Here is a 57,401-nt window from a genome sequence, read left to right as displayed (position 1 = left end):
AACGGGGTGACCCGCAACCGCGCCGCCGCGATCAGCACGGTCGACGGCACGCTGCAGCCGTGGGATCCGAACGCGGATGCCGACGTGTACGCGATCGACGCGGCCGACGACAACTCCAAGGTCTACCTCGGCGGCACCTTCACCACGGTCGGCACCACCAGCCATTGGGCGGTGGCCAGCGTGAACAGCACCACCGGTGCGATCCTGCCGTTCACTGCCGCCTCCGCCGTACCGGCCCCGACCACGAAGTGCAAGAGCCGGGTCAAGGACATCGAGACGGTCGGCACCAAGGTGTACTTCGCCAATGCCGGTGACGGCGGCGGCTGCTTCGACGGCACCTGGGCCGCTGATGTCGCTACCGGCAACCTGGTGTGGAAGAACACCTGCCTGGGCGCGACCGAGGCGATCACGATGGTGCAGGGCTGGCTGTTCAAGGGCTCGCACGCCCATGACTGCGGTGCTGCCACGTCGGGCTCCGCGTTCCCCGACGGCTACGGCAACCACTACCTGCTGCTGCAGAACCCGGCCGACGGCAAGATCGGTCCCTGGTTCCCGAACACCAACGCCGCGGCACCGACCCAGGTCGGTCCGCTCGTCTCCGCCACCGGCGGGGCCGACCTGTGGGTCGGCGGTGACTTCACCACGGTGAACGGCGCCGGTCAGCAGGGCCTGGCTCGCTTCACCGGGCTCGGGAACGGCGCTGTGCCGCTCGGCCCGGCGTTGCCGACGCTGTCCAACGCCGTCACCAAGCAGGTGAAGGCGACCGTCCAGACGTCGCTCGACAACGACGACGTCACGCTCACCTACCGCCTGCTGCGCGGGTCGGCGAACACGGTCGTGGCCACCACGACCGCGAACTCGACCTTCTGGAGCCGGCTGAGCATCTCGCTGACCGACACCAACGCACCAGTCGGTTCGCAGACGTATCGCATCGAGGTGACGGACGGGAAGAACACCGTCCGCGGTGGCTTCAGCACCATCACCGTCAAGTAACCAGCTGTGGTTGAGCCCCCGGTCCCTCTGGGCCGGGGGCTCAGTCATGAGACGCGGCGGCGTCATACCAGAGGCGTACGTCCGGACCGCCAAGATGAGCCTGCTGGCCGATGCCCGGTGGCCTGTCTGCCGGGGATGCTGTTCTCATGACAAGGACCCTGCGACTGGTTGGTGCAGTCCTGGCCGGTGCCGCACTCGCGACCGCACTGATGATCGGCTGCCATCGGCCCGGGACCCGCATGTGGACGACCGCGGCCTCCCTGACGATCACCATCGCCGACCAGATCCGCGGCGGCGCCGACACCATCAACCCGTCGACGTTCACCAGGCTGCTGGGCAACAGGTAGTTCAGCTGTTGGCGCGGCGGTGCGCAGCGATCGCGCGGTGCGCCTGGTGCATCCACAGCAGCAGGGTGCAGAACGACGCCCCGGCCAGACCCCAGGCCGCGCCCTTGGCGCCCTCCAGAAGTGCCCCTCCGACGCCGCAGACGACCAGTACGACGGATGAGACCAGCCGGACGCCCAATCCACGGTTCGCGGCCGCCAGAGCCCGCAGAATCGCGAAGGCACCCGCATTCGAGGCCCCGAACGCCTGCAACAGGATCACCGGGATCAGTACGGCGTGTGCCTGCGCCCAGACACCTGGTCCCAGCAGCTCGCGCCCCACGACCGGTGGCAGCAGCAGGAAGACCGCTCCCCAGGCCAGCGCCCCCGCACCGACCCCGAACGAGATGGCCAGTCCGACCAGCCACAGCCGTCGGTAGGAGTGCCGCAGCGCACGGCCTGCCTCGGGCACGGAGATCATCCGGATGCCCTGGTTGAGCACGTTCACCGGGCCCAGCAGCACCTGAGCGCCACGGATACCCGCAGTGGCAGCCAAACCAGCGGCAGCGGTGATGCCGAGCATGTAGACCTGGATGGTGCCCGAGATCGCCAGCATCTCCCCGACATACTTCGGGGTCAGGTCCCAGTTCCGGCGCACCCACTCCCTGATCAGCTGCCGTCGTGGCGCCACCCCGGACTGGAAACGACCAGCGATTGCGGCGATCACCGCACCGAGGCCCCAGGCGAAGGTGATCGTGGCTGCGGAGTCGGTGTCGGTCAGGTACAGCCCGCCGAAGATCGCGAGCATGCTCAGCAGCCAGATCAGGTCGTTCAGGAAGGCCTTATAGCCCTCCCCCACGACGAAGAACGCCCAGCGCCACGCGTCCTGCAGCAGTAGACCGGGCATCGTGACGGCGAAGGCGATCAGTACGCCCTTGGACGGCACCCCTGGGAACAGGGCGATCGCCAGCGCGACCAGTAGCGCGAGAGACCCGACGAGCAGCGCAGTCGCCGTACTGGCTCGGACTGCTCGCTCCCAGGCCGGACTGCGGCCTTCAGCGGAGTGCCGGACGGCCAGTGGCTCGGTGGCGATCGCACGGGAGACGTTGAGCGCGATCGTGTAGCCGCCGAAGGCCAGTGCGTACACACCGAAGTCGGCGACCGAGCTCGACCGCGCCACGACCACACCGACAGCCAGATTGCTCAGGCTGGACAGAGCCTGGTCGCCCAAACCCCAGCCCGCGCGACCGGCCGGTCCGGCCAGTCGACGTAACTTCGGCCGCCGGAACCTCACCCCGGCACGTTACACAGCACGCGGTGGGCGGCGCAGGATGCCGAAGGCGAAACGCGGGATGCCGATCAGATAGCGCTTCCAGAGCCGCCGCGGCTCCTTGTACAGCCGGTAGCTCCACTCCAGCCCGGCGCGCTGCATCCACAGCGGCGCACGGTCGAGCCGGCCGGTGTGGAAGTCGAACGCCGCGCCGACGCCGATCAGGATCGATGCGTTCAGACGCTCGCGGTGCTCGGCCATCCAGCGCTCCTGCTTCGGCGCACCGAGGCCGATCCAGATGATGTCCGGCCGCGCCGCGTTCAGCCGGTCGACCGTCTCGGCGTCCTCGGCCTCGGTCAGCGCCCGGTACGGCGGGCACTCGACCCCGACCACCTTCAGCGCCGGGTGCTTGTCCTGGAACGTCATCCGCAGCTCGTCGGCAACGCCCTCGGCACCGCCGTAGAAGTACTGCGTCCAGCCGCGCTCGGCTGCCTCGGCCATCACGCGCTCGAGCAGGTCCGGCCCGGCCACACGGTCCATCTGCTCGAAGCCGGCCTTCTTGCCGGCCCAGACCAGCGGCATCCCGTCCGGCACGACGAGGCCGGCCGTGTTGTAGACGTGCGCCAGCCGCTCGTCCGCCTTCGCGTGCAGCAACGCGTTCATGTCGGTGACGCACACCAGCTGACGCTCACCGTTGTCGATCCAGCGCTCGAAGGTCGCGACCGTGGCATCGAGATTGGTCACGCTGACCTGGATGCCGAGTACGTCGACGCGGTCCGCTGCCGTCGCAGGGGCCTCAAGGTCGGTCATCGGTCGTCCTCCGGGTTCAGCAGGGCCAGATCCGCGTCGACCATGATGCGGACCAGTTCAGGCACGTGGGTCTGGGCCTTCCAGCCCAGCTCGGTGTTCGCCTTCGACGCATCACCGATCAACGAATCAACCTCTGTCGGACGCTCGTACCGGGAGTCGTGGTCGACGAACTCCTCCCAGTCCAGCCCGACATGCTCGAACGCCAACGACACGAAATCACGCACCGAGTACGACGTACCGGTCGCGATCACGTAGTCCGCCGGGACGTCGTGCTGCAGCATCCGCCACATGCCCTCGACATACTCGGGCGCATAGCCCCAGTCACGGCAGGCATCCAGATTCCCCAGATACAACCGCTCCTGCCGGCCGAGCTTGATCGCCGCCACCGCACGAGTGATCTTCCGGGTCACGAAGGTCTCACCACGCCGCGGCGACTCGTGGTTGAACAGGATCCCGTTCACCGCGAACATGTCGTACGCCTCGCGATAATTCCGCGTCATCCAGTACCCGTACAGCTTCGCCGCCCCGTACGGCGACCGTGGGTAGAACGGGGTCAACTCGTTCTGCGGGGGCGGCGTCGCACCGAACATCTCCGACGACGACGCCTGATAGAACCGGCAATCCAACCCGATCATCCGGATCGCCTCGAGCAACCGCGTCGTCCCCATGCCCGTCGTGTCACCGGTGTACTCGGGCTCATCGAACGACACCCGTACATGCGACTGCGCGGCCAAGTGATACACCTCAGCCGGCTGGATCGACGCCAGCAACGTCACCAGCCGCGACCCGTCGGTCAGATCCCCGTAGTGCAGGAACAGCCGCTTCCCGGTCTGATGCGGATCCTCGTACAGGTGGTCGATCCGCTTCGTGTTGAACGTCGAAGCCCGCCGGATCAACCCGTGCACCTCGTAGCCCTTGGCAAGCAAGAGCTCAGCCAAGTACGACCCGTCCTGCCCGGTGATACCAGTGATGAAGGCTTTTTTCATGCAGAGTGCTCCAAGTACCAGGCGTAGGTGGCGGCCACTCCGTCAGAGAGGTCGATGGTCGGCTTCCACCCCAACGCCCGCAGCCGGCTCACATCGAGCAGCTTGCGCGGCGTCCCGTCCGGCTTGGACAGATCGTTGCTAATGGCCCCTTCGAACCCGACGACGCGGGCCACGAGCTCAGCCAGCTCCTGGATCGTTACATCGTCACCGACCCCGACATTGATCGGCTCCGGCTCGTCGTACACGTCCAGCAGATGCAGGCACGCATCGGCCAGGTCATCCACGTGCAGGAACTCGCGGCGCGGCGTACCGGTCCCCCACAGCACCACCTCGGGCGCACCCGCGACCTTGGCGTCGTGGAAACGCCGGATCAGCGCCGGCAACACGTGCGACGACGTCAGGTCGAAGTTGTCGTTCGGTCCGTACAGATTGGTCGGCATCGCCGAGATCCAGCGCAGCCCGTACTGCCGGCGGACCGCCTGCACCTGCATGATGCCGGCGATCTTCGCGATCGCGTACGCGTCGTTGGTCGGCTCGAGCTCGCCGGTCAGCAGACTCGACTCGCGGATCGGCTGCTCGGCGTACTTCGGGTAGATGCACGACGATCCGAGGAACAACAACCGCGGCGTCCGTACGTCGAGCGCCGCGTCCATCAGGTTCACCTGGATGCGCAGGTTGTCGCTGAGGAACTCGGTCGGGTGATCCCGGTTGGCCAGAATGCCGCCGACCCGGGCCGCGGCATCGATCACCACGTCCGGCTTGTGCTCGGCGAAGAAGGCGAAGGTCGCATCGCGGTCCCGCAGGTCCAGCGAGGACGACGTGGCACCGATCAGCCGGGTGTGTCCGGCCGCCTCCAGCCGCCGCCAGATGGCGGAGCCGACGAGGCCACGGTGGCCCGCCACATAAACGGTCGCGTCTTGGTCCATTTCAGTACGCTCCCGCGCCGTAGATCACCGCACGCACGGTCTTCCAGAGAATCAGCAGATCAAGGGTCATCGACCAGTTGTCGACGTACCGCAGGTCGAGCCGGACCGACTCGTCCCAGGACAGGTCGCTGCGGCCGCTGACCTGCCACAGGCCGGTGATGCCGGGCTTGACCAGCATCCGGCGGGAGTCGTCGGCGGCGTACAGCGCGACCTCCTCGGACAGCGGCGGGCGCGGCCCGACCATCGACATGTCACCGCGGAGCACGTTGAACAGCTGCGGCAGCTCGTCGAGCGAGAAGCGCCGGATCCAGCGGCCCAGCGGTGTCATCCGCGGGTCGTCGCGCATCTTGAAGATCACGCCGTTGCCGTCGCTCAAGGCGTAGAGATCGCCGAGCCGCTGCTCGGCATCGGAGTACATGCTGCGGAACTTGAGCATGGTGAACTCGGTGCCCGCGCGGCCGACCCGCTGCTGCCGGAACAGCACCGGCCCCGGGCTCGACAGCCGGACCGCGAGCGCCAGGCCGATCAGGAGCGGCGAGAGCAGGACGATCATGCCGAGCGCGAGGGCGCGGTCGAAGGCGGCCTTGATCAGATGCGGACCGCCGCTGACCGACGGGCGCTCCAGGTGCAGCAACGACAAGCCGGCGACCGGCCGGACCGAGATCCGCGGTCCGGCGACCTCGATGATGCCGGGCGAGACGATCAGCTCGATGCCGCGCTGCTCGAGCGCCCAGGACAGCCGGCGCAGTGAGTGGCCGACCAGCTCCGGGTCGGTGGCGATGGCAACGACCTCGACCGCGTGCCGGTCGGCGGTCGCCAGGATGTCCGCCGCGTCCAGCTCATCGACGTGCAGCGGACCGTCGGTCACCTCTTCGGCGCGCGGCCGGCAGGTGGCGACCACCCGGAACCCGTCGGTCGGCCGGCTCTCGAGGTGCTCACACAAGGTTGCGGCCGGGACGCTGTGCCCGACCACGAGAACCCGATGCATACAACGGCCTCGAACCCGGTGCCGATGCAGGTCTTTGCGCAGTGCGTAGCGCAGGAAGAGCGCGGCCGCGCACATCACCGGGATCGCCAGCACGACGAAGCCGCGGGCGATCTCGGTCTTCGTCACGTACGACGCCATCGCCACGGCCGCGGTCAGGCCGACCCCGGACCGCAGCAGCGAACGGAACTCGTCCGGCCCGGTGCCGAAGTACCGGGGGTCGTAGCCCTTGGACAGCGCGACCGCGGCCACCCAGGCCAGCGGCAGCAGGCTGCTCACGATCAGATAGCCACTGCCGACACCGGAACCGAAGCGGGTCAGCAACGCGACGAAGACGCCGAGCATCGCGGCCAGCAGGTCACCGCCGACAGCGGCCCAGCGATACACCCCGACCCAGCGGGGCTCGGTCGAACGCGACGACCGCGGAACGATAGCGGGAACTTCGTGCGGAACCACCCAGAACGGACGACGGCCATCGACCGCGTCCGGCGCCTCAGCTCCGCTCACTCCGCTTCCTCGTGTCTGCGCGTCATACCTGTCAAACGGGGATCACCGCACTAAGTGACGGTGAAATCCGGGTTTCCTCATTCCAAATTCCACTCGCTCATTGACAGCGAGTCACGGCAGGTTACTACGCGCCGCCAGGTACGGCGACCTCCGAAGCGGAACCGTTGCAGAGAACTTGCACAGCCCGATCGGGCACCAGCCTGGGCAACCTTCGCATACCGGAAAGGACGTGAGGCAGCCAACACTCGATGGACGCCGAACTTAGGTGACCCTAACCTGGTGGTCATCACCCCCCGTAGCGAAGGAGCGGAATGACCACGATCGACGACCTGATCGGTTTCGGGGCCGATGCGTGCCACGGCTACGCGCCGGAACCGAACGCGGCGGTGTGGCTGGCCGCACGCCGCGATCGGGACGCCGTCCCCAGCGGCGCCGGTCTGGGCGGTGACACCGTTCCGGCCGCGGAGCTGGGCCCGGAGACCCGCGCCGAGTTCGCGGCCACCCTGGCCGAGCGCGGCCTGGACCTCGCCGACTTCCAGCTGATCGCCCTGCCTCCCCGGCACTGGACAGACCGGATCGCGGTAACCCTGGCCGGCGAACTCGCCCGCCGCAACCTCGTACTCCTCGGCGAAAACTCCTACGCCTCAGCCCGAGCCGTCTGAACAGCGGCCCGGGCGAGGGATTCAGACGGTGGCGGGCTTGGGGGTGTCGAAGGATTCGATGATGTCGGACGGGATGTGCTCGAGGTCGCTGACCCGGAGGTAGTCGCCCATCGTGGTGCCGGTGCACTCGGAGTCGATGTTGGGCGCTCCGCGGCCACTGGTCGCGTCGTCGAGGTGGACGGTCCGCAGGTCGATGCTGAACCGGGTCCGTCCCGACGTGTTCGGCACGCTGGAGTGCAGTTGGGCCCCGGAGAACAGGATCAGGCCGCCCGGCTTGACGATCGGGCGCAGTTGCGGGACCAGCTCGACCTCTTGTTCGGGCTTCGGCTGGATCCGGGTGTCGACGCCGATCTGGGTCGCCGCGATCTTCCGGCTGGTGGCGTTCCAGTCCGCGTAGTTGTAGACCCGCGAGCTGTTCCGCACCGGGGTCTCCCAGTACTTGGGGTGGAAGGCCAGCCCGTTGGTCTCGCCGATCGCGAAGATCGGCAGCCACCAGTTGAGCTGGACCGAGGGCGCGGAGTACCAGGTGTCGCGGTGCGGATGGAACGCGAACGCGATCCCGGTGGTCAGGTAGTCGTCCGACGTCGAGCTGCGCATCCGCGGCACGTCGAGATAGACCTGCTTGGGGTCGCAGCCGAAGTCGGTCAGCATCTCCTGGATCAGCCGCTTGGACTCCGGGTGGTGGATGAAGCGCGGCTTGAGTTCGGCCAGCAGGGCGGCGTAGTCCTCCACCGCCATGTCGTACTGCGCGGTCTCCGGGTCCATCGGCGCGAACGCCTCCTTGGCCAGCTCGGCCGCGAACTCGGTCAGCGCCAGCGTCGACGGACGCGGCGAGTAGACGAACAGGTCGCCCTCGTACAGCTTCTCGCGGCGCTCGTCGTCAGTGAGCTCCGCGTCGACGTAGATGGAATGCATGGTGTCCCCCTTCAGACAACCGGCTGCGCGGGGCGAATCCCCGTGTTTTCGAGAAAGGCCAGCGCCCGCTGCCCGGCGACGTCGGCGGTGAACTCCACCTCGGCCCGGGCCCGCGCGGCGGCGGCCAGATCGGACTGCTCGGCCGGACTCCCCATCAGGCCGATCAGTACGTCAGCGGCCGCGACGGAGTCGTCGAGCGGCCAGAACAATCCGTCCGTTCCGGGACGCACCACTTCGGGTACGCCGCCAACCGGAGCAGCGATCACCGGGAGGCCTTCGGCCATCGCCTCGGCGAGCACGATGCCGAAGCTCTCGGTGGTCGAGGTGTGGCAGTAGATCCGGTGTTCACGCATCAAGGCCCGGGCATCGGCCTGGTAGCCGAGGAAGGTCACCTGGTCCGCCAGCCCGAGCTCGGTGGCCCGCGCCTCGAGGGCGGACCGCTCGACGCCGTCGCCGACCACCGAGAGCGTGTAGCGATGACCGCGCTCCGCGGCGGCCGCGAGGATCTCCAGCAGGTAGCGGTGGTTCTTCCGTGAGTCCAGCCTGCCGACGGTGATCAGGTCGGCGCGCGGCTCGGCGCGGCCGTGCGTCGCCGGCCTGCTCGCGACGGCGTTCGGAATCACCGCGCCCGGTACGTCGCGCAACGCCGGAAGCCGTGCTTCCAGGCCGGCCCGGGTGAACTCGGAGACGTACACGATGCCGTCAAGTCCGCCGAGTACACGCTCTTCGGACGATCGGATGGATCGGAACAGCCGGCCGTCACGGGGCAGCTCGCCCTCGTCGGCCCACTCGTCGGCCTGGGAGGTGTTGAAGTGCGTCACCATCACCACCGGCTGGGTGGTCCGCACCTGCAGCGCGACCCCCGCGGAGATCGGGCACTGCGCGTAGATCACCGCGTCCGGCCGGTCGGCGAGCCACTTGGCCAGCGCCACCTTCAAGTACCGGGCGTGCCAGTGCTCGTGCCACCACACAGCCGCGGCCCGGCTGATCGGCCGGATGCCGAGCCGGGCGGCGAAGAGCGGCAGCACGAACGGTGACCGTGCCTGGAACGGCGTCACGACCTGCACCGGCTCCGACCGGCCGCGCAGATAGGCGTCGAAGGTCCGCACGTGACTTTGCAGGCCCGATCCCCCGTCGTACCGCATCAGGCTGGCGATCACGATCTCTGTCATACCGCGGCGCTCTCCACTGCGGCCGCGGCGACGTGTTGCCGCCGGGCCTTGGCCAGCCGCTGCCACCAGAGAGCCGCACCAGCGACAGAGGCGCAGGCACTCCCCCAGACAACACCCTCGGCGTGCCAGAACACACCACCGAGCGCAGCCAGACCGACAAACAGACTGGTGACGATGACCTGGACCTGCATGGTCTGGTCGGCTCGACCCAACGCCCGCAGCCCGGCCGACGGACCAACCTGCATGCAGCCGGCAGTAGCGCTGACGATCACGCCGAGCACCAGCGCCTCCGCACCCGGCCAGACGGAGCCGAGCACCAGCTCACCAACGCCGAGCGGGAAGATGACGAGGATCACCACACCCCACGCGAGCGCCATACTGGCAAGGCCGCCGCTCAGTGCGGCACACAGCTTCCACAGCGCCCGGTCACTCCGCCCAAGCGCCCTGGCAGCCTCCGGTACGGCGACCTGTCCGACACCCATGAGCAGCGCGGCCACCGGACCGATGAGCATCTCCGCTCCTCGGATCGAACCGGCCGCGGCCAATCCACCGGTCGCGGCAACGATCAGTGGCCGGATCTGGCCGCCGGCACCGAGGACGACGTTCTCGATCAGGAACCGCCCTCCGAGGTCGCCGTGCCGACGCATCCACTCGGCCGCGGCCGCGGGTCTCGGTACGACACCGCCCTGCCAGATCCCGAACAGCCCAGCCACTGCCGCCGTACCGCCGAAGGTGAGCAGTGCGGCGGTGAGTCCGAAGCCCAGGTACTGACCGGCGAACAGACCGCCGATCATCAGCACGGTCCAGACGGTGTCGTTGAGGAAAGTCTTCTTGCCGTCACCGGCGGCGAAGAAGGCCGACCGCCAGCTGTCCTGCAGCATCAGCCCCGGCATCACGATGCCGAGGGCAACAAACGCCGTACCGACCTCGGAGCCGGGGTGTGCCATCTTGAGGCCCAGACCGATCAACACACAGACCACACCGGTGACGACACCGACCAGCAGGGCGACACCGCCCGCGGCGGCCACGGCCTTCCGTCGGCTGTCCGCACCAGCGACGCTGTAGCGGACCATCAGCGCATCGGTCGACAGCGCCCGGGAGCAGTTCAGGGCGATCGAGTAGGCGAGGAAAGCCAGGCCGAGCGCACCCAGACCGGTTGCCCCGAGCAACCTCGCGACGAAGACCCCGAGCAGGAAGTTCCCCAGGCTGGAGACCGCCTGGTCGGCGATGCCCCACCCGAGCCGGCCGGCGACCTGCTTGCGGAGGTCGCTCATCGAACGGCCACCGGCTGGGTGGCGAACAACGCGGAGTCCAGATCGCGGAAGCCTTCGACGAGCCGCTCGCGGCACTCGGCCGAACTCTCGGCCAGCGTGCGGGCGATCTCCGGCGCGCCTGCCTCCAGCTCACCGACCTGCTCGACCAATAGGTCGATGTCGAGCGAGCGAACATCCTGGACGTACTCGGCCTGCCCCATCCCAGCCATCAGCGCATCGTGTTTGCGGCCGTAGGCGATGGCCAGCGTCGGCCGGCCCATCTTCAGGCCGGCCACGACGCAGTGGTAGCGCATCGCCACGACAGTCTGCACGGACGCGATCTGGTCCATCAGTCCGTCGAACGACGAGAACGGCTCGTAGCTGACCGGGAGCGGGCCGCTGCCCTGCCACCAGGTCCGCGCATGCGCGAGCACGGCGTCGGAGACCTCTTCGTCGAGGGCATCGCCGATCAGCAGACGGACGGTGCGGCCCGACTCGACCAGCTTCTGCACCAGCTCCTGCATCTGCGCCACGTACTTCGTGTGCACCTCGTCCGCGCGCGGACGGTCGGTCGGGGAGCCGTAGTAGGCCATGACCCCGACTCCGACCGACTTCGGCTCCGGGTCCTTCGTCACCTCGACCGGCAGCGCGAACGCGAGGTCGGCGTACGCCCGGTCCTGTGGCTTGGCGACTCCGGTCTCCCGGCCGACTTCCAGTGAGTACTCGTCGCGGAAGGAGCGGTAGTTGACCAGCCGTGCCGCGCTCTTCAGCAGGAAGCGGATCACCGGCTCCTCGACCCGAGAGCCACCAACGCAGACCAGTGCGGTCTTCACACCGAACAGGCGACCGGTCGCAGCCATCGCCAGCATGCTGAAGGGCAGCTCCCACGGTCGCTCCGGCAGCGTTCCCTCCAGTACGCCGGCACCCGGGATGATCACGACGTCGTGGCGGCGGACCCACCGCGCCGTACGCCAGGTGTCGATGATCGCCGCCGGACCGATCCGCAGCAGCGTGAGCAGCTTCTGTGCGATCGGGGAGCTCGCCTGCTTCCGGGACTGCAGCCAGTGCAGCTCGATGGCCGGAACACCGAATCGGCGGGTGATCGCCTCGGGGCCTTCGCACATGAAGTCGAGCACTGCGCCCGGCTGCTCGGTGTGCAGGTGGTCGAGGACCGCGTCCAGCATCGCGTCGTTGCCGATGTTGCCGCCGCCGAGACGTCCGTAGAGTCCGATCTTCATGTCAGTGTCCTTCCTGACCGGCAACGAGAGTCCGGATGGACAGGGCGTCGATCGCACCGAAGCTGGTGATCGGCGCCGGTCGCTCCGCACCCGGAAGTCGACGGGTGACGCGGCTGGTCAGCCACTCCCGGATGTGCCGGTTGCACGCACGCTTGTCGGCCGCGCTCAGCGGCGCGCGCCGGACGGCCGCGTAGTACCCTCCGATGTACTCGGCGACGAGCCGGGCCGGCGGGTGCACGAGCTTGTTCGAACGCTTCGGGTCGAGGTTGCGCGACCAGCTGCTGATCGTCGGGTTCGCCTGCAGGGCACGGCCGTCGTGGTGGCGGCGGAAGTACAGCCACTCCGGCACCTGGAGGAAGCGGCCGTGCAGTGCGACCTCGGCCATGAACACCTGGTCCGCGTGGTAGAAGCTGCCGTGCGGCTTCACCTTGCGCAGTACGTCGGCACGCAGGACGCCGTAGAAGTCGTCAGCCTGGATTGCCCCGGGCAGGTCACCGTCGCGCAGCATGCTCCGCAAGCGCTCGGGCGCCTCGGGCGAATCGGTGTGCAGCGGGTACTCGAGCGCCTGGATGACGTTGTCCTCGCCGTCGATCGCCGCGGTGTAGGAGTGCGTCAGTACGGCATCCGGGTGCTCGTCCAGCAGGTCGACGCACCGGGCAACCAGGTCGCGGCCCCAGAGATCGTCACCGGACGCCCACTTGAACAGCTCGCCGTGGCTCTTCCGGAAGACGAAGTCGTGGTGCGGTGCGGCACCGACGTTGTGGTCCTGGCGGTAGAACGTGATCCGCTCGTCGCGAGCGGCGTACTCGCGGCAGATGTCGTCCGTACTGTCGGTGGACGCGTTGCTGGACAGGATCAGCTCGTAGTCGGTGTACGTCTGGCCGAGCACCGCGTCCAAGGACTGGACCAGGTACTCCTCGCCGTTGTAGACCGGTAGGCCGATGCTGAGTCTGGGGTGGGTCATGTCGGGCTCCCAACTGAGTCGACGGCCGCAGGGCGGTTGATCCGATGGACCGGATCGAGGAAGCGTCGCGAAGAGGCGAGCGCGAGGACAGGTACTGCCAGTAGGAAGCCGCCGACGACGTCAGTGAGCCAATGCATCGACAGCAACAGGAGTGCGAAGCCCATGGTCAGTTCGGCCACGAGCACGAGCCACCAGGCCCACAGCGGTGGATGGCGGCGCCAGACAAACAAGATCCCGCCCAGGCAGCACAACAGGACCGTTGTGTGCCCGGACGGGTACGAGCCGCTGAAGAAGCCGACATCCTGGTGCGGATCGGGTCGCTGCAGGACAGCCTTGGTCACCTGGGTGACGAAGACGGTCACGGCAGCGAGGCCGGTCACGTAGAAGAGCGGAGCGAACAAGCGGCGTTGTACGGCGGCGATCAGCCCGGCGACGGCGAGCAGGGTGAAGGCGATCGGCGGACCGGCACCGTCGACGACCCAGCCGAAGGTCAGTTGCCATTCGCCCCAGACGTCGTCGGGCCGGAACACCTCGCGCGCCATGACGTCGAAGCTGTCGACCGGGTCGACGGTGACGAAGACCGCCAACGCCAGGAACACCACCAGGCTGATCACAGCCCAGCGGTGTGCCACCGACAACCTGGAGATCACGGGTCCCCTCTCAAGCGAACTTACGGAAGACGGGCTGGACCGGACGGCCGGGCAGGAACGCCGAGACGTCCTGCGCGTCGAGCGCCTTGTGGTAGACGGTGCAGGCCTGCGCGACCACCTCGAGGGTCCGCTCGATGTCGGCGTCGGTGAGCGCGCTGCTCACCACGAACGACGGACCGATCACGCCACCGAGGATCAGCTCGCGCAGGAACAGCGTCCGGTAGAGCTGCGACGGCAGGAAGTTCTCGTCGAGGGTCGCGAAGACCAGGTTGCTGGCCCGGCCGCGCACGATGACGTGCTCGCCGACACCGGCCGCCGCGGTGATCTCGCGGACGCCGGCCGCGAGCTTGTCACCGAGCTCGTGCAGCCGCGCCGAGATTCCTTCGGCCGCATAGACGTCGAGTACGGCGATCGCCGCGGCGAGCGAGTGGGTCTCGGCGCCGTGCGTGGTCGAGAGCAGGAACACGCGCTCGTTGCTGTCCCGCAGTCCGCCGCGTTCCATGTACTCGCGTCTGCCCGCGAGCGCCGACACCGCGAACCCGTTGGCGAGCGCCTTGCCGAACGTCGAGAGGTCCGGCGTCACGCCGTACAGGCCCTGGGCGCCGCCGTCGGCGAACCGGAACCCGGTGATCATCTCGTCGAAGATCAGCAGTGCGCCGAACCGGTGTGCCAGGTCCCGCAGTCCTTCGAGGTATCCGGGCGGCGGATCCTGCTGGGTCGCCGGCTCCAGAACCAGACACGCGATCTCGCCGGGGTACCGGACGAACATCTCCTCGGTCGCGGCCAGGTCGCCGTACGGGAAGCCCACCGTCAGATCGCCGATCGCGTCCGGGATTCCGGCCGCCATCGGGGTCCGGGTGATGAACCAGTCGTCGGTGGAGAAGAACGCGTGGTCCGCACAGATCGCGACCCGCGCGCGGCCGGTGATCGCGCGCGACAGCTTGATCGCGGCCGTGGTCGCGTCGGAGCCGTTCTTGGTGAACTTCACCATGTCCGCGGTCGGCACCGCGGTCAGGAAGCGTTCGGCCGCCTCGAGCTCGACGATGCTCGGGCGGACGAAGTTGCTGCCCCGGTCCAGCTCACGCTTGACCGCCTCGACGACCTTCGGGTGCTGGTGGCCGAGGCTGACGGCGCGCAGGCCGGAGCCGTACTCGATGTATTCGTTGCCGTCGACATCCCACACGTGGGCGCCGAGGCCGCGCTCGATCACCGGCGCCATGTTCTCGGGGTACTGGTCCTCGCCCTTGGCGTAGGTATGCGCGCCACCGGGGATCAGTTCGTGCAGGCGCGCGTTGGCGGCGATCGACTGATCGAACAACTTGGTCACATCAACCTCGCAAGGGCCTCGGTCAGGGACGGTGCGGCCAGGTCGCGCTCGGACATGAGCGTGACCGGCAGCGGCCAAGGGATGTCGAGTGCCGGGTCGTCCCAACGGATCGAGACGTCCTCGGACGGGTCGTGCGCCCGGTCGATCCGGTACGACACATCGGCCGGCTCGGTGAGCGCCTGGAACCCGTGCGCGCACCCGGCCGGCACGTAGACGGTCACCTGGTTCTCGCCGGTCAGGTCGAACGTCTCACGCTGCCGATACGTCGGTGAGTCGGGGCGCAGGTCCACGACCACGTCCAGCACCGCTCCGTACGAGCACCTGACGAGCTTGGCCTCACCAGCGCCCGCACGGATGTGCATGCCCCGTACGACGCCGCGGCGCGACCGGGAAATGCTGTCCTGGACGAACGCGTCAGGGTCAAGGCCGGCCTGCTTCACCACGTCGCGGTCGAACGTGCGCGAGAAGAACCCACGCTCGTCGACATGCGGCGTCGGCCGGAAGATCAACGCACCGGCGATGCCGGCGACTTGTTCTACCTGCATGCTCATCGCCTCAGCTCGTGGGGCTCGGGAAGCGGGACCAGGTACGTCGCACCCCAGCCGCCGTCGGCCTCGAGCTGCGCGATCACCTCTTCGGCGATGTCCCAGGTCAGCACCAGTACGACGTCCGGCCGGGCAGCCTTCAGCTCTTCGACCGGCCGGATCGGGACCATGCAGCCACCGGGGATCCGGCGGCCGTGCTTGCCCGGGGCCTTGTCGACGGTGAACTCGAGCAGGTCGGTGCCGACCTTGCTCAGGTCGAGCAAGACCGGTGCCTTCGACGGAGCGCCGTACCCGAGGACCTTGCGGCCGGCGGCCTTGTGCCGGGTCAGCTCCGCGTGCAGTGCGCCGGCCGCGTGCGACGCGGCCTCCTGCAGGCTGGCCAGCTGGATCTCGTCCGCGATTCCGGCGGCCTCTTCGTCGGCCAGGACCACGTCGACGGAGGCATCCGGCTTGGCGTCGGCGGTGTGCCGCAGCATCACCATCAGGCTGCCGCCGTACATGTCCACCTGCTTGACCGATTCGATCGTCAGACCGTTCAGCTTGGCGATGTTTCCGACCGCACGCAGCGACTGGTACGACCAGTGGCCGTGCCGGATCGTGTCGAACTGGTTCCCGACGAACAGCGGCAGCAGGTGGTGGAACTCCATGACCAGCAGGCCACCGGGCGCGAGCCGCTCGGCCCGCAGCTCGAACGATTCGCCGAACTGCTCCGAGTGCACGATGCCGTGTACGTCGACCACGAGATCGGCCTTCTCACCGTCACCGGCCAGGCGCGAGCCGGCGGCGTACAGGTGGTCCAGCCAGGAGCCGCCGTGCGGGCTGCCGAACTCGAACACCACAGCACCGGCAAGCTGCGGGTAGTCGCGCAGGATCTCCTTCACCGACGACTCGGCGTGCGCGAGGCTCGTCGCCGACTCGACCGCCAGCGGCTCCTCGGCGATCTGCGCGTCGACCGGGCCGAGCTGGACCAGCGTGCAGTCGCGACACAGCCACAACGACAACGGCCAGCGCGGGTCGGGTCCGGGGGTGTCGGCCGTCGGGAAGTAGTCGGCCGTCGGCTGGTCACCGACATCGACCACCAGTACGACGTCCTCGCCCGCACAACCGCGGCACGTGAAGCTCACTGCATCTCCCCCAGTCACCATGTCAGCATCGCCTTGCCGGTCGTGAAGGCCTCGGCGTACCGGGCCCGGCACTCCATCCCGCGGAGCCGGGCGAGTCCGGTGAACGTCTCTTCGTCGAACCAGTCGTGCGGGACCTGGGACGGGTACGCCTTGTGCAGCAACGCGACCTTCTCGCGCATCTGCTCCTCGGTCAGGTCGACGTACAGCCAAGGGCGGCCGAGGTCGCCGTCCCACTTCGGGATCTCGTAGTGCAGGACCAGGTGGTCGCGCCAGACCGTCGGCGCGAGCTCGGCGATCAGCCGGTGGTCCTGGTGCGCGTCGTGCTTGCTCGGCGCCAGCACGAGGTCCGGCCGGCGATCGCCGCGAGCCGTTGCCTCGAGCAACTCCTTGGTCTCGTTCCAGTGCGCGGGCAGCCGGCCGTCCGGCAGCTCGGCCGACGTGACGGTCACCTCGCACTCGGGCAGGAACAGCTCCGCACCCCGGCGGGCCTCCTCGAGCCGCAACGGCGTACCGGTCGCGATCACGAACTCGGCCGTCAGCTCCGGCACGGACTCGGCCAGCTTCAGCAGCGTGCCGCCGCAGCCGATCTCGATGTCGTCCGGATGCGCGCCGAGGGCAACGATGTGGACCGGCCCGTCGATCAGGCCGAGCTGGAACGGAAGCATCAGAGCGCCACCACGACCGGGTCGTGACCGTTGAAGACGCGGTGCTGCTGCTCACGGTTCTCGTGCGACCACAGCGCCCATGGCTTCTTGCCCGAGCGGTAGAGGTCCTCGAGCTGGCTGCGCTCCTTGAGGGTGTCCATCGGCGCCCAGAACCCGTGGTGCGGGATCGCCTCGAGCTTGCCGACCGCGGACAGCCGCGGGAACGCGTCGCCGACCAGATCCTCGCCCTCGTTCAGGACGTCGAAGATCTCCTTCTTGATCACGAAGTAGCCGCCGTTGATCCAGACGTTCAGATCGGCCGCCGACCGCAGCCCGGTGACGCGCGAGTCGGTGCCGAACTCGACCACGTGGAAGGACGCCTGCGGCGGCACCGCGAGCAGGCTCGCCGTCACGTCGCTCGCGATCACGTGGTCGACGATCTTGTCCATCGGCGCGTCGGTCAGCACGTCGCCGTAGTTGGCCAGGAAGACGTCGTCGTCCTCCAGGTACGGCCGGACCCGGCGCAGCCGCTCACCGATGCTGGTGTCGATCCCGGTGTCGACGAAGGTGATCTTCCATTCGCTGATGTCGGAGTCGAGCAGCTCGATCCGCTGCCCGCCCTTCGTCATCACGAAGTCGTTGGAGACCGTCTCCTCGTAGCGCAGGAAGTACTCCTTGACCGCCGAGCCGCCGAAGCCCAGGCAGAGGATGAACTCGGTGTGGCCGAAGTGCGCGTAGTACCGCATCACGTGCCACAGGACCGGCCGGTCGCCGATCGTCATCATCGGTTTCGGTGCGGAATCCACGCCGCTGCGCATCCGCAGCCCGAAGCCCCCGCAGAAGATCACGACCTTCATCTGTGTTCCCTTCCCCCACTACTTTTCTTAGATCACTTCGAGGCGCGGGATGGGTACGACGAACTTCGCGCCCCACTCCCGTGCATAGCCGAGCTGGTGGACGATCTCGTCGCGCAGATTCCACGGCAGGATCAGGATGTAGTCGGGCCGCGTCTCGGCCAGGTGCTCCGGCGCGAAGATCGGGATGTGCGTGCCCGGCAGGAACAGTCCGTGCTTGTGCGGGCTGCGATCCACCGTGTACGGCAGCAGGTCCTCCCGGATACCGCAGTGGTTGAGCAGCGTGTTGCCCTTGCCGGGCGCGCCGTACCCGGCGACGGTCTTGCCGTCGCGCTGCGCCTGGATCAGGAACTCGACCAGCTCGGCCTTGATCGTGAAGACCTCGTTCGCGAAGCCGGCGTGGCCCTCGACCGTGTGCAGACCGGCGTCGGCCTCGTCCTGCAGGACCTTGCCGACGAGCTCGGTCGGCTCACCTGGCCCGTCCTTTGGCGCACCGTCGATCGGCGTGCTGAAGACGCGGATCGAGCCACCGTGGCTGGCCAGCTCCTGGACGTCGACGACCTTCAGGCCGGCCTTCTCCAGCGCGAGCGAGGCGGTCTTGAGCGAGAGGTAGGAGTAGTGCTCGTGGTAGATCGTGTCGTACTGGCGACGCTCGATCAGGCGGAGCAGGTGCGGGAACTCCAGCGACACCAGGCCGTCGTCCTTCACCAGCGCGCGCAGGCCCTTGGCGAAGTCGATGATGTCCGGGACGTGCGCGAACACGTTGTTCCCGGCGACCAGGTCGGCCTTGCCGTGCCGGGCGGCCGCGTCGGTGCCGGTCGCCTCGCCGAGGAAGTAGCTCTCGGTCCGGATGCCCTTCTCGTTCGCGATCTCGGCGATGTTGCCGGCCGGCTCGATGCCGAGCACCGGGATGCCGAGGGCAACGGCATGCTGCAGCAGGTAGCCGTCGTTGCTGGCGGCCTCCACGATCAGGCTCTCCGCGCCGAGGTCGAGCCGCTCCTGCATGTCGACGACGAACCGGCGGGCGTGCTCCACCCAGCTGGTCGAGTACGACGAGAAGTACAGGTAGTCGGAGAAGACGTCGTCAGCCGCCACGTACGCCGGAAGCTGGACGAGCAGGCAGTTGTCGCAGATCCGCACGTTCAGCGGGTAGAAGGTCTCCCCGGCGTCGATCTGGTCGGCGCTCAGGAAGCTCTCGCACGGCGGCGACATGCCGAGGTCGACGAACGTGCGGTTCAGGTCCTCGCCGCACAGGCGGCACGAAACAGTGGCAGCCATATCAGTTGGCCTCCTTGAAGAAGAGGTCGGCCTTCGGGCCAGGGAACTGCTCGCCGGTCCGGCGCACCAGCTGGCTGTCGACCAGGCCGGCGCCGAGCAGCTGCTCGATCCGGCGCAGGCGGACGAACTGGGCCGACGTGAAGTCGTCGTACGTCAGGCCGTGCTGCTGGTAGGCGGCGTACATCTCCTCGACGCCCTTGCGCACCGTCCACTCGAGCTTCAGGCCCGGGAAGGTGTCGTTCAGCTTGCTGAAGTCGACCTTGTAGTTGCGCAGGTCCGGTCCGGCGCCGTCGGCGATCGACAGGGTCGAGCCCGGCACGACCTCACGCACCATCTCGGCGATGTCGCGGACCTGGACGACGTCCTCGGACCGGCCGACGTTGAACGCCTCGTCGTGGATCAGGTCCCGCGGCGACTCGAGCACCTCGCCGAACGCGCGGCTGATGTCCTCGATGTGGACGAGCGGCCGCCACGGGGTGCCGTCGCTCTCCAATCGGACCTGGCCGGTGGTCAAGGCGATCGCGGTCAGGTTGTTCACCACGATGTCCAGCCGCAGGCGCGTCGAGGCGCCGTACGCGGTGGCGTTGCGCAGGTACGTCGGGCTGAAGTTGTCGTCGGCCAGCTTCGACAGCTCCTGCTCGGCCAGCGCCTTGGTCTCGCCGTACGCCGTCACCGGGAACATCTCGGCGTCCTCGCCGACCGCCTCGGACCCGGCCGCGCCGTACAGGCTGCAGGACGAGGCGAACAGGAACCGCCCGACCCCCGCGTCCTTGGCGGCCTGGGCGACGTTCAGCGTGCCGCGCAGGTTGACCGAGTAGGTCGCCTCCTTGTCGAGGTTGCCCAGCGGGTCGTTCGACAGTGCGGCCAGACAGACCACCGCGTCGTACCCCTCGAGCTCCTTCGCGGTGACGTCCCGCATGTCCCGCGGCTTGCGATCGCCGATCGGCTCCGGGCCGCCCAGCAGGTCACAGCCTTCGTACAGCCCGGTGTCCAGACCGTCCACCACATGTCCCGCAGCCCGGAGGAACGGCACCATGACGGCCCCGATATAACCCCGATCGCCGGTGACCAGCACTCTCATCCGTACGCTCCCTCACCCCGACACTCCCCTGTCGCCTCTACAGATCAGCGTCGGGCCGTCCTGATACATCCAATGACGATGTACGTATCAACACGCTTGTGACGCAGCTCTCTTCGGTGTCGTCGGCCCGGGCGGGGCCGGCGCACCTAGGAGGCACCATGAGCGTCATCGGATCAGCCAGAGGCCTGCTTCGCGAGGCCGTCGACCGGGCCACTGTCCAGCTGGGACTCGGCCACTCGGAGGAACGGCTCGCACACGATGCGCGCACCTTCTGGAACCAGACCGGCGAGCACGGCTGGCGCGCCCATTCACACTTCCGCGACGCGGACGTCTTCGAAGAAGTCGACTGGGCCGGTGTCGGCACCGACCACTGGGCCCTGTTCTCCCGGCTCGCCCGGGTCGCCGCCCCGGAGCTGAGCCTCGACCGGGTCGTCGAATGGGGCTGCGGCGGCGGCGCCAACGCGGTCGCCTTCGCACCGCACTGCCGAGAGTTCATCGGCGTCGATGTGAACAAGGAAGCCCTGATCGAATGCCGCCGCCAGGTCGACGCCGTCGGCGCGGCTGCCTTCTCCGGCGTCGAGATCGACCTCACCACCCCCGAGAGCGCAGTCAGCCAGATCGGCGAAGTCGATCTCTTCCTCTGCGTCTACGTCCTCGAACTGGTCCCCAGCCCCGAGTACGCCCGGCGCCTGATGCGGATCGCCCACCAGGTCCTCAGCACCGGTGGCCTGGCCTTCGTCCAGGTCAAGTACCAAACCACCGACTGGCGCACCGCCCCCCGCCACCACCGCTACCGCAGCGCCACCCTGGCCAGCATGACCACGTTCCCCATCGACGAGTTCTGGACCCAGATGACCGCCTTGGGCCTGACCCCCGAAGCCGTCCACCTGGTCCCCCAGAACAACCTCGACCACCGCTACGCCTACTACCTCCTCCGCAAGTCCTGAAATTTTCGCTCCGGATGTATCAGGGGTGGGGGGTGGGTGCTCTTTTGGGCGCTGCCGTGTTCTGAGCCTGTGGGGGGCGTTATGAAGGTTGCCGTATTCGGTCTTGGGTATGTGGGGTCGGTGACTGCGGCTTGTCTGGCCGCGGCCGGGCATGATGTTTGGGGTGTCGATGTCGACACCGCGAAGGTCGGTCCGATCACTGAGGGCCACAGTCCGGTGGTCGAGCCCGGCTTGGACGAGCTGGTCGCGGACGGGGTGACCGGGGGGCGGCTGCATGCCACCACCGATCCCCGGCTCGCGCTGGATCGGGCTGACGTCTCGCTGATCTGTGTGGGAACGCCGTCGACACCTGCTGGTAGTACGGATCTCACGTACATCAAGCGGGCGGTTCGTGACATCGCGGAGGCCGCGCATGTCGTCGTACCGCCGGAGTCCGGGTTCCACAGCATCGTGATCCGGTCGACCGTGCCGCCGGGGACTGTGGACGAGGTGGTCGCGCAGGTGCTGGCCGATGTGCCGCCGCCGGCCGGGCTGACTTTCGGTACGGCGATGTGCCCGGAGTTCCTGCGGGAAGGGTCCGGGCTGGCCGACTTCTACGAACCGCCCTTCGTGGTGGTCGGCACCGAGTTCCCGAAGGTCGGCGGTCAGCTGACCGAGCTCTTCGGGTTCCTCGGACAGGACGTCCAGGTGGTCGACGTACGGACCGCGGAGGCGCTCAAGTACGCCTGCAACGCGTTCCACGCGACCAAGGTCTCGTTCGCGAACGAGATGGGCCGGATCTTCCGCAACTATCGCGTCGACACCCGTGAGGTGATGCGGTTGTTCGTCCAGGACACCAGCCTGAACATCTCGCCGTACTACCTGAAGCCCGGGTTCGCGTTCGGCGGCTCGTGCCTGCCGAAGGACCTGCGGTCGGTGCTGCACCTGGCCCGGATGAACGACACCGAGCTGCCGCTGCTGGCCGGCACGCTGGCCACCAACGAGCGCTCGGTCAGCGACGTGGTCGACCGGGTCATCGCCGGTCCCGGCCGCGAGGTCGCGCTGCTCGGTCTGAGCTTCAAGGTCTCCACCGACGACCTGCGCGAGAGCCCGAACGTCGAGCTCGCCGAGCGGCTGATCGGCAAGGGCTACAACCTGCGCATCTACGACGCGATCGTGAACCCGAGCCGCCTGGTCGGCGCGAACCTGCGGCACGTCGAGTCCAAGCTGCCGCACCTGCAGCGGGTGCTCACCGACGACCCGGCCCAGGCACTGAAGGGCGCCGACGTCGCGCTGGTCAGCGCCACGGACACCGCCGCGATCGAGGCCCTGCTGGCGGCCCCGCCGGCCAGAACCATCGACCTCAGCGGCCGCCTCGGCGACGCCGTCGAGGCGTTGCCCGGATACGAAGGAGTCGGCTGGTGAGCGCTACCCGCGTTCTGATCATCATCCAGAACCTGTGGGTCCCGTTCGACCGCCGGGTCTGGGAGGAGTGCAAGGCGCTCAAGGGCGCCGGGTACGACGTGACCGTGGTCTGCCCGAAGGGTCCGGGTGACCCGGCGTACCAGGTGATCGACGGTGTGGCCGTGCACCAGTACAAGGCCTACGCGCCCGGTGGCAGCAAGGCCGGCTTCATCCTCGAGTACGCGTACTCGTTCCTGATGACGCTGATGCTGGTGCTGCGCGCCCGCAAGGCCGGCCGCTTCCAGGTCATGCAGGCCTGCAACCCGCCGGACATCTTCTGGCCGATCGCGATCCTGCTGCGCAAGCTGGACCGGACGAAGTTCGTCTTCGACCACCACGACCTGTGCCCCGAGCTGTTCCAGTCCCGCTTCGGCGGTACGACGTCGCTGCCGTACAAGGGTCTGCGGTTCCTCGAGCGGATGACGCACCGGACCGCCGACCACGTGACCTCGACCAACGACTCGTACCGGCGGATCGCGATCACCCGCAGCGGCAAGGCGAACCACGACGTCACGGTCGTCCGCACCGGGCCCGACCCGGAGAAGCTGCAGCGCGTCCAGGCCGACGACTCGCTCCGCGACGGTCACCGCTACCTGGTCACCTACATCGGCGTGATGGGCCCGCAGGACGGCGTCGACATCGTCGTCCGCGCGGCCGACCACATCGTCAACCAGCTCGGCCGCACCGACATCAAGTTCACGCTGATGGGCGGCGGCGACTCGTACGACGAGGTGGTCGCGCTGCGCGACGAGCTCGGGCTGCAGAAGCACATCGAGTTCACCGGCCGGGTGCCGGACGAGACCGTCCGCGCGGTCATGTCGACCGCCGACCTCGGCCTCTCCCCCGACCCGAAGAACCCGCTGAACGACGTCTCCACGATGAACAAGACGATGGAGTACATGGCGTTCGAGCTGCCGGTCGTCGCCTTCGACCTGATCGAGACCAGGGTGTCGGCCGCCGAGGCCGCCGTCTACGTCGAGCCGAACGACGTCGCGAAGTACGGGCAGGCGATCGTGGACCTGCTCGACGACGAGGTCGCCCGGCGCCGGATGGGCCGGTTCGGTCGCGAGCGGGTCGAGCAGGTGCTCGCCTGGAAGCACCAGCAGAAGGCGTACCTCGGAGTGTTCGGGCAGCTGACCGGTCACGTGACGCCGATCAGCGTCGTCCGGGCCACGGGGTCCTGACGTGTGCGGGATCGCCGGCTGCTACCAGCAGCGCGACGGACTGGCGCTGACCGAGGCCATGAGCGACCGGATCGCCCACCGCGGTCCGGACGCCGCCGCGGTGTACCGGTTCCAGGAGGACGACGTCTCCGCCGTACTGGCGCATCGACGGCTCTCCATCATCGACCTGTCGTCGAGCGCGGATCAGCCGTTCAGCAAGCGCGGACTGACGCTCTGCTACAACGGTGAGCTCTACAACTACAAGGAACTTCGATCCGAGCTGGCCAAGTCCGGCGTCTCGTTCCGGACCAACTCGGACACCGAGGTGGTGCTGGAGGCGTGGCGTCGCTGGGGCCCGGACGCGCTCACCCGTTTCCGGGGCATGTTCGCGTTCGCGATGCTCGACGAGGAGAGCGGCAGCCTGTTCCTGGCCCGCGACCCGCTCGGCATCAAGCCGCTGTTCTTCCTGCGCCGCGAAGGCGGTGTGGTCTTCGCATCCGAGCTGAAGGCTCTGGTCACAGCCTTTGGACCGGAGCTGCGGACCGAGCCCGGTGCGCTGATCTCCTCGATGCTCTACTACTGGCTGCCGGAGCAGCGTTGCTCGATCGACGGGGTCGAGAAGCTCCCCGCGGGGTCGTGGGCCGAGTTCCGTCCGGATGGCAGCAGCCGGCATGACACGTACTGGCGGGTGACCGACGTCGCGACCGAGGCCGCGGCCGGCCCGCCGGCCGACCTGCGTCAGGTGATCGAGGAGTCGGTGGCCGCGCACATGGTCGCCGACGTACCGGTGTCGACGTTCCTCAGTGGCGGGCTGGACTCCAGCCTGGTGACGGTGCTCGCGAAGCAGATGGATTCGTCCGTCGACTCGTACACGATCACCTTCCGGACCGAGGACCAGAAGCTCGAAGCGATGCCCGACGACGCGATCTACGCACGCAAGGTGGCGAAGCAGTTCGGGATCGACCTGCACGAGATCGAGATCGCGCCGGACGTGGTCGACCTGCTGCCGCGGATCGTCGACATCCTCGACGAGCCGATCGGCGACCCGGCCGCGATCAACACGCTGCTGATGTGTGACACGGCCCGCGACGCCGGGGTCAAGGTGTTGCTGTCCGGCATGGGCGCCGACGAGCTGTTCGGCGGCTATCGCAAGCACCTCGCCTGTGTGATGGGAGCGCAGTACCAGTCGCTTCCCGGCGTACTGCGGAACGGCCTGATCGGCCCGACGGTACGGCGGCTGCCGGTCACCGTGCGCGGCCGCGGACTGCGGTACGCGCGGTGGGCCAAGCGGTTCGAGACGTTCGCGAATCTGCCCGAGGAAGAGGCGTTCCGGCGCAGCTACACCATGTACGACGGGGACCAGCTGACCGGACTGTTGAGCCCGGACCTGGAGCCGTACGTCGGCAAGCTGCTCGGCGAGCACAGCGACATCTACCACGACACCACGCTCGACGACCACGTGAACCGGATGTGCCTGGCCGACTCGCGGATGTTCCTGCCGGGTCTGAACCTCACCTACACGGACCGCGCGAGTATGGCGGCCTCGACCGAGGTGCGGACGCCGTTCGTGGATCCGATCGTCGCGCGGGCCGCGTTCTCGATCCCCGGCAGCCAGAAGATTCACCGCCGGGTCAGCAAGCTGGCGCTGAAGAAGGCGGCCGAGGCCTGGTTGCCCAAGGAGATCATCTACCGCCCGAAGGCGTCGTTCAGCGCTCCGCTGCGGGCCTGGATCCGGAACGACCTGCGCGAGCTGGTCGACGACACGCTGATCCGGGGCGAGCTCGTCGGGAGCGGCTTCCTGCAGCAGGCCGCCGTACAGCGTCTGGTCGACGACGAGCGGGCCGGGCGCGAGGACTATTCGAAGCAGATCTGGCAGTTGCTGACGCTGGAGACCTGGACGCGCAACATGCGTTCGCTCGGCGTGACCATCACCTCTTAAAGGACGCAAAGCATATGAAGCAGGTCGCCCAGAACTACAAGTCCGGTGAGCTGGCGGTGCTCGACGTGCCGCCGCCCGGCTGCCAGCCCGGTGGGGTGCTGGTGCGGTCGCTGTATTCGCTGATCTCGACCGGGACCGAGCTGATGAAGGTCGGCGAGGCGAAGCTCTCCCTCGTCGGCAAGGCGAAGGCGCGGCCGGACCAGGTGAAGAAGGTGCTCGATACCGTGGCCCAGCAGGGTTTGCGGAGCACCTACCAGAAGGTCATGAACAAGCTCGACTCCTACACGCCGCTGGGCTACTCGCTGTGCGGTGTGGTGGTCGAGGTCGGTGCGGGTGCTGAGGAGTTCAGTGTCGGGCAGCTGGTCGCTGCCGCGGGCAACGAGTTCGCTCTGCACGCGGAGTACAACTGGGTGCCGGTGAATCTGTGCGTACCGGTGCCGGACGGCGTACCCGCTGAGCAGGCGGCGTTCTCCACGGTTGGCGCGATCGCCATGCAAGGTGTGCGGCAGGCAGAGGTCCAGCTCGGGGAGACCGCGGTCGTGATCGGGCTCGGCCTGGTCGGTCAGCTCTGCGTGCGGCTGCTGGTCGCCGCCGGTGTCCGCGTCTTCGGCATCGACACCGTCGAGGACCGCTGCCGGATGGCCGAGAAGGCGGGCGCCCTCGCGTGCTCCTCCCCCGACGAGGCCGGCGTCGCTTCGCTCGAGCGTTCGTTGCTAGAGGCATCCAATGGTCTCGGCGCCGACCACATCCTGCTCGCCGCGGGCGGCAGCTCCAACGGTCCTGTCGAAACCGCGGCCCGCCTGGCCCGCGACCGTGCCCGCGTCGTGGACATCGGCAAAACCAGGCTCGACCTGCCCTGGAACGCCTACTACGACAAAGAGCTGGACGTCCGCTTCTCCCGCTCCTACGGCCCCGGCCGCTACGACGACCGCTACGAGCTCCAGGGCATCGACTACCCCGCCGGCTACGTCCGCTGGACCGAACGCCGCAACCTCGAGTGCTTCGTCGACCTGATCGCCCGCGAACAGATCGACATCCAGTCCCTGATCGCCGGTACCTTCCCCATCGCCGAAGCCACCGACGCCTACGCCAAACTCAGCAGCGGCTCCCTCCCCGGCGTCGGCTTCCTCTTCGAATACCCCGACGTACCCACCGAAGAGTTGAAGCAGGTCGCGCCGCACGTACCGAGCCAGTCCGCCGCTACGCCAGGTGCCGCTCGGCTCGGGTTCATCGGTGCTGGTAACTACGCCTCGAGCATGCTGCTGCCGCACCTGCAGAACAACGGCGACGCAACCCTCGCCAGGGTGGCGACCAACAAGTCGCTCTCCGCGGCGAACGCGCAGAAGAAGTTCGGCTTCGAGCAGATCTCGACCGACGCCGACGAAGTACTGCACGACGACAGCCTCGACGCGATCTTCGTGGTGACCCGGCACAGCAGCCACGCCGACCTCACCTGCAAGGCGCTCGAGACCGGCAAGGCTGTCTTCGTCGAGAAGCCGCTGGCGCTCACCAACGAAGAGGTCGACCGGATCGTCGCCACCGTGGAGGCCACCGGCAACGATCGGCTGATGGTCGGGTTCAACCGCCGGTTCGCGCCGCTCCTGACCGACCTCAGAACGAGGTTCGGGCAGCAGGGAGCACAGTCGCTGCGGTACCTGGTGAACGCCGGCAAGCTGGATCCGTCCAGCTGGTACCTGGACCAAGGCAAGGAAGGCAGCCGGTTCGCTGGTGAGGGCGGGCACTTCATCGACACCCTGAGCTGGTGGCTCGACAGCCTTCCGACGGATGTGTACGCCGTACCAGGTCCGGACGCGGGCGATGTGATCGTCACGATCAAGTTCGCCAACGGCTCGGTCGGCAGCATCAACTACGTTGCCGGCGGCAACGCGCGGTTCCCGAAGGAGACGATCGACATCACCGGCGGCGGCCGCAACGGGCGCCTCGACAACTTCGCCAGCGCCTCGGTCTGGACCGGCCGCAAGCCGGCCACGAAGAAGGCCCGCGGCACCGACAAGGGTCAGCGCGCCGAGCTCGAAGCCTTCGTGCAAGCCGTCAAGAACGGCACCAAGATGCCGATCAGCTTCGACTCGATCATCGCCACAACCCGCGCCACCATCGCCGTAGACCGCAGCCTGGCATCAGGCTCCGCGGAAAAGGTATGAGCCGTCAGCCCCTTGGGTGGTACGTCCGGCGGCTCCGCCGGATGTCCCCCACCGAACTGATCTGGCGCAGCACCGACCACGCACGACGTACTGCCTGGGCGTATCAGCAGATCAAGCCCGGGCAGGACCTCGCCGCGCCCCAGAGCCTGCGCAAGGACCTGACCTTCGGTACGACGCTCCCGCCGCACGCGGTCCGCGCCGTACCGGAGGATGCGCGCAAGGCGGTCATCGAGACCGCCGACGCGATCATGGCCGGCAACCTCGAGGTGCTCGGCACCGACCGCACCGACCTCGTCACCCCGGACTGGTTCCGCGACCCGATCACCGGCCGCCGCTCCGACCCGGCGCAGTACACGTTCAAGCTGAACCACCGCAACGAGGACCTGGTCGGCAACATCAAGCAGGTCTGGGAGCTGTCGCGGCATCACCACCTGACCCAGCTGGCCGCCGCCTGGTACCTGACCCACGACGACCGGTACGCCGACCGCATCGCGGAGCAGCTCAACGACTGGTGGCGGACGAACCCGTTCCTGTCCGGCGTGCACTGGGCCAGCGGGATCGAGATCGGCATCCGGCTGATCAGCTGGACCTGGATCCGCCGGCTGCTCAACGACTGGCCGGACATCACCGACCTGTTCGAGCACAACGAACTCGCGCTGAACCAGCTCTACTGGCATCAGCGCTACCTGGCCGCCTTCCAGAGCCGCGGCTCCTCAGCGAACAACCACGTGATCGCGGAAGCAGCCGGCCAGCTCGTCGGCGCCAGCGCGTTCCCCTGGTTCCGCGAGAGCGCGAAATGGCGCACCGACGCGGCCGCTCTGCTGGAGCGCGAGCTCGACGCGAACACCTTCCCCTCCGGCGTCAACCGCGAGCTCGCCACCGACTACCACCGCTTCGTCTCCGAGCTCGGCCTGTACGCCGCTCTGGAGGCAGACCTGGCCGGACATCCGTTGAGCCCGTCGACGTGGGCCCTGCTGACCCGGACCGCCGATGTGTCCGCGGCGATCGTGGACAGCACGCTGCGTCCACCCCGGCAGGGCGATGACGACGAGGGCATGGTCCTCGTGCTCGACCAGCCCGACATCCACAGCTGGTCCGCCTATGTTGCCCTCGCCGCAGCCGCGGTCGGCCCGGCGGACTGGTGGCCGGCGGTCCCCGCGACCACGACGTCCACACTGGTCGGCGCGCTGGTGCGGGGCGTTCAGGGCGACCGCCCAGCCGAACGCCCCGGCCACTTCAACGACGCCGGTCTGACGATCCTCCGCAGCCATGATGATGGTCCGGAGATCTGGGCCCGTGGCGACGCCGGTCCGCACGGCTTCCTCTCGATCGCCGCACACGCACACTGCGACGCGCTCTCCCTCGAGGTCCGCGTCGGTGGCGTCGACGTCCTCGCCGACCCGGGCACGTATTGCTACCACGGCGAAGAGGAGTGGCGGAACTACTTCCGCTCCACGATCGGCCACAACACGGTCGAGGTGAACGGAGCCGAGCAGTCCATCTGGGGCGGTGCGTTCCTCTGGCTGCGTGGCGCGATCGGACAGGTCCGCCAGTACGACGCTTCCACGGCCACCTGGGATGCCGAGCACGACGGCTACCGAGTCGGCGACACCCCGGTCACGCACCGGCGCAACGCCGTACTGGATGACGGCACGCTGCGCGTCGAGGACCACCTCGACACGGCGGCCGACGTACGGATCGCGTGGCATCTCGGCCCGGACATGGCGGCTGAGCTGAACGGCGCGACCGCTCACCTGACCTGGTCCGACGGTACGGCGGTCGCTGAGCTTCCGGTGGGGTTGACGTGGACGGCGCACCGGGGAAGTGACGATCCGCTACTGGGTTGGTACTCACCGCGATTCGGCCGTAAGGTCCCGATCACCACACTGATCGGCGCTGGGCGGATCGGCCCGGACACGCCGGCGGTCAGCACCTTCCGTTTCCGCTGACGGTGTATCAGGTCACGCCCTAGCGCCTCTATTACTGCGAACCACAGTAAGACGTTCGCTTGGAGGGGGCCCGTGAGCGCACAGCAGCTTGACGTCAAGAAGTCCTGGCAGGCCATTCGACGCCAGCGTGTGCTGGTCATCGTTGTGGCCGCGGTCGGGCTTCTGCTTGGCGTGGCCTACTCGTTCGTTCGACCGCCGATGTACACGGCGGCCGCGCTGGTCGTGCTGCCGCCGCCTCCGGCGGTCTCGGGCTCGACGGTCGGCACGCAGAGCATCGACACCCAGGTCTACATCGCCGGTAGCGGACCTGTCCTGCACAGCGCCGGCCAGAACCTGCAGCCCGCGCTGTCCACGGAGGTTGTGCGGGCCCGGGTGAAGGCGGCGGCGGTCACCGAGGACGTGATCCGGATCGAGGCCAAGGGCACGTCGGCCAAGCAGGCCGTCAAGCTCGCCAACTCGGTCGCGCAGGTCTACCTCGTCTTCGTCACCACCGACAAGCAGCTCCCGGGAGACCTCGGCAAGCGCACCGGCGCCCGGCTGCTCGAAGGCGCGGCCGAGGCGCACGGCGGCAACAAGGTCATCCACGCCGGCATCTACGGCGGTCTGGGCGCGCTGCTCGGCGCCATCGCCGGCGCGATCATCGTGCTGGCCAGGGCCCGTGGCGACCGCCGGCTGCGGATGCGCGACGAGATCGCCGACGCGGTGGCGCTCCCCGTGCTGGCCTCGGTCTCGTCGTACCCGGCGCAGGATCCGTCCGACTGGGCGGAGCTGCTGCAGAACTACCACCCGACCGCGGTCGACGCGTGGAGTCTGCGCAAGACGCTGCACCACCTCGAGCTGGACGCGAAGGGCGGTCCGCCGGTCTCGCTGACCGTGATCACCTTCGCCGACGACGACAAGGCCCGGTCGCTGGGTCCGCAGCTGGCGGCGTTCGCCTCGACGTTCGGCATCTCCAGCACGCTGGTCATCGACCAGCGGCACGAGGAGCCGCGCGGGTCGTTCGCGCTGGACATCTATCTGAGCCTGGTCGACCGCGAAGACCCGCAACTGGACGGCGCCGAGCGGACCACCCGCACGATCATCGCGCTGTCCGCGGGCACCGTGACGGCCGAAGAGCTGGCCCGGCTGGCCGTCGCGACCACCGCGGACGACCGCACCATCGACGGCATCGTGGTCACCGATCCCGATCCGTTCGACCGGACCATCGGACGGGTCTCGCAGTCGCAGCGACGCTCCGGTTCCAGGCTCCCGACGCTTCTCACCGGCACGGCAAGGCGGACGCGATGACAAACCAGCAGTTCTCCGAGCCGACCGGCTCCACCAGCGGCAGCACCTGGGACGACCAGGACGGTCTGTTCGACAACGAGCGGACCACCGGCTACCCGCCGGACAGCCTGGTCACCTTCCGCTTCCTGCGCGACGCGATCGTGCGGCACCTGCGGCTGTGGCTGATCCTCGCCCTGGTCGGCTTCTCGGTCGGGCTGACGACGTACTTCGTGCTGCCGACGCCGCACGCGGCGGCCGCACGACTGCTGATCACCACCCGCGAAGGCGACGATCCGTCGAAGGCGATGGCGACCGAGGTCAGCCTGGCCACCACGCGCACCGTGGCGAACCGGGTGATCACCGCGCTGAAGCTGCCCGACGCGCCGGACGATCTGATCGCCCGCTACACCGCGACGCCGATCACCAGCCGGGTGCTGGAGATCCAGGCCACCGCGAAGACCGACGCCGACGCGACCATGCTCGCTACGACGATCGCGCAGACCTACCTGAAGTTCCGCCGCGAGCAGATCGCGCTGCAGGACGTGCCGCTGAAGCGCGACCTGACCACCGCCCAGGCCGAGGTGACACTGGCCGAGCAGGCCGTGGTCGCGGCCGGCGACGACCCGGCCGAGCCGAAGACCCCGGACAGCCCGCAGGTGACCCGGCTCAACGCCGCGCAGGACAAGGTCAAGTTCGTCCAGCAGCAACTGCTCGACTCGTCGACGTCCGCCTCCAAGATGAACAGCAGCCGGCTGCTCGACGCACCGGCCCCGGTGCCGAGCTCCGACAAGCGCATGCTCGCGCTCAAGGCCGGTACGGGACTGTTCGCCGGACTGTTCATCGGGCTCGGATTCGTGATCGTCCGCGCGCTGATCTCGGACCGGCTGTGGAAGCGGCAGGACATCGCCAACGCCCTCGGCTCCCGGGTCCGGCTCAGCACCGGCCGTCCGCCGCGGCGCTGGCTGCCGTTCTCGCGGTTGCTGCGCAGCGGCCAGTCGAAGAACCCGAAGGTCCGGTTGCTGGCACAGCATCTCGGCAAGCGGATCCTGTGGACCAAGAGCCCGACTCCGGCACTCGTCGTGGTCAGCGTCGACGACGTACCGGCATGCTCGCTGGCCGTCGCGTCGCTGGCGGTCGCCCTGGCCGAGGAAGGCAAGACCGTCCTGGTCGCCGACCTGACCGGCAAGCGCACGCTGGCGGCGAAGCTCGGCGTCACCGACTTCGGCACGCACGAGTCGACGTTCACCCGGATCTCCGTGCACGTGCCGGGCAAGGACTCGCTGCCGCCGGAGGGTTGCTACCTCCGCGTCGGCGACAACAACCGGCCGGCTGGTTCCGGTGATGTCCAGCTCGACGCTGCCTGGGAGGCCGCCGATCTGGTCCTCAGCCTAACCACGCTCTCGCCTGCGCTCGGAGCCGATCACCTGGGCAGCTGGTCCGCCCGGGCCGCCGTCGTGGTGACCTCGGGCCGCTCGAGCTCGACCAAGATCCGCGCCACCGGCGACATGCTGCGGCTGGCCGGTCTCGAGATCGACTCGGCGATCGTGCTGCACGCGGACAAGACCGACGAAGGCATCGGCGTCGCCGAGGCGGAGGCTGCGCCGACGGCTGTCGACCTGGAGATGTTCTCACGATGACTGCCTTGGCCGCGTTGGGGTCGCGGCTGCCGAGGCCGGGGTTTCGCCCGGTACCGCCGGAGAAGCGGCGGCGGCGCCGAGTGCAGCTCGTCTGGGCCCTCCTGGTGCTCAACGTGCTCACGTTCTTCCCGGACTCACGACTGCTGCTTCCGATCCCGGGAGCCCTCGGCAAGCTGATCGCGCAGGGTTCGCTGCTGGTCGCGGCGATGCTGGTGCTGACGGTGAACCGGCCGATCCGGGTCCGGCCGAGCGTCTACATCTTCCTGGCGTCGTTGCTGGTGACCGAGGCGATCGTCTCCAGCATGCGCGCGGAGTTCCTGCTCGGTGCTTTGTACCGCTCGGGCCGGTTGTCCCTGTTCGTGCTGGTGCTCTGGCTGCTGTCGCCCTGGTGGACCCGCCGTGACCTGCTGCTGGTCCGCACGCACCTGATGGTGCTGTGGGCAATCATCGGCTCGGTCGTCCTCGGCCTGGTCATCTCCCCCGGTACGGCGATGGCCGACGAGCGACTGGCCGGAGTCATCTGGCCGATCCCGCCGACCCAGGCCGGCCACTATGCCGCGATGGCGACCGGACTGACCGCCGTACTGTGGATGGCCGGTCTGCTGCGCAAGGAGATCGCCCTCGCCAGCGTGATCGTCGCCGTACCGGTGCTGCTGCTGACCCACACCCGCACCGCGCTGCTAGCCTTGGTCGCCGGCGCGATCATCGCCGGGGTGAGCCTGTTCACCGCCAGGAGCCGGGTACGCCGGGCCTTCGCGATCGGCATCGGGGTGTTCGCGGTCGGTGCCTTGACGCTGAGCTCCGTGGTCACGACCTGGCTGGCGCGCGGTCAGGACGCCGACGAGGTCAGCGCGCTGACCGGACGCCGTGCGGTCTGGGACGCGATCCTCGCGCAGCCGCGATCCACCTTCGAGACCTTCTTCGGCTTCGGCCTGTCCAACAAGTCGTTCACCGGGCTGCCGATCGACAGCAACTGGTTCGGCACGTACTTCGACGTCGGCCTGCTCGGCGCCGCGTTCAACATCGCGATGGTGCTGTTCGTGCTGGTAGGCGCCTGGTTCACCCCGCAGGGTCCGCGTCGGGCGCTCGCACTGTTCATCGTCGTGTACTGCGTGGTCGCATCGTTCACCGAGACCGGCCTGAGCGAGGCGTCGCCGTACCTGCTGGAGCTGACGCTGGCGGCATCGCTCGTGTATCCGAGACCTTCCAGGGAAGGCGGCGCCTGATGAAGATCCTGCTGGTCCACAACAGGTACCGGTCGACCGCGCCGAGTGGTGAGAACCGGGTCGTCGACCAGGAGCGCGAGGCCCTCGCGGGGCTCGGCCACGACGTCCGGCTGTTCGAACGGCAGAGCGACGAGATCGAGGAATGGCCGGCCTGGAAGAAGGCCACCCTGCCCGCGCGCGTGATCTGGAACCCGACGAGCAAGCGCGACCTGGCGGTCGAGCTCCGCGAGTTCCAGCCGGACGTGGTGCATGTGCACAACACGTTCCCGGTGCTCAGTCCGTCGGTGCTCTACGCCTGCCGCGCCGCCGGCGTGCCGGTGGTGATCACGTTGCACAACTACAAGTTGCTGTGCGCGAGTGGTGACTTCTACCGCGAGGGTTCGGTCTGCCACGACTGCGCCGGCGGCAATCCGCTGCCCGCGGTCCGCAACAGCTGCTACCGCGGTTCCAAGCTGGCCACGGCGACGACCGTCCTCAACACGCGGTCGCATCGACGGACCTGGCGCAACCTGGTCTCGGCGTACCTGTTCATCTCCGAGTCGCAGCGCACGTTGCTGGCCGGGATGGACTTCGACGCCGACCGCAGCTTCGTCCGCTACAACTACGTCCCGTACGACGGCCCGCCGGCGAAGGAACCACGGCGCCAGGTCACGTACGTCGGCCGACTGGACGCGGCCAAGGGTGCACCGCTGCTGATGAAGGGCTGGGACGCGTACCGCGCGATCGCCGGGGACGACGCGTTGCAGCTGGCGATCGCGGGTGGCGGCCCGATGCTCGACGAGGTGACCGCGTGGGCGGCCGAGCGGCCGTCGGTCCACCTGAAGGGGATGCTCGGCAAGCCCGAGATCTTCCAGCTGATCGGCGAGTCCCGCGCGGTCGTGCTGCCGTCGGAATGGGAGGAGACGTTCGGTCTGGTGGTGGTCGAGGCGATGGCTGTCGGCGTCCCGCTGCTGGCGTCGGCGCACGGTTCCTTCCGCGAACTCGTAACCGAGGGTGTCGACGGAGCGTTGTTCGATCCGGGTCGTCCGGACGAGCTGGCCAAGCTCCTGCTCGATGTGGACGCCTGCCCCGACAAATACGTCGACCTCGGCCGCAACGCCCGGACGACGTACGAGACCACCCACGATCCCGAACGCAATCTCGAGCAACTGCTCGACGTGTACCGCTTCGCGATGGCGAACCCGGTACCCAGCTAGCCCAACAGCAGCCCGCCAGGCCCCCGAAGGAAGAACATGAACCAGCGCGCACCCTCCGCACCGATCAGGGCCTCCCGACGCGTCGTCGTCGCCGGCGGCGCGGTCGCGCTGGTCGCGCTCGTGTCGGCGGCCGCGCTGTTGACCAGCGGGGACGTCATCCGGCCGGGTGCCGGCGCCGAAGGCCCGAGTACCTCACCGGCCAAGTCGCTGACCGCCCCGGCCACTCCCCCGACCGCGACCTGCGGGAACCTGCAGCTGCTGAGCGGACCAGCCACCCCGCCACGCGGCGCGGTGACCGTGACCACGGCCCAGAGCCTGGCCGACGTGACCTCGCAACGCCCAGCCGGTACGACGTTCTGGCTGGCACCGGGACGGCACCTGCTCGGCACCGGGGAGTTCGTCCAGGTGACGCCGAAGGAAGGCAACCGCTACATCGGCGCGCCGGGCGCGATCCTGGACGGGGCCAAGAGCAACAAGTACGCGTTCACCGGCTACGCGCCGAACGTCACCATCAGCCACCTGACCATCCAGAACTTCGGCACCGCGAAGGGCAACAACGACGAGGGTGTCGTCAACCACGACTCGGCCAGTGGCTGGACCATCGAGGCCAACACCGTGCAGAACAACGCCGGCGCCGGCCTGATGCTCGGCAGCGGCAACATCGTCCGCACCAACTGCCTGCGCGACAACGGGCAGTACGGCTTCAACGCCTACAACCCCGAGCGTGTCACCGGCATCACCGTCGAGCGCAACGAGATCACCGGGAACAACACCGACGACTGGGAGAACCTGCGGCCGGGCTGCGGCTGCACCGGCGGCGGGAAGTTCTGGTCGGTGGCCGGCGCGGCGGTCCGCGGCAACTGGGTGCACGACAACCACGGCGCGGGTCTGTGGGCCGACACGAACAACTCGGCGTTCACGATCGAGGACAACTACATCTCGGGCAACTACGCCGAGGGCCTGATCTACGAGACCAGCTACAACGCGCTGATCCGGCGGAACAGCTTCATCCGCAACGGACTGGGCAAGGGACCGGCCAACGAAGGCTTCCCGGCGCCGGCGCTGTACATCTCCGAGTCCGGCGCCGACAAGCGGGTCGCCGGGCTGTACGGGCAGACCTTCGAGGTCACCGACAACGTCTTCACCGACAACTGGTCCGGGGTCATCCTCTGGGAGAACGCCGACCGGTTCGCGGGCTCACCCGCCAACACCAGCACCGGCTCCGGCACGCTGGTGAACCCGAAGGTCGTCACGATCAAGACCTGCAACGCGCAGAACATCGCCAAGCAGCCCTACCTGGGCGACTGCCGCTGGAAGACCCAGAACGTGCGGGTGCACGACAACACCTTCACCCTCAACCCGGACAAGCTCGGCGACAAGTGCGCGTCGAACACCGGCTGCGGGTACAACGGGATCTTCTCGAACTGGGGCACCTTCCCCGACTGGTCGCCGTACCAGGCCCGGACGATCGAGGACGCGATCACCTTCAAGCAGGCCAACAAGTTCTACGGCAACACCTACAGCGGCCCGTGGAACTTCATCGTCCACGAGCAGGGCAACTCGGTGAACTGGGCCGCCTGGCAGGGCGCGCCGTACGGTCAGGACGAGGACTCCGTGATCAAGGTCTCCGGGGAGCGCTGACACCCGATGGCCCTCCCGCCCCCCGAGCGTGCCGGCACGCAGATCGCGATGCTGCGCTCTGTCGGCTATGCCGCGTTCGGGCGGCACGAGCGCGACCTCGACGTCCTGGACGTGATCTTCGACAGCCTGGTCGACGCACCGGGCAACGATGCCTGCCGGCAGCTGCGGTTCGCCGGGCACGGCATCAGCCTGGACGTCGACGTCCAGGGCCGGACGGAGCTGACGATCGAGCTGCGGGTGACGCCGGCCGGACCGGTCCAGGTCGAGTCGCGCGGTGCCGACGGTCCGGGCGAGACCCGGCTGGTGAGCTTCCTGCTGCACTGGCCGAACAGCACTCAGCGCCCGGTCCGCACCGCCTGGATCATGCTCTGATCCTGGCGGCCGATCGGGCGCTGGGCTGACTCAGTACTGCTGCTTCAGGAGGCAAGCAGCAATCTGAGTTTGTCGAGGCAACGACCCCGGATGGGGCCGATGCTGCCGATCGGGATCCCGATCTTCTGCGAGATCTCCGCGTACGGCGCCGGCGGGTCGGCCATCAACATGCCGAGCAGCTGCTGCCAGCGATCCGGCAGAGTCTCCAGCGCTTCCCGGACATCGGCGGCCCGCTCGAGCGCGATCAGGTCCGCGTCCAGCTCGGGCTGGTCGCCCGGCTGCTCCTCGAACGCCGTCGACTCGTAGGTCAGCAGCACGCGCTTGCGGAACGCCAGCACCCGCAGGCATTCGCGGCGCGTGGTGACGACCAGCCAGGCGCCGACCCGCTCGGGGTCGACGCGGTGGATGTGCTCGAGCAACCGCAGCCACACCATCTGAGAAACATCCGCGGCATCGCTGTCACTGAGCCGGAAACTGCGGGTGACGGCCCAGACGAGCCGCGCATAGTGGTCGACCAGCCGGCTCCAGGAGCCCTGGTCCCCGGACGCGGCCTGGATCACCAGGGTCGCGGCCTCGGATCGAACAATTGAATCAGTACCACTTTCGGCACTGAGGTGCTGCACCATGAATTCCCCCCTCGGGAATGCACCGCAATGTGTTGTCGTGAAGACAGGTCAGTAGGCGCCGTCACTCCCCAGTACGGCGCGGGCGGTCTTCCAGAGAATCAGCAGATCGAGCGCGATCGACCAGTTGTCGGCATACCGCAGGTCGAGCCGCATGGACTCTTCCCAGGTCAGATCGCTGCGTCCGCTCACTTGCCACAGCCCGGTGAGCCCGGGCTTGACCAGCATCCGGCGCGAGTCGTCGATCGCGTACTGCGCGACCTCGGCCTGCAACGGCGGCCGCGGGCCGACCAGTGACATCTCCCCCCGGAGAACGTTCACCAGCTGCGGCAGCTCGTCGATCGAGAAGCGGCGCAGGTACTTGCCGACCCGGGTCACCCGGGGGTCGTCGCGGAGTTTGAACAGCACCCCGTTGCCCTCGTTCAGGGCGACCAGCTCGGCCTTGCGCTCCTCCGCGTCGACGACCATCGTGCGGAACTTGAACATCGGGAACTGCTCCCCGCCACGACCGACCCGGACCTGCTTGAACAGCACCGGGCCCTTGCTGGTCAGCTTCACCAGCGTGGCCGCGACCAGCAGCAACGGTGACACCGCCAGCAGCATCAGCACCCCGACGAACCGGTCGAAGACCGCCTTCATCAGGTGCGGACCACCGCTGACCGACGGCCGCTCCAGGTGCAGCAGCGACAGCCCGGCGACCGGGCGGATCGAGATCCGCGGACCGGCCACCTCGACGATGCCCGGGGAGACGATCAGGTCGACTCCCCGCTGTTCGAGCGCCCACGACAGCTTGCGCAGTGAGTGCCCGGCCAGCTCCGGGTCCGAGGCGACCGCGACGACGTCGACGTCGTACTGGTCGACCGCCGCCAGGATGTTCATCTCGGTCCGGCCGAGCAGGTCGGAGACCGGCTCCTCGAACACGTCACCGCGTGGCAGACAGCTGGCCACGACGACGTACCCGTCGGCGGGCCGTTCCTCCAGGTGCCGGTGCAGCGTGGTCACCTGGTCGTTGCGGCCGACCACCAGGACCCGGCGCATGCACCGGCCGGCGAACCGGCGCCAGGAGATCTGCCGGTGCAGGATCCAGCGGCCGATCATGGCCGCCAGACACGTCATCGGCACCGCGAGCAGGACGAAACCACGAGCAACCTCGCTCTTGGTCGCGTACGACGTGATGGCGACCGCGGCGGTCAACGCCACCGCGGCCCGGATGATGGATCGGAACTCCTCCGGTCCGGTCCCGAAGTACCGGCTCTCGTATCCACGGGCCAGGGCCACGCAGACCAGCCAGGCAACCGGGATCACCGCCCCGATCACCAGATAGCCGAGATTGATCTGGGCCCCGAACCGGCCGAGCAGCGCCAGCGATACCCCGATCAGCGCCGCGGACAGGTCCCCGGCGAGCGCGGCTCGCCGGTACTTGGCCACCCAGCGTGCCTCGGTGAAACGTGCCGATCGCGGCACGGTCGCCTGTACCTCGTCCGGAACTACCCAGACCGGCCGACGACGCTCCCCCGAGACCGTCGGCCGGAGATCAGCCGGTTCGGCCAACCCCTCGGACATGACAAACTCAGTCACGCACAGTCACCCCCCACAGGTGAACAGCGACGCCCGCGACCAACCCACTCCCCGTCACGGACAGTCGTCCAAACGCCGCCCCCACAACGGCGTGAGCCAGACAGTACTACGTTCGACCGACTCCGAACAGTATTGACCGCGAGTGTTTACCCCTGCGCAACCGAATGCGTTTTGGCGCCTGCACCCCGGTCAATTGAAGAACCCCGCGGACCGTAATCGGTCCGCGGGGTTCTCGCCGACGCGGGCTGCGACGGAAGGGGGTGTGTCAGCCGGCGATCAGGCCGTCGCCGCTGATCAGCTCACGCATCTCGGCCAGCGAGCTGTCGCTCGGCGGCAGGATCGCGTCGGAGTCGTGCAGGTCGCCGTCCGGCACCTTCTCGCCGGAGCGGACGAAGTCGAGCAGGGCGCCGAACGCGGTCTGGAAACCGCTCTCGTCACCCGCGGCGACAGCCTTCTCCAGATCACCGTCGACAACGTTCAGCTGGTCGAGCTTGTCGTCGGCGAGCTGCCACTGGCCCTCACCCATGATTCGAACGATCATCGAACGTCTCCGTCCTGTGGTCGCGCCGGCTCTGAAACAGGTGCAGTTGCCGGCTGCTGATTTTGGGCGGGCTGACCTGCGGCCGGGGCGTCGCCCGACAGCTCCTTGGGGGCACTGCTACCGGCGAGCTGGGCCTTCATCTTGGCCAGTTCGTCGTCGACACCGGAGGTGGACGACATCCGCTCCAGCTCCAGGGTCAGGCTGTCCTTCTGGGTGCCGCTGGCGTCGTCGAGCGCGCCGGAGGCCAGCAGCTCGTCGATCGCACCGGCCCGGGCCTGCATCTGCTGGGTCTTGTCCTCGGCCCGCTGCACGGCGAGGCCGACGTCGCTCATCTCCTCGGAGATGCCGGAGAAGGCCTCGTTGATCCGGGTCTGCGCCTCGGCCGCGGTGTAGGTGGCCTTGATGGTCTCCTTGCGGGTCCGGAAGGACTCGACCTTGGCCTGCAGCCGCTGGGAGGCCAGCGTGAGCTTCTCCTCCTCACCCTGCAGCTGGGCGTGCTGGGTGGTCAGGTCGTCGATCTGGCCCTGCAGCCCGGACTTGCGGGTCAGGGCCTCGCGGGCCAGGTCCTCACGGCCCATCCCGAGCGCCTTCTGGGCCTGGTCCTGCAGCTTGGCCGACTGCGCCTGCAGCTGCGAGGCCTGCAGCTCCACCCGCTTCCGGCTGGTGGCCACGTCGGCCACACCGCGGCGTACCTTCTGGAGCAGCTCCAGCTGCTTCTGGTACGAGTAGTCAAGGGTTTCGCGAGGATCCTCGGCCTTGTCCAGGGCGGTGTTCGCCTTGGCCTTGAAGATCGTCGACATCCGCTTGAAGATGCTCATCGATATCCGTACCCCTTCTGTGCCGGAGCGTCGACCCGGCGTGCGTGTCAACCACCCTATGTCCCTACGGGTCACCACACCATCAGGACTGGCCCGGATAAAGTGGTGTTCACGTCCCGGGACCACCCCGAGTCGCATGTCCTGCCGAATGAGGTTCAGACCCCGTGTTCCGTCGTACCAAGTCCGATACAACTACAGCCACCGTACCCGCTGAGCCCCAGGCCAAGCCGGGCGGCAAGGGACGGCCGACTCCGTCGCGCAAGGACGCCGAGGCGGCCCGCAAGGCGACGTACAAGAAGCCACGCAACCGCAAGGAGGCGTCGGCGCTGCGCCGGGAGAAGATGCGGACCGAGCGGGCCAAGATGCAGTCGGCCATGCAGACCGGTGACGACCGCTACCTGCCGGCCGCAGACAAGGGCCCGGTACGGCGCTACGCCCGTGACTTCGTGGACGCGCGCTACTCGGTGATGGAGTTCGCGCTGCCGATCCTGCTCGTGGTCTCCCTGGTCGGGGTCGTGTTCTCGCGGCAGTACCCCTGGCTGGCCGGCCTGGTGAACATCTTCTTCCTGGTGATGGTCCTGGTCATCGCCGGTGACTGGTTCCTGCTCTCGGCGGGCCTGAAGAAGGCGGTCGGGACGAAGTTCCCGAGCGAGCCGGTCAAGGGGATCGGGTTCTACGCGGTCCGCCGGACGATGCAGATGCGCCGCTGGCGGCTGCCGAAGCCGATGGTCAAGCGCGGCGAACGGCCCAGCTGAGATCAGGCCAGCTGACCGGATAAGGTCGGGACCATGGACTTCCGCTATCTCGGCAACAGTGGTTTGAAGGTCAGCGAGATCTCGTACGGGAACTGGCTGACCCACGGCTCCCAGGTGGAGAACGATCAGGCGAAGGCGTGTGTGCGGGCGGCGCTGGACGCCGGCATCAGCACGTTCGACACGGCCGACGTCTACGCCAACACCAAGGCCGAGGTGGTCCTCGGCGAGGCGCTGGCGGGTGAGCGGCGCGAGTCGCTGGAGATCTTCACCAAGGTCTACTGGCCGACCGGACCGGGCGGACCGAACGACACCGGTCTGTCCCGCAAGCACATCCACGAGTCGATCAACGGGTCGCTGAAGCGGCTCCAGACCGACTACGTCGACCTCTACCAGGCTCACCGGTTCGACACCGAGACGCCGCTCGAGGAGACCATGGAGGCCTTCGCCGACGTGGTCCGCCAGGGCAAGGCGCTCTACATCGGGGTCTCGGAGTGGACCGCCGAGCAGCTGCAGGAGGGCCACCGGCTGGCCCGCGAGCTGCGCATCCCGTTCGTCTCGAACCAGCCGCAGTACAGCATGTTGTGGCGCACCATCGAGGCCGAGGTGGTCCCGGCGTCGGAGGAGCTCGGCATCAGCCAGATCGTGTTCTCCCCGATCGCGCAGGGGGTGCTGACCGGGAAGTACCTGCCGGGGCAGCAGCCGCCGGAGGGCTCGCGGGCGACCGACGCGAACGGCGCCAACATGATCAAGCGGTTCCTGAACGACGACGTCCTGACCCGGGTCCAGGAGCTCAAGCCGATCGCCGAGGAGGCCGGCCTGTCGCTCGGCCAGCTGGCCGTCGCCTGGGTCCTGCAGAACCCGAACGTCGCGTCCGCGATCGTCGGTGCCTCGCGGCCCGAGCAGGTCGTGGAGAACGTCAAGGCGGCCGGTGTGAAGCTCGACGAGACGCTGCTGAAGCGGATCGACGAGACGCTCGGCAGCATCGTCGAACGCGACCCGGCCAAGACCGCCCAGAACTCCCCGCAGACCCGGCCGGGATCATGAGCTGGGTGTGGCGGTTCGAGACCGCGTCCGGAGCCGTCGTCGACCCGAGCGAGGTCGGCGGCACCGAGTTCTCCGCCCAGGGCGACGCCGAGAGCTGGCTGGGCGAGATCTGGCGTGAGCTCGTCGAGAAGGGCGTCGCGCACGTCTTCCTCCTCGAGGACGGCCGCGAGGTCTACGGCCCGATGAGCCTCGAGGCGCAGGAGTAAGGCATTACGCTGCTCGGGTGATTCTCAAGCGACTGCTTCTCAGCTTGGTGGCGGCCCTGCTTCTTGCGGGGACCGCCACCACTCAGGCGTATGCCGAGGACGGGTTCCGGTTCTGGGGCTACTACCAGTGGTCGTCCTCGCAGTGGACGTTCGCGCAGAAGGGCCCGGACGGCGTCGTACCGGCCGACGGGTCCGTCGAGGGCTGGCGGTATGCGGTCGGTGGCGCCAAGCCGCGGGTGCCGCGGGCCGCCGGTGATTTCGCGGCGATCTGCAAGGACGCCCCGGCCGAGGCCGGCAAGAAGCGTGTCGCGGTGGTGATCGACCCCGGTACGGCGGACGACCAGCCTGCCGGCAGCACCGCCGGTTCGCCCACCGGGACCTGCGTGGTGACCGATGTGAAGTCGAACGGCGCCCAGGTGCTGTCCGCCGTCGGACCGACCCGGCTCGAGAAGGGCCTGACCTGCGGGATCGAGGGCTACCCGGCCTCGGGCTGCGGTGAGGCGATCAAGGACATCAAGGTCCCGGCCACCGATCCCACGGTGCAGTTGCAGGTCAAGACTCCGGTTGGCTCGTCGGCCGTCAAACCCTCGCTCGAGAACGACACCGGGGGCAGCAGCACCTGGGTGCCCTTGGTAATTGTCGTGGTGCTCGTCGGCGGTCTGATCGCGGGTGGCGTGCTGCTCGTGCGCCGTCGGCGTACGTAGTGCGCGCTGTCCACCGCCTGACGCTCCCCCGGGCACTGCATCCGGGGGCGTGGTGGCTGTGGGCTCTCGGGATGGCGGTCGCCGCCAGCCGGACCCGGAACCCCGTGCTGCTGGTGCTGATCCTGGCGGTGACCGGGTTCGTGGTGGCGGCCCGGCGGACCGACGCTCCGTGGGCGCACAGCTTCACGGCGTTCCTCAAGCTCGGCCTGGTGGTGATCGGGATCCGGATCGTCCTGCAGGCGTTGCTGTCGACGCGCTCGCAGGGCAACACCGTGCTGTTCACGCTGCCGCAGATCCCCTTGCCGGACTGGGCTGCCGGGGTCAAGCTCGGCGGTCAGGTCACTTTGGAAGCCGTCCTGACCGCCCTGTACGACGGAGGTCAGCTCGCGGTGATGTTGTGTTGCATCGGCGCGGCCAACGCGCTGGCCAGTCCCCGGCGGCTGCTCAAGTCGTTGCCCGGGGCCCTCTACGAGATGGGCGTGGCCTGCGTGGTCGCTCTGACATTCGCACCGCAGCTGGTGACCGATGCCCGGCGGATCCGGGCAGCCCGACGGCTGCGGGGCCGGACCCGCGGGTCGTTCCGGACCACCGGCATGCCGGTGCTGGAGGGCGCGCTGGACAGATCGGTCGAGTTGGCGGCCGCGATGGACTCGCGCGGCTACGGCCGGACTGCCCAGGTGCCGCGTCGGCAACGCCGGATCACTGGGCTGTGCGTGCTGCTGGGGCTGCTGGGCATCCTGCTCGGGGTCTACGCCTTGCTGACGGACTCACTGGCCTTTCCGTTCGCTCTGACCGCTCTGGCGATCGGACTGCTGCTGGCGGTCGGCGCACTCGGGATTGGCCGCCAGCGGGTGACCCGTACCCGGTACCGGCCCGATCCGTGGGCTCTGCCCGAGTGGCTCGTCACGGCGGCCGGTGCGATCGCTGCGGCCGTCATGGTGGTCGCTGCGGTCCGCGGAGTACACGGCCTGCTGCTGGACGGACCACTCGTGGTGCCGCCGATCCCCCTGCTGCCGGTGATCGGCGTACTGGTCGGACTGGCTCCAGCGCTGGCCGCTCCGCCGGTTCGACCGGGAGCGGCCGCATGATCGAGTTCGATCGAGTCACAGTCACGTACGACGGCGCTGTGGTGCCCGCCGTACAGGATGTGAGCTTCACTGTGCCGGAAGGTGAGCTGGCGCTGGTGATCGGGCGGACTGGCTCCGGTAAGTCGACCTTGCTGCGGGCAATCAACGGTCTGGTGCCGCACTTCACCGGTGGGACGCTGGCTGGGCGCGTGCTCGTGAACGGTCGCGACACCCGGGAGTATCGGCCGCGTGATCTTGCCGATGTGGTCGGATTCGTCGGACAGGACCCGATGACCGGGTTCGTGACCGACACCGTGGAGGACGAGCTCGCCTACAGCATGGAGTCGCTCGGTACGGCGCCGGACGTGATGCGGCGCCGGGTCGAGGAGACACTGGATCTGCTGGGGCTGGCCGACGTACGGGATCGCGCACTGACGTCGCTATCTGGTGGCCAACGGCAACGAACCGCTATCGGCGCCGCGCTGACCTCGCATCCCGCAGTGCTCGTGCTGGATGAGCCGACGTCTGCTCTCGACCCGCAGGCGGCTGAGGAAGTGCTGGCCGCGCTGCAGCGACTGGTGCACGACCTCGGTGTAACTGTGGTGATGGCGGAGCACCGGCTCGAGCGAGTGGTGCAGTACGCCGACCGGGTGATCGAGGTACCGGGTGGGATCGGGCTGGTGTCGACCGGACTGCCAGCAGACCAGATGGTGACCGCACCGGTCGCACCGCCGGTGGTGGAGCTCGGCCGGCTGGCTGGGTGGTCTCCGCTGCCCCTGTCGGTACGGGATGCTCGGCGCGCTGCCGTTGCGTTACGAAGTCAGCTGGCTGATGTGAAGCCGCTGCGGCGAGCTGTGACAACAGGTGCTGAGTTGGCGCGCTGCACCGACCTGGTCGTTAGCTATGGGGCCGTGACGGCGTTGCGTGGTGTCTCTGTGAGCATCCGGGCCGGCGAGATCGTCGCACTGATGGGACGTAACGGCGCTGGGAAGTCCACGCTGCTCAATGCGCTGGTGGGGATCGTTCCGCCGCGCGCTGGCACGGTCACCGCGTCCGGCGCGGACCCACGCCGTACGCGACCGGCCAAGCTGGTCAAGGCAGTCGGACTGGTACCGCAGGAGCCGGCTGACCTCTTGTACGCGGCAACGGTCGCGGATGAGTGCGCGAGCGCGGACGCGGACTTCCATGTGGCGGCCGGGACCTGCCGGGCAGTGCTGGAGCGGCTGGCACCGGATGTGGATGATCAACTGCATCCCCGCGACCTGTCCGAGGGACAACGGTTGTGCTTGGCGCTAGCCGTCGTACTGTGCGGTGCGCCGCCGCTGTTGCTGCTCGATGAGCCCACGCGGGGCTTGGACTACGGAGCGAAGCGGCGACTGGTCGAAATCCTGCGCGAGCTGGCTGCGGCCGGGCATGCGGTCGTGTTGTCGACCCATGACGTGGAGATGGTTGCTGAGGTCGCCACCCGGGTGATGGTGCTGGCGGACGGCGAGCTGGTGAGTGAGGGCGAGACTGCGACGGTTGTGGCGGACTCCCCCGCGTTCGCGCCGCAGGTGGCCAAGATCCTTGCCCCGCTACCGTTTCTGACGGTTGGCGAGGTCGCCACTGCTCTGGAGCGCGCATCGTGAACCTGATCCGGCTCCGGCCGCGCAGTACCGGCGCACTGGTGCTGGCGTCGCTGGTTGGGGTGGTGGCGTTCGCCTGGCCGCTCTTCTGGCGGACGGACCAGGCAGGTGCAGCTGCGATCGGCCACACGACCGATGCGCCCTGGCTGTTCGTGTTGCTGCTGCCGCTGCTGGTGGCCGTCGTACTGGCTGAGCTATCCGAGTCAGGCATCGATGCGAAGGTGATCTCGCTGCTCGGGATGCTGGCGGCGGTCGGTGCCGCACTCCGCGCCCTGGGTCCGGGGACTGCGGGGCTGGAGCCTGGGTTCTTCCTGCTGGTGCTCGCCGGGCGAGCGTTCGGGGCCGGGTTCGGGTTTGTGCTGGGCTCGGTGTCGCTGCTGGGCGGTGCGCTGATCAGCGGCGGAGTCGGGCCGTGGATGCCGTTCCAGATGTTCGCCTGTGCGTGGGTGGGCTGTTTCGCCGGCCTGCTGCCCCGCGTGGGCGGACGACTCGAGCTGCTGCTCCTGGCGGCGTACTCGCTGGTCGCAGGTGTCCTGTACGGCGTGGTGATGAACCTGTGGTTCTGGCCCTACGCGACCTTCGGCAGTGCCTTCTCGTTCATCCCGGGAGACGGGCTGGCCGAAAACCTGCACCGCTACCTACTGTTCGTGGTGGCGACGTCGCTCGGCTGGGACATCCCACGTGGCGTGCTGTGCGCCGTACTGGTGCTGGTGCTCGGACGCCCGGTGCTGAACGCGTTCCGCCGTACTGCCCGGAAGGCAGCCTTCGACACCCCAGTGCTCTTCGAACCAAGGAGTCCGCATGCCTGACCGCACCCTCGTCCTCGGCGGCGCCCGCTCCGGCAAGTCACTCGTCGCCGAGCGCCTCTTCGCCGACCTCCCGGATGTCGTGTACGTCGCCACCGGCGGACAGGACGCGGGAAGCCGGGAGTGGGCGGCCCGGATCGCCCAGCACCGGGCCCGTCGGCCTGCCTCCTGGGGACTGATCGAGACGACCGATCTGATCCCCCTGCTCGAGTCCTCCGGCCCGCCGCTCCTGATCGACTGCCTGACGCTCTGGCTGTCCCAGACCATGGACGCGCTGCAGATCTGGACCAACCCCGGCCGGGCCGACGTCGTCTCGCGGCAGATCGCCGCACTGACCGCGGCCTGGGCCGGCACCTCACGACGCGTAGTTGCTGTCAGCAACGAGATCGGCGGCGGCATCGTGCCCGCGGAGCACGGCACCCGGGTGTTCCGCGATCTGATGGGGCACCTCAACACGTCCATCTCGCTGGCCTCCGACGAGGTCTTCTACAGCATCGCCGGCCGTACTCTCAGGCTCACATGAGCCTGGATCCGGCGCGCCTCGCCTTCGGCCTGCTGAGCGTGCTGCCGGCGGGAATGCCGGCAAAGGTCGACCGCACGGTCGGGCGACGAGCCATGCTGCTCGCGCCGGTGGTCGGCGCCGTACTCGGCGGGATCGCGGCCGGGGTGGTCGCGCTCGTGCAGTTGCTGCGCCCGGACGCCGACCTGCTGGCGGCCGTCCTCGCCATCCTCGTCGTGGCCGGGCTGTCCGGCGGGCTGCACCTCGATGGCCTGGCCGACTTCGCCGACGCCCTCGGCAGCCGCCGCGACCGCGAAACCATGCTCCGCATCATGAAACAGAGCGACATCGGCCCGTTCGGCGTCCTCAGCATCGTCGCCGTCCTGCTCGTCGACGTCGCCGCGCTCACCGCCTGCATCCAGTCCGGCATCGGCTGGCAAGCAGTCCTGACCGCCACCACCGCCAGCCGCCTGACCCTCCCCTGGACGTGCCGCACCACCGTCCCCTCCGCCCGCCCGGACGGCCTAGGCGCCCTGGTAGCCGCCACCGTCCACCCCCTGGTCGCCGCCCTCACGACAGCCGCCGTACTGGCCGCTGCAGTAGCCCTCACCTGGCTAACCCTCTCGAGCCCGCTCCTAGCCTGTGCCGTCCTTCTAGGCCCGCTCACCGCCCTAGCCACCACCCACCGAGCCCGAACCGCCCTCGGCGGCACCACTGGCGACGTACTGGGCGCTGCGATCGAGCTGGCACTCCCCTTAACCCTCCTGGCCCTCGCCCTCACCTGACTCATTGGTTCGCCGGGTCGCGGGGGTCGTTGTCGATCAGGTCACGGAAGTAGCGTGCGCTCGACAGGTCCCCGCGGGCCGTCACCACGTCGATCATCTCGAGCCGGATCCGGCGGCCTTCCGCGATGTCGCCGGTGGCCATCGCGATGTCGGCCTCGGCCACTGCGATCCGCAGGCGCAGGTGGCCGGCCGGAGCATCGGCGTACACGGCTTTGGGCATCTCGAGCATCGAGCGGGCCTGGTCGATCTTGCCCTGCCTGGCCATCGTGGACGCCAGCAGACAACGCATCTGGGCGACATTGCCGTCGCTGGACAGGGCCTCGAACGTGGCGACCGCCGCGGTGAAGTGTTCCTCGGCCTTCGGATAGCTCCCGATCTGGGCGTAGATCTCGCCGACCAGCATCCGGGCCTCGCCCTGGACATTGCTGTTCGGCGGCGCCATCCGCACGGCTTGCTCGCCCCAGCGCGCGGCATCGTCGTATTCGTCCAGCTCCGCCGCGACGTGGACCAGGCGGCGCACGGCAAGGAACCGAAGGTCCTCCGGGCCACCCGGCCGGTCGACCAGGGCGAGCGCGGCAAGGCCGTGCTCGCGGGCCTTGCGATAGTCGGCGAGATGCAGAGCGGCCGCTGCGAGCTGCAGTTCGGCCCGGGCCTGCAGGGCGAGTGAGCCGGTCTGTTCGGCAAGCTCGCGGAGTCGGACGCCCGCGCTCCACTGATCGGCGACAGCGCCGGTGTGGTGGGTCCAGAACGCCAGCTGGAGCCGGACCGAGAGCTCCAGCGGACCGCTCTCGGCAACGACCTCGGCGATATCCAGCAGGAGCTGGTTGCGACGCTGCCGCTGATCACGGACGCTGAGGTACCCGCTCAGCAGCAGAGCGATTGCCCCGGCGAGCTCAGGCTCACCCGCGCTGAGCGCGGAGCGGGCGGCGGCGTCGATCAGCGGCGCGCTGGCCTCGAACCATCGGATCGCGTCAGCCTCGATCGCGCCTTCGGCGTCCGGGAGCACCGGCGTCGCAGGCGTCGGCAGGTGTGCCGCAACAGTCCAGCCGTGGTTCACGCCGGAATCGGCCAGCGCTGTCAGTCGATGGACCGCTTCGAGGTAGCGCTGCTGTGGGTGCGTGGGATCGCCTGCTCGTGCGAGCTGCTCTGCGGCGTACGAGCGGACAAGGGCATGCATCTTGTAGCGCCGGAACGGTTCCACCGCGACGAGTTCGACCAGGCCGAGATCGACGAGCTGCTCGAACGCCACGTGGCCGGTCAGTTCGTCGTCGTCCAGCAGAGGCGCCGCGACCCAGGCCGGGAACTCGGTCACGCCGACCAGCGAGAGCCGGGCCAGCAGCTGCCTGGTCCGGGGCTCGGCCAGGGCGAGGCTGCGGTCCAGACTCGTTCGTACGGCGAGGTCGCCGGCGACCATCGAGTCCAACCGGGCGTCGTCGTCAGCGAGCGCTCCGAGCATCGCGGTGAACGCGTCGGCGCCGGAAAGGGCGAAGCGCGAACCGATGATCCGGAGCGCCAGCGGCAGCCCCGCACACTCGGCCGCGACGGTCGCGACCACTGCTGGGTCCCCAAGGGCCCGGCCGATCAGCTTGGCCAGCAGGTCGTTGCTGGCCGCCGAATCGAGCGGCAGCACTTGCAGATGGGTCGCTTTCTTCAACTGCGGAAGGGATCTCCGCGAGGTGACGACCACCGCACAACTCGGCCCGGACGGCAGCAGCTGCTCGACTGTCTCGGCGTCGAGCGCATCATCCAGTACGACGAGTAGCGCCAGATCGGCGGTGTTCTCCCGGTAGAGCCGAATCCGTTCTTCCAGCGACTCCGGCACCCGACTCGGCGCCACTCCGACCGACCGCAGCATCGACCCGAGCAGGGTCTGCGCCGGCACGGCCGCTCCCCCGACATCCTGCAGCCGCGCGAACACCTGACCGTCCGGAAAGGCGTCCGCGGCCAAGTGCCCGATCCGAGTCGCGGTAGCCGACTTCCCGACCCCGGCGGCACCCCACAGGCAGACGTTCGTCGGACCGTCGGTCAACGCCCGTACGCCGGCTACCAGCAACTCGTCACGCCCCACCAGCAGCGAGATGTCGACCGGCAGCTCGCGCGGCACCAGGTCGTCGGACACCTTTCGAGCGCCCGGGTCGTTGCGGAGAATCGCCGAATACAGCCGACGCAGCGCCGGCGCAGGCTCGAGGCCGAACCGAGCAGACAGCGTCGCGGTCACGGCGGCGTACACGTCGAGCGCATCCTGGCGTCGGCCCGCACGATGCAAGGCGGTCATCCAGGCCGCGACCGTGGCCTCCCGGGTGGGGTCCTGCTCGACGACAGCGGGCAGCTCGGCAAGCAGCTGAGTGTGCAATCCCGCGGCGAGGTCGGCCTGGATCCGCTCGTCGACCGCGCTGCGACGTTCCTCCTCGACCGGCACGCAGAGCCGATCCCGAGTGGGTCCATCGACAAGCTCCGGGAGCAGCTCACCGCGCCACAGCTCCAACGCCGCCCGCAGCGCACTGCCGCGGTCGACGGGATCCGCCAACGCGCGCGCCTCGGCGACACCCGCCCGGAACCGCTCGAGGTCGATGCTCCCAGCCCGTACGGCGTATCCGTCGCGACCGCCGTCGATCGTGATCCCGGCCCTCCGCAGCCGCGACACGTAGACCTGCAGGGCTCCGCGCGCATCCCCTGGCGGATCATCCGGCCAGAGCAGATCGATGAGCTGTTCGGTCGCCACCAGTTCGTTTGCCCTCAGCAACAAGACCGCGAGCAGGAGCCGCTCCTGGCGCCGTACCAGCTTGATCTCGGCGGCACCGTCACGGACCTCGAGCGCTCCGAGCAGGCGGAATTCCATCTCCGGATGGTAACCGGCCCGAACAGCCGAGAGCCGCCCTGACCAGAACGGTCGGGGCGGCTCTCGAAGGGCTGGCCTGGCTCAGGCGATCTCGGCGACGAGGTCGACCTTGGGCTCGGCGAAGTGGCACGCCGCGGCGTGACCGGGGGTGGACTGCGGCTTGCCCTCGAGCTTCGGCTCCTGCGTCGCGCAGATGTCCTCGGCCTTCCAGCAGCGGGTCCGGAACCGGCAGCCGCTCGGCGGGTCGATCGGCGAAGGTACGTCGCCGACCAGCCGGATCCGCTCCTTCGGCGGAACGCCGCGGATCGTGCCGAGGTCCGGGGCCGCCGACAGCAGCGCCTGGGTGTACGGGTGCTGCGGGGCACCGTAGATCTGGTCCCGCGGGCCCTGCTCGACGATCTTGCCCAGGTACATCACCGCGACCTCGTCACAGAAGTGGCGGACCACTCCGAGGTCGTGCGCGATGAACACGAACGCGATGCCGAGATCACGCCGCAGGTCCTCCAGCAGGTTCATCACCTGGGCCTGGATGGACACGTCGAGCGCGGAGACCGGCTCGTCGGCGATGATCACCTCGGGCTCGACCGCCAGCGCCCGGGCGATGCCGATCCGCTGCCGCTGACCGCCGGAGAACTCGTTCGGGTAGCGGTTGTGGTGCTCGGGGTTCAGACCGACCCGCTCCAGCAGCTCCTGGACCCGGGCGAGCTCCTGACCCTTCTTCACCAGCTTGTGCACGCGCAGCGGCGTACTGATGATGTTGCTGACCGTCTGGCGCGGGTTCAGCGAGCTGTAGGGGTCCTGGAAGACGATCTGCAGCTGCCGGCGGAACGGGCGCAGTTCCCGCTCCTTCAGCTGGGCGATGTTGGTGCCCTTGAAGTTGATCTCACCCGAGGTCGGGGTGAGCAGCCGCGTGATCATCCGGCCGGTGGTGGACTTGCCACACCCGGACTCGCCGACCAGACCGAGGCTCTGCCCGGCCTTCAGGTCGAAGCTGACGCCGTCGACGGCCTGGACCGTCTTCTTCGTCCGGCCCAGACCGGCGGCTTCCTTGATCGGGAAGTGCATCTTCAGGTCGCGGACCCGCAGCAACGTCTCGCCCCGGGCGGCCGGCTGGTCGACCGGACGTGTTTTGTCGCTCATGTCTCTCCTCAGTCCCCTCGTCAGCTCAGTCTCGGCAGGACTTCGGCCTCGTAGATCGAGGCCTTGTCGTGCAGATGACAACGGGACGTGTGGGCACCTGCGCCGTCGACCGGCAGCAGCTCGGGCAGGTCGGTCGTGCAGCGCTCACCCTTGACGCGGTCCTTGTACGGGCAGCGCGGGTTGAACGAGCACCCGGACGGAAGGTTCAGCAGGCTCGGCGGCAGACCCTTGATCGGGCGCAGCTTCTCGCTCGCCGCCGACACCGTCGGGATCGACTCGAGCAGACCCCAGGTGTAGGGCATCCGCGGGTTGGCCAGCACGTCCTCGGCCGTGCCGTACTCGACGCAGCGGCCGGCGTACATGACCAGCACGTCGTCGGCCATCTCGGCCACCACACCCAGGTCGTGGGTGATCAGCACGATCGCCGAGCCGAACTCCTTCTGCAGGTTGTTCAGCAGGTCCAGGATCTGTGCCTGGACCGTCACGTCGAGCGCGGTGGTCGGCTCGTCGGCGATGATCAGCTTCGGGTCGTTGACCAGACCCATCGCGATCATCGCGCGCTGCCGCATACCGCCGGAGAACTCGTGCGGGTACTGCCCGAAGCGGCGGATCGGGTTCGGGATGCCGACCAGGTCGAGCATCTCCAGCGCGCGCTTCTTCGCGACGTCCTTGGACACCTTGTGGTGCACCCGGTAGGCCTCGGAGATCTGGTTGCCGACCGTGTACAGCGGGTGCAGCGAGGACTGCGGGTCCTGGAAGACCATCGCGACCGCGTCGCCGCGGATCTTCATCAGGTCGTTCTCGGACAAGCCGATCAGCTCGTCACCGCCGAGCCGGATCGAGCCGGTGATCTGGGTGCGCTTGCGGTCGTGCAGTCCCATCACAGCCATGCTGGACACGGACTTGCCGGAGCCGGACTCACCCACGATCGACAGCGTGCGGCCGAGCGGCACCGAGTAGCTCAGTCCGTTCACCGCGCTGACGACACCGTCGGCGGTCGGGAACTTGACCGTCAGGTCCTCGACCACCAGGTACGGCGTCTCGCCGCTGGGGTTCATCAGCCCGGAGCGCTTCTCGCGCGTCGCGACCGACGGCCCACGCTTGGCGTCCGCCGCCGCGGTCGGCTGCGCCGCTGCACTCTCGGCCATGCTGTCCTTCCGGTCTTCTGGGGCGGGAGTGGTCACGAAAGCCTCACCCGCGGGTCGATCAAGCTGTAGGCCACGTCTACGAGGAAGTTCATTGCCACCAGCACGACGGACGCGACCAGCACCGTCCCCATGATGACCGGCAGGTCGTAGGTCTCCAAGCTCTGCAGGACCAGGTTGCCCAGGCCGGGCAGGTCGAAGATCCGTTCGGTGAAGATGGCGCCGGCGAGGCTGCCGGCGATGTCCAGACCGAAGATCGTGACGACCGGGATCATGCCGGAGCGCAGCGCGTGCTTGTAGGTCACGACCCGGTCCGACAGGCCCTTGGCCCGTGCGGTCCGGATGTAGTCCTCGCTCAGCGTCTCGACCATCGAGCCTCGCGAGTACCGGGCGTACGACGTACAGCTGTAGATCCCGAGCACCAGCCAGGGAGTCAGCAGGCCGGCGAACCACTTGCCGGGGTTGTCCGTCAGTGGTGTGTACCCGCCCCGGGGCAGGATCGGATACAGGATCGTCAGGTACAGCGAGATCATCAGCGCCACGATGTAGTACGGCACCGAGCTCAGGATCAGGGTGCTGCTCATCAGCGCCCGGTCCCCCAGCGTCCCGCGTCGCTTCGCAGCCATCGAGCCCACGAAGACACCAATGGTGAGAACGATGACCGCATACCCGGCGACCAGGGAGACGGTCACCGGCAACCGGGCGCTGAGCATCTCGGTGACCGGCCGGTCGTTCTTGAACGAGTACCCCAGGCAGGGCGCGTCGCACTCCTGGATGACGCCAGACGTCTCGAAGGTCCGCCCGGCGAAGATGCCCGCGGTGTACTCGGCGAACTGCTGAACCTTGGGTTTGTCCAGATTGAGGTTCTTCTTGATCTCGTCGTAGCGCTGCTGGGTGCAGTTGCGCTCACCACAGATCGCGGCGGCCGGGTCGGTCGGCGCGATGAAGAACAACGCGAAGGTCGCGATCAGCGTGACCAACACGACACTGAGCGCGCTGACCAGGCGGCGCGCCACGAAGTAGAGCACGAGGTGTCTCCTCACCGAGGGGGGTGGTGGCCGGCCCGGAGGCCGGCCACCACCCTTTCTTCAGATCAAGCGAGATCCGTCAGCGAACCGGTTACGGCTGCTTCAGGTACAGCGACGTGAACTCGGGCATGCCCTGGGTCATGTCGTTGACGGCGTGACCGATGTTCTTACCGACCGGGAAGGCGCTGGCCGAGTAGTACAGCGGCACCAGCGGCAGGTAGTCCTGCAGGATCTTCTTGTCGATCTTCGACCACTCCTTCAGCTGCTCGTTCGGGTCAAGAGCCGCGACCCGATCGATCTCGGCGTCCAGAGCCTTGTCCTGCAGCTGACCGATGCTGTTGCCCAGGTCGACCGCGTCGGACTTGAACAGAACCGGGAACCAGCTGGTACCGGCCGGCCAGTCCGAGCACCAACCCGCAGGGGTCTTGCCCATGTTGACCGGGGCGTTCTGGTCGCCGGTCAAGGTCCGGATCTGCGCCTTCGGCACACCGGTGGCCTTGACCTTGAAGCCCGCCTTCTGGTACACGCCGGTACGAAGCTGGTTGACCTGCGTGGCGATCTTGTCGTCGTTCGAGAAGTACCAGCTGAGCTCGAAGCCGGACTTGCCCAGCTTCTCCAGCTCCGCCTTGACCTCGGCGGCGACGGCGTCGTCCTCAGCACCCTTACCGGTGCCGTTCATACCCGGCAGTTCGTACTTCTCGTAACCGGGAACGGCCGGCGGCAGGATCGTCGAGGCCGGGAACGAGCTGTCCGGAGCCTGGCCGGAAACCTTGCGCCAGGAGTCGAACGGGAAGGCCTTGACGATCAGCTTGCGGACCTCGAGCGGGATCTTCCGGGTGTCCATCGGCCAGGTGATCGTGCACGGGCCGGGGCCCTTCACCAGCTGCGACGGGTCCTTGAGCTCGGGGTAGAGGCTGACGTCCAGGTTGCTGTAGTTCAGCGCGGCGGCGTCCGGGCCGGACGAGGCCAGCACCTGCCGCTGCACCTTGATGGTGTCCTGGGCGAACTTGAAGTCGAAGCCGTCCGGGTACTGGTAACGCACCGGGTCGGAGTTCGGGTCCCAGTTCGGGTTCTTGACCAGCTTGAGCTCGCTGCCCGAGGTGTACGACTCGACCTGGTACGGGCCGGTCGTCATGGGCTTCTGCTCGTAGTTCTTCTTGGTGTCCTTCGCCTGCGGGATCGGCGTGAACATCGGGAAGGCCGCGTAGTACGGCAGGTCGTTGAACTTCTTGTCCAGGTGGATGACGAGGGTGCTCTCGTCCGGCGTCTCGACACCGGAGTAGTTCTCGCCACCGGCCGTGTACGGACCCTTGTACTTGCCGCCGTCCTTGAAGAACTGCAGCTGGTACGTCGGGCCCGCGTCGTACAGGTCGTGCGCGAAGGAGCGCTTGATCGCGTACGCGTAGTCGGCAGCCTTGACCGGCGTGCCGTCCATGTACTTGATGCCCTGCTTGAGCTTGAACGTCCAGGTCAGGCCGTCGGCCGAGGGCGTGCCCAGGTCTTCGGCGAGGTCCGGGACCAGAACCGGCTTACCGGTCTTCTCGTCCAGCTTGTACTGGGTCAGCGCCCGGTACATCAGCTTGCCGATCTGGTTTCCGTCGACGTAGTAGATGTTGGTCGGGTCGAACGTGTCCGGCGTGACGTCCGACAGCACCGTGATGGTGCCGCCCGTCTTCGCGCCGTCGATCGGCTTGGCCGGGCCCTTCGCTGTCGGGTCGGTAGCCTTCTCCTGCGCGCCGCCCACGTTGCCGCCGCCGGTGTTGTTACCGCCGTTGTTCGACGACGGGCTGCCGCAGGCCACGGCGGCCAGCATGACCGTCGCCGCGACCGCGGTGATCCGTTTCCACTGCATTGTCGTGTTTCTCCTTTTCTGCCGCTCGGGGCAACGCCGGGCTACCGGCGGGTCTTCGGGTCGAAGGCGTCGCGGACCGCGTCACCCAGCAGCGCCAGCGCGAGCACCAGAATCGTGATGCCCAGCACCGGCAGCCAGAGATAGATCGGGTCGGCCTTGAACCAGTTCGTGGCGGTGGCGATCGTCTGGCCCCAGGACGGGACCGGCTCGATCAGACCAACACCGAGGAACGACAGCCCGGCCTCTGCGGTGACATATGCCGGCAGCGCCAGCGAGGCCGAGATGACGATCGGTGCCACCAGGTTCGGTAGCAGTTCCTTGAACAGCACTTGCCGCGTCGGCACCCCGATCGCCTTGGCAGCCAGCACGAACTCGCGTTCGCGCAGCGAAAGCACCTCACCGCGGATGATCCGGGCGAGGCCTGCCCAGCCGAAGAACGACAGCACGAAGATCAGTACGAAGAACCTGATCTGGGCCTGTTCCGCCGGCGAGAGATTGAACGAACCGCCGCGCAGCTGCTCGACGATCGGCACCATGGCGATCGCGAAGAGCAGGTACGGCAGGCTCAGTACGAAGTCGATGATCCAGGAGATGACCCGGTCGACCCAGCCGCCGAGGAAGCCGGCCAGCAGGCCCATCACGACACCGACGACGGTGCCGAAGACCGTGGCGACGAACGCGATGATCAGCGACGGGCGGGCGCCGTACACCCAGCGGGCGAAGTTGTCCCGGCCGGTCTTGGGCTCGACGCCGAACCAGTGGCTCGCGGTCGGCCCACTGGCCGGGAAGCCGTAGGCGTCGACCAGGTCCGGGTTGAACTTGGCGATGTCCGAACCCTCGAGCTTCGCCAGCACCGGCGCGAAGATCGCGACCAGGATGAACAGCACCACGATGGACG

Annotated in this window: 52 protein-coding genes (2 of these 52 only partly in view); 24 read left to right on the top strand and 28 right to left on the bottom strand. The window is 68.3% G+C overall.

Annotated elements, in window-relative coordinates:
- A protein-coding gene (locus tag OG474_RS34055) for a fibronectin type III domain-containing protein (protein ID WP_405057719.1) crosses the window boundary here: on the top strand, nt 1-993 show its 3' portion. The gene continues 531 nt to the left of window position 1, outside the view; only the last 993 of its 1,524 coding nucleotides appear in the window; its start codon lies off the left edge, out of view; its stop codon occupies nt 991-993.
- A gap of 146 nt (nt 994-1,139) precedes the next feature.
- Nucleotides 1,140-1,340, top strand: coding sequence for a hypothetical protein (locus OG474_RS34050; protein ID WP_405057718.1), 201 nt, complete (start codon nt 1,140-1,142; stop codon nt 1,338-1,340).
- 1 nt (nt 1,341) lies between these two features.
- Here the strand turns inward: OG474_RS34050 and OG474_RS34045 are convergent, their stop codons facing one another.
- The 5 genes from OG474_RS34045 to OG474_RS34025 are packed head-to-tail and all read right to left on the bottom strand — an operon-like array spanning nt 1,342 to nt 6,800.
- The gene (locus tag OG474_RS34045) at nt 1,342-2,610 is read right to left on the bottom strand and encodes a hypothetical protein (RefSeq protein ID WP_405057717.1); all 1,269 of its coding nucleotides are present in this window, start codon (nt 2,608-2,610) and stop codon (nt 1,342-1,344) included.
- Nucleotides 2,611-2,619: 9 nt separating this feature from the next.
- On the bottom strand, nt 2,620-3,396 hold the full coding sequence (locus OG474_RS34040) for a WecB/TagA/CpsF family glycosyltransferase (RefSeq protein WP_405057716.1): 777 nt from the start codon (nt 3,394-3,396) through the stop codon (nt 2,620-2,622).
- A complete protein-coding gene (gmd, locus tag OG474_RS34035) occupies nt 3,393-4,382 on the bottom strand; it encodes a GDP-mannose 4,6-dehydratase (RefSeq protein WP_405057715.1) in 990 nt (329 codons plus the stop codon). Before gmd ends, OG474_RS34040 begins: the two co-directional genes overlap by 4 nt.
- Complete coding sequence (locus tag OG474_RS34030; RefSeq protein WP_405057714.1) at nt 4,379-5,308, bottom strand: GDP-L-fucose synthase family protein; 930 nt, start codon at nt 5,306-5,308, stop codon at nt 4,379-4,381. Before OG474_RS34030 ends, gmd begins: the two co-directional genes overlap by 4 nt.
- 1 nt (nt 5,309) lies before the next feature.
- Nucleotides 5,310-6,800 carry a sugar transferase gene (locus OG474_RS34025; protein WP_405057713.1) on the bottom strand — a complete coding sequence of 497 codons (1,491 nt, stop codon included), beginning with the start codon at nt 6,798-6,800 and terminating at the stop codon, nt 5,310-5,312.
- A 311-nt stretch (nt 6,801-7,111) separates the two neighbouring features.
- On the opposite strand from OG474_RS34025, the gene OG474_RS34020 reads away from it, so the two are divergent.
- Nucleotides 7,112-7,462 (top strand): IucA/IucC family protein, encoded by a 351-nt coding sequence (locus tag OG474_RS34020; protein ID WP_405057712.1) that lies wholly within the window; start codon nt 7,112-7,114, stop codon nt 7,460-7,462.
- 21 nt (nt 7,463-7,483) lie between these two features.
- On the opposite strand, the gene OG474_RS34015 is transcribed toward OG474_RS34020, so the two are convergent.
- Genes OG474_RS34015 through OG474_RS33955 form a run of 13 tightly spaced genes read right to left on the bottom strand, consistent with a single transcriptional unit; the run spans nt 7,484 to nt 20,507 of the window.
- Nucleotides 7,484-8,377: a hypothetical protein gene (locus tag OG474_RS34015; protein WP_405057711.1), complete on the bottom strand. Its 894-nt coding sequence runs from the start codon at nt 8,375-8,377 to the stop codon at nt 7,484-7,486.
- An 11-nt stretch (nt 8,378-8,388) separates the two neighbouring features.
- Nucleotides 8,389-9,549: a glycosyltransferase family 4 protein gene (locus tag OG474_RS34010; RefSeq protein WP_405057710.1), complete on the bottom strand. Its 1,161-nt coding sequence runs from the start codon at nt 9,547-9,549 to the stop codon at nt 8,389-8,391.
- Complete coding sequence (locus OG474_RS34005; protein WP_405057709.1) at nt 9,546-10,823, bottom strand: hypothetical protein; 1,278 nt, start codon at nt 10,821-10,823, stop codon at nt 9,546-9,548. The genes OG474_RS34010 and OG474_RS34005 overlap by 4 nt, the downstream gene beginning before the upstream one ends.
- Nucleotides 10,820-12,040 carry a polysaccharide pyruvyl transferase family protein gene (locus OG474_RS34000; protein WP_405057708.1) on the bottom strand — a complete coding sequence of 407 codons (1,221 nt, stop codon included), beginning with the start codon at nt 12,038-12,040 and terminating at the stop codon, nt 10,820-10,822. Before OG474_RS34000 ends, OG474_RS34005 begins: the two co-directional genes overlap by 4 nt.
- 1 nt (nt 12,041) lies before the next feature.
- On the bottom strand, nt 12,042-13,004 hold the full coding sequence (locus OG474_RS33995) for a glycosyltransferase family 2 protein (protein WP_405057707.1): 963 nt from the start codon (nt 13,002-13,004) through the stop codon (nt 12,042-12,044).
- On the bottom strand, nt 13,001-13,654 hold the full coding sequence (locus OG474_RS33990; protein WP_405057706.1) for a phosphatase PAP2 family protein: 654 nt from the start codon (nt 13,652-13,654) through the stop codon (nt 13,001-13,003). Before OG474_RS33990 ends, OG474_RS33995 begins: the two co-directional genes overlap by 4 nt.
- 10 nt (nt 13,655-13,664) lie before the next feature.
- The gene (locus tag OG474_RS33985; protein WP_405057705.1) at nt 13,665-14,981 is read right to left on the bottom strand and encodes a glutamate-1-semialdehyde 2,1-aminomutase; all 1,317 of its coding nucleotides are present in this window, start codon (nt 14,979-14,981) and stop codon (nt 13,665-13,667) included.
- Nucleotides 14,978-15,532 (bottom strand): dTDP-4-dehydrorhamnose 3,5-epimerase, encoded by a 555-nt coding sequence (gene rfbC / locus OG474_RS33980; RefSeq protein ID WP_405057704.1) that lies wholly within the window; start codon nt 15,530-15,532, stop codon nt 14,978-14,980. Before rfbC ends, OG474_RS33985 begins: the two co-directional genes overlap by 4 nt.
- The gene (locus OG474_RS33975; protein ID WP_405057703.1) at nt 15,529-16,650 is read right to left on the bottom strand and encodes a hypothetical protein; all 1,122 of its coding nucleotides are present in this window, start codon (nt 16,648-16,650) and stop codon (nt 15,529-15,531) included. Before OG474_RS33975 ends, rfbC begins: the two co-directional genes overlap by 4 nt.
- 14 nt (nt 16,651-16,664) lie before the next feature.
- Nucleotides 16,665-17,315, bottom strand: coding sequence for a PIG-L deacetylase family protein (locus OG474_RS33970; RefSeq protein WP_405057702.1), 651 nt, complete (start codon nt 17,313-17,315; stop codon nt 16,665-16,667).
- Nucleotides 17,315-18,151 (bottom strand): sugar phosphate nucleotidyltransferase, encoded by an 837-nt coding sequence (locus OG474_RS33965; protein ID WP_405057701.1) that lies wholly within the window; start codon nt 18,149-18,151, stop codon nt 17,315-17,317. The genes OG474_RS33970 and OG474_RS33965 overlap by 1 nt, the downstream gene beginning before the upstream one ends.
- A 27-nt stretch (nt 18,152-18,178) precedes the next feature.
- Complete coding sequence (locus tag OG474_RS33960) at nt 18,179-19,426, bottom strand: class I SAM-dependent methyltransferase (protein ID WP_405057700.1); 1,248 nt, start codon at nt 19,424-19,426, stop codon at nt 18,179-18,181.
- A gap of 1 nt (nt 19,427) precedes the next feature.
- Nucleotides 19,428-20,507, bottom strand: a complete 1,080-nt coding sequence (locus tag OG474_RS33955) for an NAD-dependent epimerase/dehydratase family protein (protein ID WP_405057699.1) — start codon at nt 20,505-20,507, stop codon at nt 19,428-19,430.
- 158 nt (nt 20,508-20,665) lie between these two features.
- Between OG474_RS33955 and OG474_RS33950 the strand changes: the two genes are divergently transcribed.
- From OG474_RS33950 to OG474_RS33895, 12 genes are all read left to right on the top strand, one after another.
- Nucleotides 20,666-21,454 (top strand): class I SAM-dependent methyltransferase, encoded by a 789-nt coding sequence (locus OG474_RS33950; RefSeq protein WP_405057698.1) that lies wholly within the window; start codon nt 20,666-20,668, stop codon nt 21,452-21,454.
- An 81-nt stretch (nt 21,455-21,535) separates the two neighbouring features.
- Nucleotides 21,536-22,858 carry a UDP-glucose dehydrogenase family protein gene (locus tag OG474_RS33945; protein WP_405057697.1) on the top strand — a complete coding sequence of 441 codons (1,323 nt, stop codon included), beginning with the start codon at nt 21,536-21,538 and terminating at the stop codon, nt 22,856-22,858.
- Nucleotides 22,855-24,081, top strand: a complete 1,227-nt coding sequence (locus OG474_RS33940) for a glycosyltransferase family 4 protein (protein ID WP_405057696.1) — start codon at nt 22,855-22,857, stop codon at nt 24,079-24,081. The genes OG474_RS33945 and OG474_RS33940 overlap by 4 nt, the downstream gene beginning before the upstream one ends.
- A gap of 1 nt (nt 24,082) precedes the next feature.
- Complete coding sequence (asnB, locus tag OG474_RS33935) at nt 24,083-25,999, top strand: asparagine synthase (glutamine-hydrolyzing) (RefSeq protein ID WP_405057695.1); 1,917 nt, start codon at nt 24,083-24,085, stop codon at nt 25,997-25,999.
- 14 nt (nt 26,000-26,013) lie between these two features.
- On the top strand, nt 26,014-28,161 hold the full coding sequence (locus tag OG474_RS33930; protein WP_405057694.1) for a bi-domain-containing oxidoreductase: 2,148 nt from the start codon (nt 26,014-26,016) through the stop codon (nt 28,159-28,161).
- Complete coding sequence (locus OG474_RS33925; RefSeq protein ID WP_405057693.1) at nt 28,158-30,110, top strand: alginate lyase family protein; 1,953 nt, start codon at nt 28,158-28,160, stop codon at nt 30,108-30,110. Before OG474_RS33930 ends, OG474_RS33925 begins: the two co-directional genes overlap by 4 nt.
- Before the next feature lie 72 nt (nt 30,111-30,182).
- Nucleotides 30,183-31,397: a YveK family protein gene (locus OG474_RS33920; protein WP_405057692.1), complete on the top strand. Its 1,215-nt coding sequence runs from the start codon at nt 30,183-30,185 to the stop codon at nt 31,395-31,397.
- Nucleotides 31,394-33,013 (top strand): hypothetical protein, encoded by a 1,620-nt coding sequence (locus tag OG474_RS33915; protein ID WP_405057691.1) that lies wholly within the window; start codon nt 31,394-31,396, stop codon nt 33,011-33,013. Before OG474_RS33920 ends, OG474_RS33915 begins: the two co-directional genes overlap by 4 nt.
- Complete coding sequence (locus OG474_RS33910) at nt 33,010-34,239, top strand: O-antigen ligase family protein (protein ID WP_405057690.1); 1,230 nt, start codon at nt 33,010-33,012, stop codon at nt 34,237-34,239. Before OG474_RS33915 ends, OG474_RS33910 begins: the two co-directional genes overlap by 4 nt.
- Entirely contained in the window at nt 34,239-35,435 is a 1,197-nt protein-coding gene (locus OG474_RS33905) for a glycosyltransferase (protein WP_405057689.1), read from the top strand. The genes OG474_RS33910 and OG474_RS33905 overlap by 1 nt, the downstream gene beginning before the upstream one ends.
- A 36-nt stretch (nt 35,436-35,471) precedes the next feature.
- The gene (locus OG474_RS33900) at nt 35,472-37,076 is read left to right on the top strand and encodes a right-handed parallel beta-helix repeat-containing protein (RefSeq protein WP_405057688.1); all 1,605 of its coding nucleotides are present in this window, start codon (nt 35,472-35,474) and stop codon (nt 37,074-37,076) included.
- Between the two features lie 6 nt (nt 37,077-37,082).
- A complete protein-coding gene (locus OG474_RS33895; protein ID WP_405057687.1) occupies nt 37,083-37,448 on the top strand; it encodes a hypothetical protein in 366 nt (121 codons plus the stop codon).
- A gap of 44 nt (nt 37,449-37,492) precedes the next feature.
- On the opposite strand, the gene OG474_RS33890 is transcribed toward OG474_RS33895, so the two are convergent.
- The 4 genes from OG474_RS33890 to OG474_RS33875 all read right to left on the bottom strand — a co-directional run bounded on the left by OG474_RS33890 (nt 37,493) and on the right by OG474_RS33875 (nt 41,008).
- Nucleotides 37,493-38,074, bottom strand: coding sequence for an RNA polymerase sigma factor (locus OG474_RS33890; protein ID WP_405057686.1), 582 nt, complete (start codon nt 38,072-38,074; stop codon nt 37,493-37,495).
- Nucleotides 38,075-38,122: 48 nt separating this feature from the next.
- Entirely contained in the window at nt 38,123-39,649 is a 1,527-nt protein-coding gene (locus OG474_RS33885; protein ID WP_405057685.1) for a sugar transferase, read from the bottom strand.
- A gap of 265 nt (nt 39,650-39,914) precedes the next feature.
- Nucleotides 39,915-40,190 carry a hypothetical protein gene (locus tag OG474_RS33880; protein ID WP_405057684.1) on the bottom strand — a complete coding sequence of 92 codons (276 nt, stop codon included), beginning with the start codon at nt 40,188-40,190 and terminating at the stop codon, nt 39,915-39,917.
- Nucleotides 40,187-41,008: a PspA/IM30 family protein gene (locus OG474_RS33875; RefSeq protein WP_405057683.1), complete on the bottom strand. Its 822-nt coding sequence runs from the start codon at nt 41,006-41,008 to the stop codon at nt 40,187-40,189. Before OG474_RS33875 ends, OG474_RS33880 begins: the two co-directional genes overlap by 4 nt.
- A 164-nt stretch (nt 41,009-41,172) precedes the next feature.
- Here OG474_RS33875 and OG474_RS33870 point away from each other — a divergent pair, with 164 nt between their 5' ends.
- The 9 genes from OG474_RS33870 to cobS are packed head-to-tail and all read left to right on the top strand — an operon-like array spanning nt 41,173 to nt 48,499.
- Entirely contained in the window at nt 41,173-41,763 is a 591-nt protein-coding gene (locus OG474_RS33870; RefSeq protein WP_405057682.1) for a DUF3043 domain-containing protein, read from the top strand.
- 33 nt (nt 41,764-41,796) lie between these two features.
- A complete protein-coding gene (locus tag OG474_RS33865; RefSeq protein ID WP_405057681.1) occupies nt 41,797-42,807 on the top strand; it encodes an aldo/keto reductase family protein in 1,011 nt (336 codons plus the stop codon).
- The gene (locus OG474_RS33860; protein ID WP_405057680.1) at nt 42,804-43,013 is read left to right on the top strand and encodes a hypothetical protein; all 210 of its coding nucleotides are present in this window, start codon (nt 42,804-42,806) and stop codon (nt 43,011-43,013) included. Before OG474_RS33865 ends, OG474_RS33860 begins: the two co-directional genes overlap by 4 nt.
- Before the next feature lie 17 nt (nt 43,014-43,030).
- A complete protein-coding gene (locus tag OG474_RS33855) occupies nt 43,031-43,717 on the top strand; it encodes an SCO2322 family protein (protein WP_405057679.1) in 687 nt (228 codons plus the stop codon).
- Entirely contained in the window at nt 43,717-44,805 is a 1,089-nt protein-coding gene (locus OG474_RS33850; RefSeq protein WP_405057678.1) for a CbiQ family ECF transporter T component, read from the top strand. The genes OG474_RS33855 and OG474_RS33850 overlap by 1 nt, the downstream gene beginning before the upstream one ends.
- Complete coding sequence (locus OG474_RS33845) at nt 44,802-46,412, top strand: ABC transporter ATP-binding protein (RefSeq protein ID WP_405057677.1); 1,611 nt, start codon at nt 44,802-44,804, stop codon at nt 46,410-46,412. Before OG474_RS33850 ends, OG474_RS33845 begins: the two co-directional genes overlap by 4 nt.
- Nucleotides 46,409-47,218 (top strand): ECF transporter S component, encoded by an 810-nt coding sequence (locus OG474_RS33840; protein ID WP_405057676.1) that lies wholly within the window; start codon nt 46,409-46,411, stop codon nt 47,216-47,218. The genes OG474_RS33845 and OG474_RS33840 overlap by 4 nt, the downstream gene beginning before the upstream one ends.
- Nucleotides 47,211-47,738: a bifunctional adenosylcobinamide kinase/adenosylcobinamide-phosphate guanylyltransferase gene (locus OG474_RS33835; protein ID WP_405057675.1), complete on the top strand. Its 528-nt coding sequence runs from the start codon at nt 47,211-47,213 to the stop codon at nt 47,736-47,738. The genes OG474_RS33840 and OG474_RS33835 overlap by 8 nt, the downstream gene beginning before the upstream one ends.
- Nucleotides 47,735-48,499 (top strand): adenosylcobinamide-GDP ribazoletransferase, encoded by a 765-nt coding sequence (cobS, locus tag OG474_RS33830; protein ID WP_405057674.1) that lies wholly within the window; start codon nt 47,735-47,737, stop codon nt 48,497-48,499. Before OG474_RS33835 ends, cobS begins: the two co-directional genes overlap by 4 nt.
- Before the next feature lies 1 nt (nt 48,500).
- On the opposite strand, the gene OG474_RS33825 is transcribed toward cobS, so the two are convergent.
- The 6 genes from OG474_RS33825 to OG474_RS33800 all read right to left on the bottom strand — a co-directional run.
- Entirely contained in the window at nt 48,501-51,338 is a 2,838-nt protein-coding gene (locus OG474_RS33825) for a BTAD domain-containing putative transcriptional regulator (protein ID WP_405057673.1), read from the bottom strand.
- 81 nt (nt 51,339-51,419) lie between these two features.
- Nucleotides 51,420-52,478, bottom strand: a complete 1,059-nt coding sequence (locus OG474_RS33820) for an ABC transporter ATP-binding protein (RefSeq protein WP_405057672.1) — start codon at nt 52,476-52,478, stop codon at nt 51,420-51,422.
- Nucleotides 52,479-52,498: 20 nt separating this feature from the next.
- Nucleotides 52,499-53,626 carry an ABC transporter ATP-binding protein gene (locus OG474_RS33815; RefSeq protein ID WP_405057671.1) on the bottom strand — a complete coding sequence of 376 codons (1,128 nt, stop codon included), beginning with the start codon at nt 53,624-53,626 and terminating at the stop codon, nt 52,499-52,501.
- Between the two features lie 32 nt (nt 53,627-53,658).
- Nucleotides 53,659-54,651, bottom strand: a complete 993-nt coding sequence (locus OG474_RS33810; protein WP_405057670.1) for an ABC transporter permease — start codon at nt 54,649-54,651, stop codon at nt 53,659-53,661.
- A gap of 91 nt (nt 54,652-54,742) precedes the next feature.
- Entirely contained in the window at nt 54,743-56,503 is a 1,761-nt protein-coding gene (locus OG474_RS33805) for an ABC transporter substrate-binding protein (protein WP_405057669.1), read from the bottom strand.
- A 41-nt stretch (nt 56,504-56,544) separates the two neighbouring features.
- A protein-coding gene (locus tag OG474_RS33800) for an ABC transporter permease (protein ID WP_405057668.1) crosses the window boundary here: on the bottom strand, nt 56,545-57,401 show its 3' portion. It continues 151 nt past the right edge of the window; only the last 857 of its 1,008 coding nucleotides appear in the window; its start codon lies beyond the right edge, outside the window; its stop codon occupies nt 56,545-56,547.

The sequence above is a fragment of the Kribbella sp. NBC_01505 genome, from assembly GCF_045040285.1.
Classification (GTDB): Bacteria; Actinomycetota; Actinomycetes; order Propionibacteriales; family Kribbellaceae; genus Kribbella.
The sequence above is the reverse complement of the archived record's forward strand: the minus strand, read 5'-3'. Positions and strand labels throughout refer to the sequence as shown.

What these genes read in the sequence shown, in the direction of transcription:
- OG474_RS33910 (WP_405057690.1), top strand. Translation starts at nt 33,010, where the DNA reads ATGACTGCCTTGGCCGCGTTGGGGTCGCGGCTGCCGAGGCCGGGGTTT.
- OG474_RS33905 (WP_405057689.1), top strand. Translation starts at nt 34,239, where the DNA reads ATGAAGATCCTGCTGGTCCACAACAGGTACCGGTCGACCGCGCCGAGT.
- OG474_RS33815 (WP_405057671.1), bottom strand. Translation starts at nt 53,626, where the DNA reads ATGGCCGAGAGTGCAGCGGCGCAGCCGACCGCGGCGGCGGACGCCAAG.
- rfbC (WP_405057704.1), bottom strand. Translation starts at nt 15,532, where the DNA reads ATGAGCATGCAGGTAGAACAAGTCGCCGGCATCGCCGGTGCGTTGATC.
- OG474_RS34000 (WP_405057708.1), bottom strand. Translation starts at nt 12,040, where the DNA reads ATGAAGATCGGACTCTACGGACGTCTCGGCGGCGGCAACATCGGCAAC.
- OG474_RS34015 (WP_405057711.1), bottom strand. Translation starts at nt 8,377, where the DNA reads ATGCATTCCATCTACGTCGACGCGGAGCTCACTGACGACGAGCGCCGC.
- OG474_RS33895 (WP_405057687.1), top strand. Translation starts at nt 37,083, where the DNA reads ATGGCCCTCCCGCCCCCCGAGCGTGCCGGCACGCAGATCGCGATGCTG.
- OG474_RS34020 (WP_405057712.1), top strand. Translation starts at nt 7,112, where the DNA reads ATGACCACGATCGACGACCTGATCGGTTTCGGGGCCGATGCGTGCCAC.
- OG474_RS33865 (WP_405057681.1), top strand. Translation starts at nt 41,797, where the DNA reads ATGGACTTCCGCTATCTCGGCAACAGTGGTTTGAAGGTCAGCGAGATC.
- OG474_RS34030 (WP_405057714.1), bottom strand. Translation starts at nt 5,308, where the DNA reads ATGGACCAAGACGCGACCGTTTATGTGGCGGGCCACCGTGGCCTCGTC.
- OG474_RS33890 (WP_405057686.1), bottom strand. Translation starts at nt 38,074, where the DNA reads ATGGTGCAGCACCTCAGTGCCGAAAGTGGTACTGATTCAATTGTTCGA.
- OG474_RS33945 (WP_405057697.1), top strand. Translation starts at nt 21,536, where the DNA reads ATGAAGGTTGCCGTATTCGGTCTTGGGTATGTGGGGTCGGTGACTGCG.
- OG474_RS33900 (WP_405057688.1), top strand. Translation starts at nt 35,472, where the DNA reads ATGAACCAGCGCGCACCCTCCGCACCGATCAGGGCCTCCCGACGCGTC.
- OG474_RS33960 (WP_405057700.1), bottom strand. Translation starts at nt 19,426, where the DNA reads ATGGCTGCCACTGTTTCGTGCCGCCTGTGCGGCGAGGACCTGAACCGC.
- OG474_RS33880 (WP_405057684.1), bottom strand. Translation starts at nt 40,190, where the DNA reads ATGATCGTTCGAATCATGGGTGAGGGCCAGTGGCAGCTCGCCGACGAC.
- OG474_RS33970 (WP_405057702.1), bottom strand. Translation starts at nt 17,315, where the DNA reads ATGCTTCCGTTCCAGCTCGGCCTGATCGACGGGCCGGTCCACATCGTT.
- gmd (WP_405057715.1), bottom strand. Translation starts at nt 4,382, where the DNA reads ATGAAAAAAGCCTTCATCACTGGTATCACCGGGCAGGACGGGTCGTAC.
- OG474_RS34005 (WP_405057709.1), bottom strand. Translation starts at nt 10,823, where the DNA reads ATGAGCGACCTCCGCAAGCAGGTCGCCGGCCGGCTCGGGTGGGGCATC.
- OG474_RS33955 (WP_405057699.1), bottom strand. Translation starts at nt 20,507, where the DNA reads ATGAGAGTGCTGGTCACCGGCGATCGGGGTTATATCGGGGCCGTCATG.
- OG474_RS33915 (WP_405057691.1), top strand. Translation starts at nt 31,394, where the DNA reads ATGACAAACCAGCAGTTCTCCGAGCCGACCGGCTCCACCAGCGGCAGC.
- OG474_RS34040 (WP_405057716.1), bottom strand. Translation starts at nt 3,396, where the DNA reads ATGACCGACCTTGAGGCCCCTGCGACGGCAGCGGACCGCGTCGACGTA.
- OG474_RS33820 (WP_405057672.1), bottom strand. Translation starts at nt 52,478, where the DNA reads ATGAGCGACAAAACACGTCCGGTCGACCAGCCGGCCGCCCGGGGCGAG.
- OG474_RS33860 (WP_405057680.1), top strand. Translation starts at nt 42,804, where the DNA reads ATGAGCTGGGTGTGGCGGTTCGAGACCGCGTCCGGAGCCGTCGTCGAC.
- OG474_RS34010 (WP_405057710.1), bottom strand. Translation starts at nt 9,549, where the DNA reads ATGACAGAGATCGTGATCGCCAGCCTGATGCGGTACGACGGGGGATCG.
- OG474_RS33845 (WP_405057677.1), top strand. Translation starts at nt 44,802, where the DNA reads ATGATCGAGTTCGATCGAGTCACAGTCACGTACGACGGCGCTGTGGTG.
- OG474_RS33925 (WP_405057693.1), top strand. Translation starts at nt 28,158, where the DNA reads ATGAGCCGTCAGCCCCTTGGGTGGTACGTCCGGCGGCTCCGCCGGATG.
- OG474_RS33875 (WP_405057683.1), bottom strand. Translation starts at nt 41,008, where the DNA reads ATGAGCATCTTCAAGCGGATGTCGACGATCTTCAAGGCCAAGGCGAAC.
- OG474_RS33950 (WP_405057698.1), top strand. Translation starts at nt 20,666, where the DNA reads ATGAGCGTCATCGGATCAGCCAGAGGCCTGCTTCGCGAGGCCGTCGAC.
- OG474_RS33835 (WP_405057675.1), top strand. Translation starts at nt 47,211, where the DNA reads ATGCCTGACCGCACCCTCGTCCTCGGCGGCGCCCGCTCCGGCAAGTCA.
- cobS (WP_405057674.1), top strand. Translation starts at nt 47,735, where the DNA reads ATGAGCCTGGATCCGGCGCGCCTCGCCTTCGGCCTGCTGAGCGTGCTG.
- OG474_RS34050 (WP_405057718.1), top strand. Translation starts at nt 1,140, where the DNA reads ATGACAAGGACCCTGCGACTGGTTGGTGCAGTCCTGGCCGGTGCCGCA.
- OG474_RS33930 (WP_405057694.1), top strand. Translation starts at nt 26,014, where the DNA reads ATGAAGCAGGTCGCCCAGAACTACAAGTCCGGTGAGCTGGCGGTGCTC.
- OG474_RS33805 (WP_405057669.1), bottom strand. Translation starts at nt 56,503, where the DNA reads ATGCAGTGGAAACGGATCACCGCGGTCGCGGCGACGGTCATGCTGGCC.
- OG474_RS33965 (WP_405057701.1), bottom strand. Translation starts at nt 18,151, where the DNA reads ATGAAGGTCGTGATCTTCTGCGGGGGCTTCGGGCTGCGGATGCGCAGC.
- OG474_RS33995 (WP_405057707.1), bottom strand. Translation starts at nt 13,004, where the DNA reads ATGACCCACCCCAGACTCAGCATCGGCCTACCGGTCTACAACGGCGAG.
- OG474_RS33825 (WP_405057673.1), bottom strand. Translation starts at nt 51,338, where the DNA reads ATGGAATTCCGCCTGCTCGGAGCGCTCGAGGTCCGTGACGGTGCCGCC.